We start from the raw sequence: 56,607 nt of genomic DNA, 5'->3' as shown, positions 1-56,607 counted from the left end.
AGTACTAGTCAAGCATGAGGAGCCTACTTCATAAATAGGCCGACACTCATGCTTTTTCATATAGAAGGTAAGGAGAAGACGGCGATGAGCAAAGTGCATCAGTCGGCATGTCCGCTGAATTGTTGGGACAGCTGCGGCTTTTTGGTGACTGTTGATGATGGAAAGGTAACAAAAGTGGACGGAGATCCAAACCATCCGATTACGGAAGGTAAAATCTGCGGCCGCGGCAGAATGCTTGAGACAAAAACAAATTCTCCTGATCGGCTTCGCTATCCAATGAAAAAACAAAATGGCGAGTTTGTGCGGATTTCTTGGGAGCAGGCACTTGATGAAATTGCCGATAAACTTCGGGAAATCAAGGAAACGTCGGAGACGACTGCTGTTTTGCACAGCCATGATTATGCGAATAACGGTCTGTTAAAAGCGCTTGATCAGCGTTTTTTTAATGGATATGGAGGCGTGACTGAAATCGTCGGAAGCATATGCTGGGGCTCCGGCATCGAGGCGCAAAGCTGGGATTTTGGCCGTTCGTACGGTCACGGCCCGCTTGATATTTACAACAGCAAGCATGTTGTTGTGTGGGGAAGAAATGTATCCAGAACAAATATGCACTTATACCATCACTTGCAGCAGGTGAAAAAGAAGGGCGCCACGATTACGGTGATTGATCCGATCTTCAACCCGACTGCAAAGCTTGCTGACCGCTATATCTCTGTAAAGCCTGGAATGGACGGCTGGCTTGCGGCAGCCGTTTTGAAGGTTCTGATTGAGACGGGAAGAACGGATGAAACGTTTATTTCTGAGCATTCTGTCGGTTTTGATGATGTGAAAGAGCTTTTGAAAACTGTTTCTCTGGAAGAGTTTATTGTGAAAACAGAAACTTCTATGGAGGAGCTGGAGTATCTGGCCGGTTTGTATGCTGATGGTCCGGTGTCTACTTTTATGGGGCTTGGCATGCAGCGATATAAAAACGGCGGCGGAACGATTCGTTGGATTGATGCACTCGTTGCGGCAAGCGGAAATGTCGGAATTAAGGGCGGCGGCGCGAATTTCGGAAATGTCCAGATTGGCGAGAGCTTTGCAAAAACAAAGCTGACGTTGCCGGAATTAAAAACAACATCACGTTCTTTTTCAATGATGACGCAGGCTGAAGAAGTGTTGACCGCTGCTGATCCTGCGATTGAGATGATTATTGTGACGTGCGGAAATCCGCTGACTCAGGTGCCGAATACAAATAAGGTGAGACAAGCTTTTGAAAAGGTTCCAATGACGGTCGCGATTGATTCCATTATGACGGATACCGCAAAGCTATGTGATTATGTTTTGCCGACTGCCACTGTTTTTGAAGAAGAAGATATCTACTATTCCAGTATGTATCATCATTATGTTCAGTACGGGAAGAAGATTGTGGAGCCGCAGGGTGAAGCGAAGTCGGACAGCTGGATCTGGTCAGAGCTTGCAAAACGTCTTGGGTTTGGCGAGCTGTTTGAATACAGCACTCAAGAATTTTTAGAGATGGGGCTTTCCTCATTGGAAGCAGAGGATGTGACACTTGAGCGTTTAAAAGAAAAAGGCCACCTCCCTCTTCCAGTAAAACAGGTGCCGTGGGATGATTATCAGTTTTTGACGCCGAGTGGAAAATTTGAATTTACTTCGTCGCTAGCTGAGCAAAAGGGATTTAGCGGCTCGCTTCAATTAAATGTGCCCGAAGAATCTGTTTTCCATAATGAGGAGTTAGCTGAAAAGTACCCTTATACGCTGTTATCCATTCATCCGCAGCGTTCCAACCATTCACAGCATGTGCCGTTTATTGAAAAGCTTCAGCACGTTCAGGTCGATATTTCTCCAGATATAGCGGCTGAGCAGAATCTTCAGGATGGAGACGAGGTTGTCATCTTTAATGACCGCGGACGCTTGAAGGGCAAGGTGAAAGTGATGAAGCAGGCTCATGCGAAGACGATTAATATAGATGAAGGCATGTGGGCGGCTTTTGGAGGGTCAGTCAATGCACTGACAAATGATACAAATTCTGATAATGGAATGGGAAGTACGCTTTTTGACTGTTTAGTAGGCTTGAAAAAAGCATAATCAAAGGGATTGGCAGGCTGAAAATGCTTTTTTGTCAGCTTGTCTTTTCCAGTGAACCTCCTTATAATTGCTCTAGGTTCAAAATACGCTCATACAATGACGGTTTTATATAGAGGAGATGAAAGAATGGCTTTAACAGCTGGAATTGTTGGTTTGCCGAACGTCGGAAAATCAACACTATTTAACGCAATTACACAGGCCGGTGCCGAATCAGCCAACTACCCGTTCTGTACAATTGATCCGAACGTGGGAATTGTAGAGGTGCCGGATGATCGTCTGCAAAAGCTGACTGAGCTGGTCAACCCGAAGAAGACTGTGCCGACTGCTTTTGAATTCACTGATATTGCAGGGATTGTAAAGGGCGCATCTAAAGGAGAAGGACTCGGCAACAAGTTCCTATCTCATATTCGCCAAGTTGACGCGATTTGCCACGTTGTCCGTGCTTTTTCGGATGACAACATTACACACGTTTCCGGAAAGGTTGATCCGATTGATGACATTGAAACGATCAACCTTGAGCTGATCCTCGCTGATATGGAAACGGTTGAAAAGCGGATTACACGCGTCAGCAAGCTTGCGAAGCAAAAAGATAAAGACGCTGTATTTGAGTTTGAGATTTTATCTAAACTGAAAGAAGCGTTTGAAAGTGAAAAGCCTGCTCGATCTGTAGAATTCACTGAAGAGCAGCAAAAGCTTGTGAAGCAGCTCCATCTACTGACTTCGAAGCCTATTTTGTACGTGGCCAACGTAAGTGAAGATGAAGTTGCTGATCCATCTGGCAATGAAAATGTAGCGAAGATTCGCGAGTACGCTGCCGGCGAAAACGCAGAAGTTATCGTTGTGTGTGCAAAAATCGAATCTGAAATTGCTGAGCTTGAAGGCGAAGAAAAGCAAATGTTCTTGGAAGAGCTGGGCATTCAAGAATCAGGTCTTGATCAGCTGATCAAAGCGTCTTACTCTCTTCTCGGCCTCGCAACATATTTCACAGCCGGAGAACAGGAAGTCAGAGCTTGGACATTCAAAAAAGGCATGAAAGCCCCTGAGTGTGCAGGAATTATTCATAGTGACTTTGAGCGGGGCTTCATTCGTGCTGAGACAGTTGCTTATGAGGATCTTCTTGCGGGCGGCGGTATGGCAGGAGCTAAAGAGGCAGGAAAAGTCCGCCTTGAAGGGAAAGAATATGTGGTCCAAGACGGAGATGTTATTCATTTCCGATTTAATGTATAGGATGCAGTTGTAAAGGGACAAGAGCTTTGGTATAATATAAAATTGTGAGTAATAGAATTATTGCTCCTTGCCCATTATGGGCCGCTTAGTCCAAAAGGAGGTGCAAACAGATGAGAAAGTACGAAGTTATGTACATTATCCGCCCAAACATTGACGAAGAGTCTAAAAAAGCAGTTATCGAGCGTTTCAACAACGTTCTGACTTCTAACGGTGCGGAGATCACTGGAACAAAGGATTGGGGTAAACGTCGTCTTGCTTACGAAATCAATGATTTCCGCGACGGTTTCTACCAAATCTTAAACGTTCAAGCTGACGCTGCGGCAGTTCAAGAATTTGACCGTCTAGCTAAGATCAGTGACGATATCATTCGCCACATTGTTGTTAAAGAAGAAGAATAAGCAATTTTGAAATATATAATGGTAAAAGGTGGTCTTTCTTATGCTTAACCGAGTTGTATTAGTCGGAAGACTGACAAAAGACCCAGAGCTTCGTTATACGCCAAACGGTGCGGCTGTTGCTACGTTTACTCTTGCTGTGAATCGTACATTTACGAACCAGTCCGGAGAACGTGAGGCCGATTTCATTAATTGTGTCACTTGGAGAAGACAAGCCGAAAACGTTGCAAACTTCTTGAAAAAAGGAAGCCTTGCAGGCGTAGATGGCCGTTTACAAACAAGAAACTATGAAAACCAGCAAGGACAGCGTGTCTTCGTGACAGAGGTCCAAGCTGAAAGTGTTCAATTTCTTGAGCCGAAAAACGGCGGCGGTTCTGGTTCAGGTGGATACAACGAAGGAAACAGCGGCGGAGGCCAGTACTTTGGCGGAGGCCAAAATGATAATCCATTTGGGGGAAATCAAAACAACCAGAGACGCAATCAGGGGAACAGCTTTAATGATGACCCATTTGCCAACGACGGCAAACCGATTGACATCTCGGATGATGATCTTCCATTCTAATGTGATTATCGCCTAAAATGAAAAAGAAAGGAGGGAAATGACAATGGCAGGAGGACGCAGAGGCGGTCGTGCGAAACGCCGTAAAGTGTGTTATTTCACTTCTAACGGTATCACGCACATCGACTACAAAGATGTAGATCTTCTTAAAAAGTTTGTTTCTGAGCGCGGTAAAATTTTACCACGTCGTGTAACTGGAACAAACGCTAAATACCAACGTAAATTGACTGCAGCGATCAAACGCGCACGTCAAATGGCTTTACTTCCATACGTAAGCGGTGAGTAAGCTGATACGTAAAGAGCAAGGACCTTCGGGTTCTTGCTCTTTTTTATAGGGGGGAGGATGAAACATGAAGTTGATTTCATGGAATGTAAACGGCCTGCGGGCTGTGATGAGAAAAATGGATTTCCTCTCTTATTTGAAAGAAGAGGATGCAGATATTATATGTCTTCAGGAAACGAAGATACAGGACGGCCAGGTTGATCTCCAGCCTGAAGGCTATCATGTGTATTGGAATTATGCAGTGAAAAAAGGATATTCCGGCACAGCTGTTTTTTCTAAGCAAGAACCGCTGCAGGTCATCTACGGTATCGGAGTAGAAGAGCATGACCAAGAAGGCAGAGTGATTACGCTGGAATTTGAAAACGTGTTTGTGATGACTGTTTACACGCCCAATTCCAGAAGGGGATTAGAGCGGATTGATTACCGCATGCAATGGGAAGAGGCTTTATTGTCTTATATTCTTGAATTGGATCAGAAAAAACCAGTGATTTTATGCGGTGATTTGAATGTAGCCCATCAGGAGATTGATTTGAAAAATCCAAAGGCGAACCGGAATAACGCTGGATTTTCAGATCAAGAAAGAGGGGCATTCACTCGTTTCTTAGAAGCTGGCTTTGTTGATTCTTTTCGTCATGTTTATCCTGATCTTGAAGGCGCTTATTCCTGGTGGTCGTATCGTGCCGGCGCCCGGGACAGAAATATTGGATGGCGGATTGATTATTTTGTTGTTTCTGAAAGACTCAAGGAACAGATTGAAGATGCCAGCATATCAGCGGATGTCATGGGTTCCGACCATTGTCCTGTTGAACTTATCATCAATATATGATGAGATAGCAGTAAGGATTTTACACTTACTGCTTTTTTTATATGAAAAAGGAGAAAGAGATGGCAAATATAAAAGAGATCGCAAGACTGGCAAATGTATCTGTTTCGACTGTCTCGCGTGTATTGAATCATCATCCGTATGTGTCTGAAGAAAAGAGAAAGCTTGTTCAACAAGTCATGAAGGATTTGGATTATACACCAAATCGAACCGCAATCGATCTCATTCGCGGGAAAACCCATACGGTCGGTGTGATTCTGCCTTATAGCGATCATCCCTGCTTTGATAAAATCGTTAACGGAATCACCAAGGCGGCTTTTCAGCATGAGTATGCAACGACCCTCCTCCCCACCAATTATAACCCCGCTATTGAAATCAAATATTTAGAGCTGTTAAGAACGAAGAAAATAGACGGTCTCATCATTACTTCCCGCGCCAATCATTGGGACAGCATTTTAGCTTATCGGGAATATGGGCCGATCATCGCTTGTGAGGATACCGGAGACATTGATGTCCCTTGTGCTTTTAATGACAGAAAAGCTGCTTATGCAGAGAGTTTTCGCTATTTAAAGAGCCGCGGACATGAGAATATTGCTTTTACGTGTGTCAGAGAAGCTGATAGGAGCCCGAGCACGGCTGATAAAGCTGGGGCCTATAAAGCTGTCTGCGGAAGGTTGGAAGACCGCCATATGCTGTCCGGGTGCAACGATATGAATGATGGTGAGCTGGCAGCTGAACATTTTTATATGAGCGGACGGGTTCCGACTGCTATTTATGCAAATAGCGATGAAGTGGCAGCTGGAATTCATCTATTTGCCAAAAAGAATAATTGGGATGTTGAAATCATAGGCGAGGGGAATACTTCTATCAGCCGTGTTCTTGGTTTTCCGTCGCTTGATTTGAACCTTGAGCAGCTCGGCATCGCAGCATTTTCTCTATTTTTGAAGGATGAACCCGCTGATATCAAAATTCAGCATAAATTTAAGAAAAAAGCTTGAACTGAAATGCATTTCATACCTTATAACTTCATTGAAGGCGAAGGAGGAGGAAGAAATGCAGATTGAACATACAGCGGTCTGGGTCAATGATTTAGAGCGAATGAAGTCTTTTTATGAAACGTATTTTAATGGCGAAGCGAATGATTTGTATCATAATGAGAAAAAAGATTTTAAGTCTTATTTTATTACGTTTGATTCCGGAGCAAGGCTGGAAATTATGAAAAAAGGGAATGTGACCGATCCGCCCTCACAAACAATGACAGGCTGGGCACATATTGCCTTTTCCGTTGGGAGCCGGGAGAAAGTTGACGAACTGACTGATCGATTGAAGGCGGATGGTTTCGCAGTAGTAAACGGCCCGAGGACAACAGGAGACGGCTACTATGAAAGCGTGATTGAGGATGATGAAGGAAATTTGATCGAGATTACAATCTGACATCTGGAGTGACTTAAATGCTGAGGACAGAAAAAGAAAAAATGGCAGCCGGAGAATTATACAATTCGGAAGATCAACAACTATTACTAGAACGCAAACATGCGAGACAGCTGATTAGACAATACAACGAAACACCGGAAGATGATGCAGTGCGGACGGAGCTTTTGAAGGAGCTGCTCGGTTCGGTTGGGGATCAAGTCACGATTTTGCCGACATTCCGCTGTGATTATGGCTATCACATTCATATCGGAGATCATACATTTGTTAATTTTGACTGTGTCATTTTAGATGTGTGTGAGGTGCGTATCGGCCGTCATTGTTTGATTGCGCCAGGTGTACATATCTACACGGCAGGTCATCCTCTTGATCCGATCGAAAGGAAATCCGGGAAGGAGTTCGGTAAGCCTGTGACAATTGGAGATCAAGTTTGGATTGGAGGCCGGGCGGTGATTAACCCGGGAGTGACAATCGGTGATAACGCAGTGATTGCTTCTGGATCTGTTGTCACTAAGGATGTACCCGCTAATACTGTTGTAGGCGGAAACCCCGCGAGGATTTTGAAGCAATTGTAATGAGATCAGTGCGGCAGATCCGCACTGACTTTTTTAAATCTGTTTTGCATTCGTATTAGGACCGAAGAAGATTAACAGCAAGGAGCATGCGAGCCAGCAGCCCCCAATAAATAAGAAGACGCTGATATAGCCGAGCTGAACGGCAATAAATCCGACAAGCAATGAGCCAAAAATGTTTGAAAAACGGCCAAGACCATAGGCTAAACCGCTGCCAGACGAGCGGTATTCAGTCGGATAAGGTTCAGATGTATAGGCGTATAAGTTCGAGGTAAAGACCCGTTCTGTGATATTCACGATAAAACCAAATACAATGATCATGATGGGAATAAAAGTCATACCATATAAGAGCCCGGCGATGGCCGTCAGAAACGCACTCGCAGCTAAAATCCATTTTCTTTGAAATCTTTCGGAAATCATGGAGCCGAGCAGTGCGCCAAGTGGAGCGCCGACGGAATGCAATACGTTATACCATAATGTATTTTCCATGGTTACGCCATTGCTTTTTAGCAGGCTTGGAACCCATGAAGCAAATCCGTAAAACCCAAACGTTTCAAAAATCCATACAGCAGATAATACGATGGTGATTTTAAGGTTTCTGCCTTTCAATAAGCCTGCGTAACCTGCATGCTGCTTAACAGTTTCGCTTACTTTAGGCTGGGATGCTGCCGGAAGCGGGCCTTTCTCCTTTTCAACCTGTTCCTCAATTCGGTTGAGGATCGCATCGGCTTTCGCATATTCCCCGCGATTTTCGTGCCAGCGAGGTGACTCTTCCAGACGGCGGATGAAGAAAAAATAAATAAGGCCGACGGCACCCCATACAAATACTAGCCTCCATCCCCATGAACCAAGAGGAATGACAAAGGCAGACACAATGTTGGTGATCGGAACCCCGATCAATCCAATCATGGCACAAAAAGAAATATATTTTCCACGTACACTTGAAGGGAAAAATTCCGCCAAATAGCTATTCGTAATGACCATGGCGGCTGCAACGCCAAATCCGGTGAGAAAACGGAATGTCATTAAAGATGGAATGTCCCATGCCGCAGCATTGCATAGCGATGCGATTGAGAAAACAAAGACAAATAGATTTAAGGCTTTTTTGCGGCCGATTCGATCGGACAGCCGTCCGCCCAGTGAAGCGCCTAAAAACATGCCTAAAAACGAAGCAGCCGTTACGTTAGCAATAGTTGAAAGCGGGATGCCCCAATGTTCAATCAGTGCCGGCGCTACATTGCTGAGGGTAAATAAATCTGCGAGATCAAAGAAATAAACAATGCCGAGAGCGGTTAACACTTGGAAATGAACGCGTGAAATCGGAAGGCGGTCTAAACGATTCGCTACGTTTGAGAAAGGATGTGTATTCTTTTGTTTGAAGATCGTATTCATAAAAAACCCCCTTTTAAGTAGTAAGAAAAGACTGAAAATTCCCCTCTTGGGACTATTATAAGTATCTTGGTTCATTGGCAACAGAGTTCAAATCACTAGATGGAAGAACTAAATTCACACTTTATATTTTAATTTTGCTTAAAAGATTTCCAAAACAGTAGATTCATAGACCAATTTATGCAAATATATAGTAATATTCTCATTGAAAGGAAGAGACATAGAAGGAATGAATTCATTTATCCGTCCTATAGAAGGAAACAATACATTGTGGAGATATTTTTTCGCTTTTTTGGTGATGGTAGGGTTATATGTATTCGGGAATATAGCTTACCTTTTCGCTATACTGTTCACGGTTATTGTGAATCCCAATATCACGTTTGATTTGGATGAAGCTGTGTTGAGTGATCCTCTCGTAGATCTTTATTTGTCCCATGTGATTTATTTATTCGCCATTCCGGGAGTTTGGCTGGCTGTGCGCTTTATTTTGAAGCGGCCTTTCCGAACGGTGATAACACCAAATTCAAAGATGAATTGGCGGAGAATTTCCTTTGGTTTTATTGCTTATTTCTTGCTAATGATCGCCGTACAATTGATTGATTTTGTGATTCATCCTGATAGCTATTCAATGCAAGAGTTTAATGCATCACGATTTATCTGGCTGCTAGCGGCTGCCCTCATTTTGGTTCCGATTCAGACATCAGCTGAGGAACTATTTTTCAGGGGATTTTTGCTTCAAGCTTTCGGGAGATTGACGAAAAATCCTCTATTTTTGACACTGATTGTCGGAGGATTGTTTGGCGTATTGCATTTTGCGAATCCAGAAATGAACAATGGCGCTGTCTGGGCAGGAATTGAGTACTTAACATTTGGGTTTGTGTGGACGTATTACACGATTAAAACTGGAAGCATCGAAATATCACTTGGCGCCCATGCCGCGAATAATATGTTTTTGTGTATGTTTATTACAGAAAAAAACAGTGTGTATGGAAGAATTCCTTCTCTGTTTACCGTTACGCGGGGGAACCCGATGTGGGAGGCTTTCTTTACGATAGCGGTCAACCTTGTGTTTGCGGGGATCGCTTTATGGTACCATAAGAAATCAAAAAGTAAGCAGCAAGGGTCTTAATCCCTGCTGCTTATTAATGTGTGGATCGCTTCTTCAATATTTGTTGTCGGCTGCTGGCAGGCGAAGTTTTCACAAATATAAACGGTTGTTTTGCCGTCTATGATGCGGTAGTCTGCTGCAAATGGCGCAATGTCTTTGCATTGCTCAGGCTGCTCTGCCACCAGAATGGAGTCGTTGGGCTTAAAGGCTTTTTGAAGCTCCGCTATAATTTGTTTTCTGGCTGGATCGTCTGCGCTGCCAAAAATCACGATTTCTTTTTTAGGCATCAGATGCCTTAACACACTTTGCATAAAGAAAGCATGGCCGCTCGGATACGCTTCTATGTCTGGCTTGAACACGGAAAACATTGTTTCCGCTTTTTCGATCAGTGATAAGTCGCCTGTGACTTGCCCGAGACGCAGCAGCTGAACAGCTGCCACACTGTTTCCTGAAGGCACGGCGCCGTCGTACACTTCTTTTTCCCGTACGATTAAGGCTTCTGCATCGTGTCCGGTGAAGTAGAATCCGCCATGCTCCTCATCCCAAAATAAGCTGATCATATCGTCTGTTAGTTTCTTCGCTTTTTGTAAAAAAGATAGATCAAACGAAGCTTCATAGAGATCGAGATAGGCCCATAGGAGAAAAGCATAATCGTCGATAAAGCCTTTGTTTTTCACTTCGCCATCACGATATCGGACCATCACACGGCCGTCGATGATTAATTTGTTTTCAATAAATGTGATGGCGTCTTTCGCTAGGCTGAGATATTTCGGCTCCTGGTATACCTTTGCCGCTTTCGCAAAACCCGCGATCATCAGCGCGTTCCATGAGGTGAGCACTTTATCATCGACATGCGGATAGGTTCTTTCCTCGCGTATCTTCAAGAGCTGCTGTCTTGCGTCTTCGAGTTTGAGACTGAGCTCTTTTTCGGTTAACCCGGCATCGGCTTTGATTTGTTCCCACTTTGTGTGAATGAGGTTAGGAATATTTTTGCCTTCAAAGTTTCCTTCTTCAGTGATGTCATACACTTGGCAATACAGCGTTCCGAGATCGTCCCCGAGCGTTTTCAGAATTTCTTCCTTTGACCACACGTAGTACTTTCCTTCTTCTCCTTCTGTATCCGCGTCTAAAGCAGAGAAAAAGCTTCCGTCTTCATGAGTCATTTCCCTCTGAATGAACGTAATGATCTGCTCACAAATCTCTTTATAGCGGCTGTTTTGCGTGACCTGGTAGGCTTCGGTATAAGCGGTTAGCAGCAGCGCATTGTCGTACAGCATTTTTTCAAAGTGGGGAACGAGCCACTCGTCATCGGTCGAATAGCGGGCGAACCCATAGCCGATATGATCGTAAATGCCGCCATTCGCCATGCTGTCCAGCGTTTTCGTCACGTTGTATAAAGGGTTATCCTGCCCCGTATTGTGATGATAACGAAGCAAATACATCAGCATATGGGGCATCGGAAATTTCGGTGCCTGCCCGAAACCGCCGTAGATCGTATCAAACCCGCTGGCAAGCTGCTGGAATGTCAGGGAAATCGCTGACTCGCTAAGGCCTTCGCCTGATTTGGCGGCTGTTTTGGTCTGCAAATGTTTAGCGGCGTTCTCCGCAATATCCTCGACATGCTCACGGTCGTTCGCAAACGTCTCAGACAGATGCTCAAGCACATCAACAAAACCGGGACGATTGAATTTGCTCGTCTTTGGAAAATATGTACCCGCGTAAAACGGCTTCTGATCAGGCGTGATAAACACATTCAGCGGCCAGCCGCCCTGCCCGGTCATCAGCTGGCATATTCTCATATAAACAGAATCCACATCCGGCCGCTCTTCCCGGTCGACTTTAATCGCCACAAACCGTTCATTGAGAAGACGCGCGATTTCTTCGTCTTCAAAGCTTTCGTGAGCCATCACGTGGCACCAATGGCAAGTCGAATAACCGATGCTGACCAGAACCGGCTTGTTTTCGCGTTTTGCTTTTTCAAATGCTTCTTCTCCCCAAGGGTACCAGTCCACAGGGTTGTGGGCGTGTTGGAGTAAGTATGGTGATTTCTCATTGATTAATCTATTGGGTTTACTTTTGTTTGGCATGGGATCACCTTCTTCCTATAATTAGTGTATATTTAACTTAACACATTTTCTCAAAAATAATCCCTATTTCTTTATATAGCTGACTGTTCTTTAGTATTGTACTTAGGAATACGTATTACCCCCGAAGCGGTTAAAACGCCTAATATAACTAACACAGCCCCAATAACTTGAAATACCTTTATTGGTGTTCCAACGGCAAATGAAATAATCATCGTTACAACGGGAACAAGGTTGAAAAATAAAGATGTTTTACTAGCCCCAATCTCTTTAATCCCCTGATTCCACCATAGGTAACCCAAAACACTTGTAAAGAAAGCCATAAAAGCAATTGCCCCCCAAACTCCAATCGGGATGTTCGATAAAGAAACAGGTTTGGATGTAAATAAGGAAACTACTATTAAACTAACAGCACCAATAACCATCGTATAAGTGGTTGTAGATAGCGGTGTACCATCCTTTACAAACCGACGTCCAAGTACGCCATAAAGTGCCCAACAAACGTTACCTGTAAAGATTATTAAGTCTCCTCCTGAAATTGATAAGGTTTTAATGGTTTCGATAGAACCTTGTGTAATGACTAACAATACACCGATGAATGCAAAGAATATGCCGAGTACTTGTTTTTTTGTCATGTTGTCCTTTAAGATAATTCGAGCGAGAATTGCTGTTAATAAAGGATTCAGCCCCATTATTAATGCTCCGTTAACGGGAGATGTATATTTTAAACCAACAAAAAACAAGGCATTAAATCCAAAGATTCCTATAATTCCAAGAACAATGTATGAAACGGCGTTTTTCCGTAATTGACTCTTCTTTATACCTTCAGTAAAAATCAAAATGATGAGCATCACTGCAGCCGCTAAACCGAAACGCCATGCCGCAGAAGACGATGGAGAAAAATATCCAACTGTATATTTTGCAAGATTAAAAGTAGCTCCCGTGAAAATAGAGAAGCCAAGTAACATTATGTATATATTTAAATGTTTCATTTGTTTTCCACTTCCTCTTTCAAAATTGAATAATATGTATCCAGTTTTCCTTTTGTAGTAGAAATCACTTCTTCCAGCTCCCTTTTTTTAATTTCCATTTTCTCTAAGTGCTTGGTTAAAATCTCAATACGTTTATTTATAGATGGGGAGAGTTGTGCCGATTTAACATCCGAATTGATTTTTTCCAAAATGCATCCGTCTTTGACAAACTCATTAATATCCTCCAAAGACATACCTGTTTCCTTTAAACTTTTCAGGAATAACATGAACTGAATATCAGTCTCCGTATAAAAACGCCTTCCACTGTTTTTTCGTTTTGGTGGTGGAAGTAACCCAATCTTTTCGTAATATCTTAATGTATACGAACTAATACTAGTCTTCTCAGCAGCTTTACTAATGGAATACAACAACATCATCCCTCTCATTTAATTAAAGTTAGTTTACAATTTAGAGTTAACTCTAAGTCAAGCAAATAAAAAAACCTGCTACCGCATGGTTACGGATTACAGGTTTTAAAAATGAATGACATAAAAGGTAGACTGTATTGTTTGAACAAATAGTATTATCGTTTAAAATGGCTTCTGTTATCTTTTAATGGAGTTCCACACGATTTGATTATCCCAGGCCACCAATGACAAGTCGTCGAATAACCGATGCTGACCAGAACCGGCTTGTTTTCGCGTTTTGCTTTTTCAAATGCTTCTTCTCCCCAAGGGAACCAGTCCACAGGGTTGTGGGCGTGTTGGAGTAAATATGGAGACTTCTCAGCGATTAATCTATTGGGTTTACTTTTGTTTGGCATGGGATCACCTTCTTCCTAAGTTGGTTATATTCAGGTTACCACAGTTATCCTAAACAAATACAATAACTGACTGCTTATCGATAATTGTGATGTGAAAATATAAACTAATGTTTCATTTTGCCACTTGAGATAAATGCGAATAACGTTTTTCCTTGTTTCGCAATCTCTTCAAATTTTTATAAAAAAAAGTAAAAGTTTAAACCTTAGTCTATATATAATAAGATCATATCAATCAAATGTAGGGGGAGTTATTATGAAGTGCAATAAAATGAACAGGGTACAATTAAAAGAGGGAAGCGTATCAATGGCCCTATAAACTGCGTCTGCCCTCATTAATGGAGGGGAAATTGTGAATACGTCTTATTCACAGTCAACTTTACGGCACAATCAAGTTTTGATTTGGCTTTGTGTTCTATCATTTTTCAGCGTATTAAATGAAATGGTTCTGAACGTCTCATTACCTGATATCGCCAACGATTTTAATAAACTGCCAGCAAGTGCAAACTGGGTGAATACTGCCTTTATGTTAACCTTCTCCATTGGAACAGCTCTATATGGAAAGTTATCGGATCAGCTGGGCATTAAAAAGCTGCTTCTATTTGGGATTATGGTAAATGGCTTTGGGTCGATCATTGGATTTGTTGGACACTCTTTCTTTTCTATACTCATTCTAGCCCGGTTTATTCAAGGGATTGGTGCAGCCGCATTCCCAGCTCTTGTGATGGTTGTCGTTTCGCGCTATATTCCAAAAGAGAACAGGGGGAAAGCATTTGGCCTGATCGGGTCCTTAGTAGCAATGGGAGAAGGTGTTGGACCAGCTATTGGGGGAATGGTTGCTCATTATATCCATTGGTCGTATTTGCTGCTTATTCCAACTGCAACAATTATCACCGTTCCATTTCTTATAAAATTGTTGAAAAAGGAAAAGAGAATAAGAGGACACATTGATATGGCAGGGATTATATTGATGTCTGCAGGTATCTTATTTTTTATGCTGTTTACAACATCTTATAGATTTTCTTTTTTGATCATCAGTATTCTTGCTTTCTTCATATTTGTAAAACACATTAGGAAAGCTCAGGACCCTTTTGTTGACCCTGAATTAGGGAAAAACGTCTTTTTTGTGATTGGAACCCTTTACGGAGGACTAATATTTGGTACAGTAGCAGGATTTGTCTCTATGATCCCTTACATGATGAAAGATGTTCACCATTTAAGTACTGCAGCAATTGGAAGCGGCATTATTTTCCCCGGAACAATGAGTGTCATCATCTTCGGTTACATTGGGGGATTGCTTGTTGATCGGAAAGGTTCCTTGTATGTACTAACTATTGGAAGTGCATTGCTTTCTTCCGGTTTTTTAATCGCTGCCTTTTTTATAGATGCAGCACCATGGATCATGACAATTATAGTAATTTTTGTTTTTGGGGGTCTATCTTTCACAAAAACAGTTATATCTACAGTTGTGTCTAGCAGTTTGAAAGAAAAGGAAGCGGGCGCTGGAATGAGTTTGCTTAATTTCACGAGCTTTTTATCAGAGGGAACGGGTATTGCGATTGTAGGCGGTTTATTATCTATCGGCTTCTTAGACCATAGGCTGCTGCCTATTGACGTTGATCACTCTACCTATTTGTATAGCAATATGCTCATACTTTTTGCAGGAACCATTGTTATTTGTTGGCTAGTAATCTTGAATGTATATAAACGTTCGCGGAGGCATCGCTAAATGAGTGAAAGGATCAATCTTGTGAAAGTAATCCAAGGTTGATCCTTTTTTGTAAAATGAATAAACATGGCATCAATAGCATGTTCTTTAGATTAGCCATCGTTAGCTATACCCAATAGATACGAGAACAGGCTTGTTTTCGCGTTTCGCTTTTTCATATGCTTCTTCTCCCCAAGGGAACCAGTCCACAGGGTTATGAGCATGTTGAAGTAAAATAAGTAGACTTCTCAGCGATTAATCTATTGGGTTTATTGTTAGTGGGCATAGGATCACCTCTTAGCCGATTTACTTAAAAGAGGGAGAATGAAATATACTATAATGTTTAATTATGTTAATGCGTCCTTTCCAGTCTTCTTTACTTTTAATACAAGAGAATGGATATTTTTAGCTTTGTTAAAATTTGATGTTGATAATTCAATAGTATTAAGGAGAACCCATTGGATTCCCCCTTTAGTTCAATAAGAAAAATAACTGTCGAGTGTTACCTTACAATGTATATTTTGGAGGGAAAGATTTTTTTAGCCATTCCAATGATAAACGATTTGCACAACGCCAGAGGAAAATGTTCTTGTATTCACCATTTTTAAATTTATCCTCTGTTTTACATCAATAAACAACGGTTTTCCTTCTCCCAAAACAACAGGGTGAATAGATAATCTAAATTCATCAACAAGCCCCAAATTTATAAAAGTTGTAATGAGACTCGCTCCACCATATAGCCAGATGTCTTTACCAGGATTTTTCTTCAATTTATTTACTTCTTCAAGGATATTATCATTTATAAATATGGCTTGATTATCAATCTCATTTTGTGTTCTGGAAAAAACATATTTCTTTTTACTATGAACCAATTTCCAAAGTTCCTTTTCTGTATCAGGGTCTTCATTTTTTGGAATATATTGTCCCCATAAATCGTAGCTTTTTCTGCCATATAAAATAGTATCAATTTGATTTAAAAAATCAGTAAACCCCATATCAGGGTCCATAATACACCAATCAACTTCTCCATTTTTCCCTTCAATAAAACCATCTAAAGTAACCGCTAAATCTAAAATGATTCTTCTCTGTTTTAAGTTATTTGTCACAACTATTCATCCTTTTCCATAAGAAGTTGGTTGAAATTCTTCTCCCACTCTCGCACCAGATGAACTAAGTTGCGTTTGTGGACAGAGTGAAGAACAGTATCCTAAAATGAAAGTGCCCACTACTCTTCGCAGCTTGATTAGCCGGAACACTCTTTATCTTCACTTGGTTAAATGAAAGCTCTGCTCGATTAAGTTATAGATTTCGCCTCCTGGATCTGTCCGTTCTAAAACAATTGAAATCCAATGTTCCTTATCCATATGATATCCGGGTAAGATATTTTCCCCGTTTCTTAAGCTATCACTTATTTCAGGGGGACATTTTAGATTTAGAATATCTATTTCGCCATGACCATCCAAGCCTAATTTTTCTGGGAGAACATTCATGATAAGACCGTACCATTTTTTGTTTGATGTATGTCTCAAAGAAGCATAGTTTGGGTATTTCTCCCACGGGTAATCAGGCGATGTACCGTATTTTTCTTTGACGTGTTTAAAGATATCTTCTCTTGTTAACATACTCAATCACTCCTTTATTCGCTCTCATTCTTTCATAGAAAAAACAAAGGTCAACGGATCTTTGGTAGTCTTTTGGACATGTCACCAATGGCAGAGTTATATCTAATGCTTCTAATCCCCACGGGTACCATTCAACAAGATTGGGCGGGTTGAAGGAAGTATGCTTTTTCATATTGATGAATCTATTATTGTTAGTAGGCACGGGATCATCTATTCCTTTTTACTGTACCACAAGCCTCTGTTGAAATACCCCATTAAGACAGTGAAATAGAAAAATCGCTATATATAAAAGGTAATGGATGCTGTTCTTGATCGAAACGAGTATGCTAATATAATCTCGTTTAGGAGGGGATTGATATGATCAAGAAAATGGCTCAAATGAATTTGAAAGATTTCAATAAACCAAATGAACCTTTCGTTGTTTTTGGGAGAATGATACCTGCTTTTGAAAACGGTGTTTGGACATATACTGAGGAACGATTTTCTGAACCTTATTTTAAACAATATGAAGATGATGAAATGGATGTTAGTTATATTGAAGATGAAGGGAAGGTTGTCTTTTTATATTATGTTGAAAACAACTGCATCGGCCGGATTAAGATTCGTTCTAACTGGAATGGGTATGCACTAATAGAGGACATTGCCGTTGCAAAAGACTATAGACAAAAAGGCGTTGGAACAGCATTATTACATAAAGCGATTGAGTGGGCAAAGGAGAATCGCTTTTGTGGTCTTATGCTTGAAACACAAGATATTAATGTTTCAGCTTGTCGTTTTTATGCCAAACATCACTTTATAATAGGTGCAGTTGATACGATGCTTTATTCCAACCTTCCAACAGCAAATGAAATTGCGATTTTTTGGTACTATAAATTTTAATTTATCATAAAATTATTGAACGAAACGTAGCTTGTTTTGCGTTTCGTTTTTTCAAAGAAGAGGTTTTTTAACCCCTTCTTTTTTTTGATAAGAATTGTTTTTCCACAATAGGCATAAAAACGTGAAGGATCATTCCTCCTAAACAGACGGTTAATAGGGTTCCGATGCCGATAGGGCCTTTAAAGATGATGGCTAATACTAAGAAAAGAGCGTATACCAATGTTCTTGAAAACAAGATTGTTCTTTTGGAGAGATCTCGGATAATAAGTGTTAAATGATCGATGGGTGTTGATGCGAATTTCGTCTGAAGATAGATGGCTGTTCCAAGACCGATGAGCACCAAACCAATTCCGAAACAAATCAGTTTGCTTAACAACGCGTTTAGATAGAGGGTGTTTTTTACAACAAACAACCAAAGATCAATGCCTATTCCAGTAATGAATGCTGTAATCAAGCCCAGCAAAATAGGTTTTTTTCTCGTTAATATAGCGTTGCAGATTAAGAGGATCACAGAAATAAGGACCTCCCAGCTTCCTACGGTAAGTCCGACTTCTTTTGACAGACCCACCAAAAGGGCATCGAAGGGTGATGTGCCCAGTCCTGATTGTATGGTTAAGGAAATGCCCAAACTTAATATGAGTATGCCTAATCCGTAAAAAATATATTTCATGTTAAATCCGCGATATGTCTTTTGTCATCAGGACGTGAGGGATGCCGTCTTCCATAAATTCCTGTGAAGAAATCTGGTAGCCCAGTTTTTGATAAAAGCCTGCTGCTTGTGTTTGACCATGCAGCTTACATGCAGTCAGTCCTTTTTCTTTTATGATTTTTTCTAACCCGCTTACGATGACTTTTCCCAATCCATACTTACGGTAAGGTTTTAGGATGCAGATTCTTTCCAGCTTTGCTGTATGGTCAACGATGCGCACACGGCCCGTGCCGACAGGCTGATTCTCATGATATACCAAGACATGCTGGCATTGTTCCTGGAGCGTATCAAATTCATCGAACTCTTCGGATTCCGATACATGTTGCTCCTCAATGAAAACCGTTTTTCTAATATTTAAAGCTTCATGTAAATCAGCTTCAGTTGTTATTCTTTTTATATTCATTATGAATCAATCCTTTTCTGATATTAGTCTGGACTGTACAGCATGCATGTGGTCTTATAATAGTAAGGTTAAAACATTTTTGTTGTAATTGCAACAAAAATACGTGAGGGGTTTTAGGAATGAATGATATTTTGCGTGAGATCGGCATGATAGCAAGAGCGTTGGATTCCATAAGCAACATCGAATTTAAAGATTTGGACTTAACAAGAGGGCAGTATCTCTATCTCGTACGTATATACGAGAATCCGGGAATTATTCAAGAAAAATTGGCGGAAATGATAAAGGTGGACCGGACAACGGCCGCGCGGGCCATTAAGAAACTGGAAATGCAGGGATTTATTCAAAAACTGCCAGATGAGCAAAATAAAAAAATAAAAAAACTGTTCCCGACTGAGAAAGGGAAAAAGGTATATCCATTGTTAAGAAGAGAAGGAGAACATTCCACGGAAGTGGCCTTGTCCGGTTTTACTTCAGAGGAAAAGGAAACAATTTCTGCACTCCTTCATAGAGTGAGGAAGAATATAGAACGTGATTGGGAATATGTGAAGAAGGGGAACAAAAGGGATTATTAATGGACAATGTTTACAAGTTGAGATGATGCTGGCGAAAATCGGCGTCTCCTTCTCAAGAATACCAGTCTGCTGGAGTGTGGGACCATTTTCAAGATAAACTGCCTGGAAAATGGTCCGTTCACTTCTGTTTTCTTTAAAACTATCAAAAAATTTCCAAAGGAGATGGTTTGCGTGAACTTGAGACAACTATCAGAACATGTCTATCAATGTGAATTTGAGCTTGATGTGCCTCTTCGTATTCCGGTTCATACCTGGTTTATCAAAGATGGTGATGATGTTTATATTGTTGATACGGGAATAGAACGTTTTGCTGATGCTCAAATTAGGGCAGCGTTAGCGATCGGCAATCCAAAAGCCATTTTGCTTACCCATGGCCACAGTGATCATATCGGAGGTGCATCAAAATGGTTAGAGAGATTTGATATTCCGATTTATGCCCACCGGAAAGAACTTATATATATCAATGGAGAAGCGCCTTATCCGAACAAAAATGAAGTGGAGAACACAGGGGTAGCCCATATTGTCCAGCCGCTGACGGAGCAAACGCTTGCTCACCTGCCTCTGAAATACTATTTAACACCTGGCCATTCTCCGGGGCATGTCGTGTATTATCATAAAATCGATCGTACGCTATTAACGGGCGACCTTTTTATCACAAGTAAGGAGGATTTACACCCACCTATAAGAAGATTCAGTGTTGATATAAATGAGAACATCGATAGCGGCTCAATCATAGATCAAATCAAACCAACGCTCATTTGCTCTTCACATGGCGAAGAAATTCTTTATAACGAAGAATTGTATAAAAACTATGTGGTAAGGTATAGGGATTAATGGAAGTCAAAAACATAAGCTGAAAATTCTTCAGCATGGTGAAGCCCTCGATCCGATTTACTCACACCCAAAAAGAAAAAATGGCAGCTGCCTGACGCGGAGGCTTTTACGGAGCTTGTTATACATTCGATTCGTGAGGAAAAGGAGTGAGTGTCAGGATCACTCCTTTTCTATTTAAATTGCGGCTGTGAGCTTTGGTTTTACAAATTTCATGAAAATCCCTCTGACTAATGGGCCCATAATCAGTAATTGCAACGGATAGGCCAGGATGAAATTTTTCAACACAATCATAAGATAAGCACTGAAGAGGCTGTCCCCGTTCAGCCCATTTGCTAGAACCGCTGTCACTAAACCGAACACAGACATACAAAGTACCATGCCAATCACCATACAAGTTGACATGGCAAGGATGACATAAATTTTTTTAGTCTTGTCGAACGGCATGCGGAATGCAATCTTCTTGGCGAGGGGGCCCACTAACAGTAAATCTAACAGGAGGGCGACCATAAAACCGATGACCATTTCAAAAACGGTCATCAGTGAAAAATCCTGAATGGCTCCGTTGATGATGGCGTTGTAAATCGACATGACGCAAACCATTCCAAAGCACATCATCACGCCAAATATAAGGCCTTCTTTTTTATTTGCTGGCATACAATCATTCCTTCTCTCCATAATCGGTGATTAGTATACCAATGAACCGTTCATGCTCATAAGTGACAAATTTGTGAACAATCTATAAAACAGAATCGTCTTGTTTTGTCATCAGCACATGCGGAATGCCGTCCAGCATAAATTCTTCTGATGCAGTCTGATAGCCGAGCTTTTCATAAAAGCCTGCCGCCTGTGTCTGGCCGTGCAGTTTGAAGGTAGAAATGCTTTGTTCTTTCACAATATGTTCTAATGCATCGACGATCACTTTTCCCAAACCGAATTTGCGGTAAGGCTTCAGAATGCAGATTCGTTCCAGTTTCCCCGTGTGGCCAACGATACGGACACGTGCAGTGCCCACAGGTACATTCTGATGATAAGCCAGGATGTGCTGGCAGTCACCGTGGAGTGTATCGAACTCATCGAATTCATCCGAAATGGGACAGCCTTGTTCCTCTACAAATACTGCCTTTCTGATTTCAAAAGCTGTATGTAAATCCTGTTCTGACGTGATTTTTTTGACATTCATGTTTGAATCCTCCCTACTCAGAAAAATGGCTGATCACATATTGTTTAAAGGTCTCAGCAACCGGTGATAAAAACCTGCCTTTTATCCAGGCAATTCCTATGACACGCTGACATTCCGGCCAGCTGACGCGGATTTTGGTGATTTTGCTTTGGTCTAAGCCTTTCAGGTCTGGGAGAATAGATATGCCCAGTCCGGCTGCCACAAAACCTGCGGCAGTAGCTGCTTCTTCTCCTTCAAACATAATGTTCGGCTGTATATCAGCCTTCTCAAACAGCTCATCGACCGTCATCCGAAGCGCATAGCCCTTTTTCAATAAAATAAAACGCTCCCCGGCAATCTCATTCAGGGTAATGCTTTCGCGACTGGCTAATGGGTGATCATTTGGCACAAATACAAAGAGTTCTTCACTCCACAGCTTGATCCATTGGATCGGATTTTCAGGCTTAATCGAAGCGAGGAGACAGAGGTCCAGATCCCCGGATTTTAATCGTTCAAGCAGCCAATAAGAGTGGTATTGCTTCAGCTGGAAGGAAATGTTGGAGTATTCCTGCTGAAAGGAGCCGATGAGATCGGGCACGAGCGTGGTGCCTAATGTATGTAAAAAACCGAGAGAGACTACGCCTTGGTCTGGCTTTAATAAGGCTTGGATTTCTTCTTTTCCTTCGGTGTACTCCTTCATCATCGCCTGAACCCGCCGCAAAAAAATGTGTCCGTATTGATTTAAGCTAATGGATCGTCCTTGCCTGTCAAATAGCGGCACGCCCAAATGATTTTCCAGCCTGGCGATAGAGCGTGAAAGCGCAGGCTGTGTGATGGAGAGGCTTTTTGCAGCTTTCGTGACGTGCTGCATTCGGGCCAGTGTTTGAAAATATTCAAGTTGTTCCCATTCCAATTATCATCCCTCCTTTATTACATATAAGCATGAAAATGATATTTTATATGCATTATACAACATATATCAACGGTGCTAAGATAGTAATATAAACAGACTCGAGGATGTTTGAATTCGGAAGAAATAAAGGATGATTGTTTATGAATGGCAGTGCTCCACAACATGATGAGGGACCAATAAAGTCCCGATGACATACATTCAAAAAGGCACACCGGTTTTTCGAAAAATTACGTTTGCTTTCTTCGCTGCGGGTTTCAATACATTTGCGATTCTATATTGCGTACAGCCGCTCATGGAGGAATTCACGCGGGAATTTCATGTAACGCCTACTGCGGCGAGTCTTTCTTTATCTGTTACCACAATGCTGTTAGCTGTGAGCATGCTTGTCTTTGGTTCATTATCCGAGGTGTGGGGGCGCAAGCCGATTATGGGTATTTCCATGCTGGCCGCATCGGTTCTCTGTCTGGCATCGGCCTTTAGTCCGAACTTTCATACGCTGCTCGTATTGAGAACCATTCAAGGCGTTGCGCTCGCAGGCCTTCCGTCGATTGCGATGGCTTATCTCGGGGAAGAAATTGAACCCGGAAGTCTTGGGTCGGCGATGGGGCTGTATATCAGCGGAAATGCAATCGGCGCCGTTTTCGGAAGGATCGTTTCCGGGCTCCTGAGCGAGTACTTGAATTGGCATATGGCGATGGGATCAATTGGTGTCATTAGTTTGATTGCTAGTGTTATATTTTTTATAAATTTGCCGCCATCCAGGCATTTTACGCCAAGAAAATTGAAGCTCGGGAAATTGGGAATGTCTCTGATCGGCCACTTGAGGGACCGTAAACTATTCAGCTTGTTTCTCATTGGTTTTTTGCTGCTTGGAAGCAATGTTGCCTTGTTTAATTACATTGTGTATGTGCTGTTGGGCCCGCCGTATTCGCTTAATAAAGCATTTTCCAGCTGGATCTTTATTGTGATGATTGTAGGCATTTTCAGCTCGTCTTTCATTGGAAGAATGGTTGATCGGTATGGCTATCCGAAAATATTGGTGATGAATATTTTCATCGTCATTGCAGGTGCGTTATTTACGATAAACAATATGCTGGCAGTGAAAATTCTGGGGATTGCCCTCTTTACATTCGGTTTTTTCGGAGGGCATTCAGTTGCCAGCAGCTGGGTGGGCAGGAGAGCCCTTCACAACAAAGCACAGGCTTCATCGCTGTATTTGTTCTTTTATTACGCCGGTTCAAGTGTTTTCGGAACAATCGGAGGGCTATTCTGGTCTGGTTTTCACTGGCTGGGCGTTGTCGGTATGATCACCTTCATGCTGCTGGTTGCGTTATGGCTGTCGGGATACTTGGCAAGAAGTGCGAAAGTGCCGGATAAAAGGAACGAAAAAGGATTGAATTGATCAGTAAAAAAGGACCGTTAGCGGGTCCTTTTTTATTTCCAATGGGCAGGGATTCGTAAAGACAGCGGCAGCTTTGTGTTCGAATCGCCGTTGGCGGCGTTCACCTGTGCCTGTGTCAGAAAGATGCTCCCGGTCAGGTCGGCGCCGCTGAGATCGGCGTCTCTCATATCTGCACCGATAAAGTCTGTCATTCTCAAATCGGCATTTCTCAGATCGGCGGCTATGAGCAGCGCCCCTCTTAGATTTGCTCCTCGCAGATCAAGCCCTTTCAGTTTCGCGCCGATCAGGACACTTCTCCGGCTGACCTTTTTCGGGAGTTTTGGATGGCGGGCTTGGGCTCGCACCAGTTCACTTGTTTTTAACAGCCATTCATTGACCTCAGCTCGATGCTCGTCCACCTGCAGTGTCAGCAAGCGTTCTTTGCTGAGTCTGGTGAGCCTTTCTATTTTTTCGAAAGTGGTTCTCAGTTCAGCATGAATCGGCTTGGCTATATCTATAGAAAGAGCTTCATGTAAATACCAGAGCATTTCGTGCAGCTGCTGCATGATAGGAAAAACATCAAACATCTGGTTGGCCGTTTCGGGGCTGTTTCGCCAATCCTTTCCCTCATAAGTGATTTGGGATACTTTTTGGCCGGCGCCAAAGCATTCATATGCAGAGCAGCCTCGAAATCCTTTTTCTCTGAGATCTTTATGTATAGAACATTGATAGTTTGATTGTAAGTTGCGGCAAGGCGTGCCCCCGTCTTTATCAAAAGCAAAATCTGCCGACTTCGCATAAGGCAAGGCGACACAGCACAGGCCAAAACAGTGCCGGCAATCCGCACTTAAATCATGATGTATATTGTCATGTAACGTTACTTCCGCAGACAATAATGTTCACCCCTTCACTTGGGTACTTTGTTAAATATATCTATTTGATTATATAGGAAAAAAGGATACTTTTCATTTTGTTTTCAAGGTTTCAGTGGTCTAGCGATGTATAATATATCCAATCATGATGATTGGGGGAATTCATTTGGAACAGCAATTGAAAGACATCATCTCTGCGTGTGATTTGGCAATCCAAAATGAAGATTTTGATACACTGATGAATTATTATTCGGAAGATGCCGTTTTAGTTGTGAAGCCGGGCATGATCGCGCGAGGCAAGGAAGAAATCAAAAAAGCGTTTATCACGATTGCGAACTATTTCAATCATCATATTGTCCCGACACAAGGGAAAATGATCCTGTTGGAAGCAGGTGACACGGTACTCGTTCTTTCTCAGACACTGCTTGATTCGGATAAAAAGGACTCCGAGTATGCGATGGAAAGAAGGGCGACCTATGTATTTAAAAAGAATGCGCAAGGCGAGTGGCTTTGTGTAATTGATAATTCATATGGTACGGATTTAATTGGTGTGTAAGATATGTCTTTGATGTGCCATTCCTGCATATAATGATTCATTCAGCTGATTAGGGAAGGTGACACAATTGAATGTGTATGACATCAGAATGGCTCCTTATTGGTTTTATGAAGGCAGAGAACTTGTTCAACATCCATACGTATTTCGGCAACCTGTCTCCTCACGTGCAATCATTGCATCTACCCGCGGCGATGTAACGGGAGACGGCGTTATTGACGAGGTCTTTCTAACTGGAAATCAAATGCCCGGCAGCCCGTTATGGAGAGATATCACATTGGTGATCCGTGATGGCAGAACCCATCAGGAGCAGCGGATTCAGCTTCAAAACAATATGGGATACAATCCGTCACTTTTTCTGGGGGATATGACAGGCGACAAGATTGAGGATGTGGCAGTAGTAATGGACACAGGGGGAAGCGGCGGTGCTATTTATGCATATGTGTTTGCCTATCTAAACAGGCAGTTCCGGCGAATTTTCAATTCAGATGTATTGAATGATGAATTAAAGTACAGTGTGAGGTATCAAAATCAATATAAAGCGAGCGTCATCAGTCATCAGCAAAACGAAACGTATATCCTCGACCTTACTTACAAGGGCAGGGAATATTTGAATGAGATTTATAACAGCCAAGGTGTGTTAAAAATGCCGATAGAAGGATGGGTGAATCCTTTATCGGGCTTGTATCCGGTTGATTTTGACAGAGACGGCGTATACGAATTATTGGCGTACCAGCGGATAGCGGGAAGGTATAACGCCGACTCATTGGGATATGTTCAAACCGTATTGAAATGGAACGGACGGCGTTTTGCCGTTGACCGGCAGAATGTTTCGATTGTTGGCGGTGCTGTCTCGTAATCCTGATGGCTGTCACCCTATAAAGGGTGACAAAACACTACAGGTGTTCTGCAACGACAACCAAATAATAAGATAAACCGGTTTGCTGCTCTTCTAACATTCCTCTATGGAAATCATCTTGCATAAAAAAACGTGTTTGTTTTACGTAATCTTCTTTACTTGTCGGATGCCCGTTCTGATTTAGGAACTTAAGATGATTCATGACATGCTCTTGCACGGAAGGGTCATGATACGTTACACCATTTCTTAAAAAATCAGCCATCCTATCAAGAAAATGTTTAGCCTCTATTGCCATTTTGTTCATTTCATCGACATTGATTGTATGTGTATCCAATTCAAAATCGTAACGCTCTTTTAAATACCCATTTTGTTCTGCTAAAGATTGTTTCCATTCTTCAGCGCTTTCAAATCCTTTAAACATTACCTTATGATCCATGTTTTCGCCTTTTCTCGTGTATTCTAAAGATGTGTTGACTGTTTGAATGAGACGCTGATACTTTTCAATTTTCTTTTCAAACAGCTTTTTTTGTTTTTCTAATGTACTTGTTCTTTCAGCATCCTCTTTTAGTAATGTTTTGATTTCTGACAAAGGAATATCTAATTCTTTGTAAAAAAGGATTTCCTGCAGTCTTTTTAGTTCTTCAGCGCCATAGTACCGATATCCGGCTTCGCTTATTTCCTTTGGGGCCAGCAAGCCGATTTTGTGGTAATGATAAAGCGTTTTAATTGTGACATTCGCAATATTGGATAGTTCTTTTACTGTTAATTTCACCATCTGACTCCTCCTTTCTTCTTTCACTATGAGGCCTTACCTTTGGTTGGAGTCAAGGATAAAATGGTGGTGTTTTCGTCCGAGAACAGCCTAGTGAATGTTGGGAGAAAGAAAATAACACCTGGCGGATTCAAAGAAAAGAGTGCTTTTCAGCAAGCACTCTTCATTCCAGTTTAATTCGTTTTACATCCCCTAATACAAACACATAAAAAACCAATCCCAGCAACAGCACAAAACCAGCTACCAGAAAGCTGAGGGTAAAGGAGCCTGTCACATCAAACAAATACCCTGTCAGTGACGCAGCAATAATGCCTCCGAACAGGTTGTTTGCGAGATTCACCATGGAGCTCAGCATGGATACGGAACCGATCGGCGCGAGTTCTGCGGAGATGGACCAGCCGACCGGAGCGGTTGCGGAAATTCCGGCGAGTCCGATGGAAATGCAAATAATGGCTACGGTAATATTGTTCGTCAGAATGGAGCCTAAAAAGAAAAAGCCAAAGCTCATTCCGACTATGATTACGGTTCGGTACACCTTGGTGTTAGGATAGCCTTTCTTAATAAAATAATCGACGAGCCAGCCGCCGACGGCAATTCCGGAAATGGTTGAGATCAGCCACGGAACTGCCGTAAATAAACCGGACGACATGAGATCCATACCGTATGTATGTTTAAAGAAAGTCGGAAGCCAGGTGAGCAGCAGGTTGAATGTATACCCGTACCCTGTAAATCCGATCATTAAGCCCCATACTTTCCGATTGGTGAAAAGCTTTTTTAAAAGCGGGCCCGTTTTGTAAGGGATTTGCTCTGTTGTAATGGCATTGTGTTTTTGAATATAGTTTAGTTCACTTTTAGAAATGCGTTTGTGCCGTTCAGGCTGTTCATAATACTGCCAGAAAAAGATCGTAAACAGCACATTGATGCATCCAATCGTCAAAAAAGCGACACGCCAGTCAAATGTTGTGACAAGAAACGCGACCAATGGCGCGCCGATTACATTTGAAAACTTGGCGGCCGAATCGAACAGTGAGTTTGCCAATCCCCGCTCACTTGGAGGAAACCAGAGAGCGGTTGCCTTAGAGGCAGCAGGGAACGCAGAGGCGCTCGTCAGCCCAATGAGAAACCGGAACAGATACAACAGCAATTTTCCTTGCAAAAAAGCAAGAAGGATCGTTAAAAAGCTCCATATCGTCATTCCAACCCTCGTGACCCATGCGACCCCAAAACGGTCCAGCAAACTTCCGACAGGCAGCTGCATCAGTGTATAGGAATAGGTGTAAATGGAAAACACGATGCCGAGTTCAGTTGCAGTAAGGTGAAACGAATCTTGTATCGCAGGGGCCGCTACCGAGATGGCCACTCGGTCAAAATAATTAAGAATAATAATGCCGCTAAGTAACGAAGATATGTACCATCTGGTATGCCCAGGCCGTTTCACGCGCTCTTGACTCATGATGAAAACCTCCTCTGTCATAGCATGATCTCCTGATGGAAAAACCATTCAAATTTTAAATACCACAGCGCGCTTTTATATAAACGGCTGGAATTTGACTGGAACAGATCGGTGCTTTAGAATGAAAGTAATAAAAATGAACACTCCAAAGGGGAGTAGCTTTCACAGTAAAGTCGTCATTACGGGACAAGGTGTCCTCGGCTTTGCTGGCAATCTCATTGTTAGCGAGACCTTTGCCAAATCTGATTTTGGTGAAGGTCTTTTTGTTTCAGGAACTTCACCAAATTGGTGGAGTTTTTTCATTTTTATCAAAAAGGGAGAGGAGCATCAGAATGTCTAAGCTGAAAAAGTGGCTGAAGCGTGAATTGGTGAGGAAAGGGCTGCCGTTAGCGAAAGAGAAATTGATTCCGATCTTAAAAGAAAAAATGAAAAAGAAACGATGAGGGGGCTGAAGATGAAGATCATTTTGACAGTACTTGCCGGAGTGGGACTTTTGAGTGCAGGCGGATGCGGCATGCTTGATCAGGTGAACGACGGATTGAACTATACGAGTGAAGCAGCGGGGTATGTGGAGAAGGTGAAGACATTTGCAGAGGAAGCGCCTGAATTGGCTGAGAAAGCTGTAAATGACACCGAGGCGAAAGAAAAACTTGAAGCGCAGCTTGAGTCGATTCAGAAGGCTGCCGCTGATTTTAATGAATTAACGCCGCCTGATGCCGCAGCGGAGATTCATCAAACCATTCAGGAGCATAACGAAACCTTGCAGAAAAGCGCTGAAGAGGTGTTGAAACAAGCCGAGGAAGGCAAGGTATCGCTTAAAGAATTGGAGCAGTCAGACCTGGTCCAAAACGCAAAGCAAATTACTGATGTGATGGGACAAATTGAGAAGCTGGGTGAATAAGAAAAAGCATCCCGATGCGGGATGCTTTTTGCTTATTCAGCCATTGCGTCTGTTAAGACAGGAACGACTTGTTTTTTACGGGAAACAACGCCTTTTAAGAGGGCTGTGTTGTTTTCTAATGTAACGTTGAACGCTTTTTCCACTTTCGCTGCTTCGTTACCGATTGCAAGAGCAAGTGAATCATTTTCTAAGATATCTGTGATAACGAGAAGGAACAGATCAAGATTCTTCTCAGCCACAACTTTTGAGATCACAGCTTCTAATTCAGCTTGGCGTTTTTTCACATCTTCAATGTCCACTGTGTTTACTTGTGCGATTTCGACTTTCTTGCTGCCGAGTGTAAATTCTTTCGCATCAAGAGAAATGAGCTCTTCCACTGTTTTTTTGCTTAGATCAGCGCCTGCTTTCAGCATGTTCAAGCCGTATTCTTCAGCATCTACGCCAGCGATCTCCGCAAGCTCTTTTGCTGCTGCTACGTCTTGGTCTGTGCAAGTTGGAGATTTAAATAACAGGGAATCAGAAATGATCGCAGACAGCATAAGGCCGGCAATTTCTTTCTCGATTTTCACGTTATTCTCTTTGTACATTTTGTTTAAGATGGTAGCCGTACAGCCTACAGGCTCAGCACGATAGTAAAGCGGCTCAGCTGTTTCAAAGTTAGCGATGCGGTGATGGTCGATAACCTCTAAAACCTGAACCTCTTCAATGTCTTTGATGCTTTGCTGGCGTTCGTTATGGTCAACCAGGATAACGCCGTTTACTTCGTTTGCAGCTGTTTCAACAAGACGCGGGCTTTCTTGTTTGAAATAGTCAAGCGCGTATTGTGTTTCGCCGTTGACTTGTCCGAGACGGACAGGCTCAGCATTGAAGCCGAGTTTGTTTTTCAAATCAGCATAAGCAATCGCAGAACAAATCGTATCTGTGTCTGGGTTTTGGTGTCCGAAAATAAGTATCTTTTCCATGATAGCTCCTATCCTTTTTTTAAGTAGTGTAATCTTTATATAGTTTAACACGTCTGGCTGCAGGTGTAATCATGCAAACCCTTAAAAATTGATGTGAATAAGAAGCATTTTCTTTGAGCTAAGGAGAAAAGGTGTGTAAAATACTGGGTAGCTTAGTTGCAAAATGTAATGTAGTATCAAAAAAGGTACTATTGGAGGGTCAAGAATGAGTGGAAAAAAGAATATATACCCGAACAAAGAAGGCTGTCCAGTTGAATTTACTCTAGATGTCATTGGCGGAAAGTGGAAAGGAATTCTTTTTTATCACATGATAGATGGCAAGAAACGATTTAATGAGTTTCGGCGAATCTGCCCGAGTATTACTCAAAGAATGCTTACTCTTCAGCTGAGGGAGCTGGAAGCGGACGGCATCGTGCATCGTGAGGTTTATCAACAGGTGCCGCCCAAGGTTGAGTACTCTCTGACGGAATTCGGGCGAACGCTTGAACCGATTGTTTTGCAAATGAAAGAATGGGGAGAATCCAACAGAGACGTGCTGGAATCTTATCGTTCGAACGGCTTACTGAAGGATCAGCAGAAATAGCAGCAAAGGGAAAACTCCTTTGCTGCTTGTTTTATTTCATTGAAATGGCTCTGTTGGCGTTTCTGACATCGTTTTTCAACAGTTCAGAAAGGTTGTAAGACGGATAATATCCATGCTGATACATGTATCGATAAACTTGGGCGTGCAGCTGGATGGCAGCATTCAGCTGTTTGACCAGTACGTTTCTTAATTGAGGTGTTGCTGTTTCTGTAATTGCGATGGCATAGCTGCGGACAGATGTTTTGGCAAAACCGAGCAGGTCACCGCTGTAAAATGGGTTATCCGCGCGTTCTTCTTCCTCATCCTCTCTGTGCGGAGCCTGTGGAAAGAACGGAAGAAGCTCTCTTAAATTTTGCTCAACGCCCTGAATAGACACGTTATAAAGCTGTCTGAGCTGAGGGTCTTTTACTTCTCTTATCATTTTCTTCAGTTTAATGAGTCCGTTTGATTGAAAAGCAACCAGCTCGTGCATTTCTAATGTTTCATGCCAAGCCAAAGTTCTGCGTTCATCCATGTGAAAATTCTCCTTTATCGATCAGATTCCATATCAGCATATGCCCAACGCTCAATGTTGTTCATGATGTTTTGAAGTTTTTAAAAAGGGAAATTCACCTTATATAGGATACGGGTTGAGAACATGCACAAAGAGGTGAAACACAATGTGGGACATGATAAAGAACTTTTTCTTGTTTAGCAGCGGCGTTCTGCAAGCAACAACCCTTTTACTGGTGATCTTAATTTTTATGTATGTCAGAAAAACGAAAAAGAAAAACAAGGAATCTTCTGGCTTTATGGATGATAAACATTAATTGTGATGGGCATTCTTTTCAAAGAATGTCTTTTCATTTTTCATGTTTCACATGAAACATTAGCGTCATTTTACTTGCGATTTGGACTTATGTTAAAATATAAAAGTAAAATTTAGAGATGATATAAAAACATTCGGTGCAACGTATGTTGCAGCGATGAAAAAGAGCAGTCGTTTATGCTGCTCTTTTCTATTCGTATGTTCAGGATGATACGAGGTGACTAAGTGAAACAAACGAGAGCTTTAATGGAAGGTGCTATTTTAATCAGTCTGTTTGCGATCATCACGCTTCTGGTCGTTTATGTTCCTGTGATTGGAACAATTCTGTTATTTGCACTGCCGCTGCCAATGATCTTGTATACGATCAGACATGGATTGAAGCTAGGGATATGGATGGGCGCTGTCAGTCTTCCGGTTGTTTTTATTGTCGGGTCCTTTAACGGGCTTATTGTAGCTTTTATGTCAGCTTGCGCCGGCATTGCCATGGGACATTTTTTCAAAAGGAAAGAGCCCGGGCACGCCATTATTTCGGGCGCTCTTATTTATATGCTTAGTATTGTCTTCTATTTTGTGATAAGCATTCAGTTTTTGGGTATCAATATCATTGATGAGGCGATGACACAATACCGGCAATCTCTTGATATGGTAGAAACTGTAGCGAAGCAGTCGGGCAATGCTGGACAGTTTGAGAAGCAATTAAAACTGATGGAAGAACAATTGGGTATCGTTCAATATCTTTTTCCAACAGCTATTGTGATGGTAGGAGTTATTTTTTCTTTCCTCAGTTACCTTATCGCTAAGCCGCTCTTAAGGCGATTCTCCCCCGATATTCCTAATCTAAAGCCTTTTAGAGAGTTGAAGTTTCCGCAAAGTGTTGTAGTACTGTATTTGATTATTGTCATGCTTTCATTTTTGCCTTTAGAAAAAGGCCAAATGCTGTACTCTATCGCTTTAAATGGGGAGTTTATACTCGGGTTTCTGATTTTCATCCAAGGTTTATCATTTATCTTTTTCTATTGCCATAAGAAACAATATCCAAAGGCTGCGGCTGTGATTGCTGTCATACTTGGGTTTGTGCATCCGGTCTTCATGGCGGCCATTCGCATTTTAGGCGTTTTAGATATGGGCTTTCATATAAGGAATAAGGTGAAGTGAACATGAGTTTTACTCACATGGTGGGGAGTGATAGAAATGCCAAGCTTTTATGAAAAACCGCTGTTTCGGTATCCCATCTATGCATTGATTGCTCTGTCAATTATTACAATCCTCATCAGCTTTTATTTTAACTGGATATTAGGAACCGTCGAAGTGCTGCTGCTGGCAGTTATTTTGTTTTTTATTAAGCGTGCTGATTCTCTTATTCGACAAGAGATTGATGCTTATATTTCTACGTTGTCCTACAGGTTGAAAAAAGTCGGTGAAGAGGCATTGATGGAAATGCCGATTGGAATCATGCTTTTTAATGACCAATATTATATAGAATGGGCAAATCCGTTTCTTTCCTCTTGCTTTAATGAAAGCACTTTAGTGGGGAGATCACTTTACGATACTTGTGAATCGGTAGTGCCGCTTATCAAACAAGAGGTGGAATCGGAAACGGTTACATTGAATGACCGCAAGTTTAGGGTTGTCATCAAACGGGATGAGCGTCTCTTATATTTCTTTGATGTAACAGAACAAATCCAGATTGAAAAGCTATATGAAAACGAAAGAACTGTCCTGGCATATATTTTCCTTGATAACTATGATGATGTGACACAAGGATTGGATGACCAGACGAGAAGCACGATGAACAGCCAGGTGACATCTTTGCTAAACGCTTGGGCGCAGGAGTACGGGATCTTCTTGAAAAGGACGTCTTCAGAACGCTTTATTGCTGTACTTAATGAACACATCTTAACTGAACTCGAAAATTCGAAGTTTTCGATTCTTGATGAAGTGCGGGAAAAAACCTCATTTGACGGTGTAGCGCTGACGTTAAGCGTCGGTGTCGGGGCTTCAGTCTCTTCCCTGAAAGAACTTGGCGATTTGGCGCAATCCAGCTTGGACTTAGCACTGGGACGCGGCGGAGACCAGGTAGCCATTAAGCTGCCAAACGGCAAGGTGAAGTTTTACGGCGGTAAAACAAACCCAATGGAGAAACGAACAAGGGTGCGGGCCCGCGTGATTTCTCACGCCTTAAAGGAAATCGTCACCGAAAGCAGCAATGTGATTATCATGGGGCATAAATTCCCCGACATGGATTCTATCGGCGCAGCGATTGGGATTTTAAAGGTGGCTCAGGCAAATAACAAAGATGGTTTTATCGTGATTGACCCAAATCAAATCGGATCAAGTGTGCAGCGTTTGATTGGGGAAATCAAAAAATATGAAGAACTGTGGTCAAGATTTATTACGCCTGAAGAAGCAATGGAAATTTCCAATGATGACACACTGCTTGTGATCGTTGATACACATAAGCCGTCACTCGTTATGGAGGAACGGCTGGTCAATAAAATTGAACATATCGTGGTCATCGACCATCACCGCAGAGGTGAGGAGTTTATCAGAGATCCGCTGCTCGTTTATATGGAACCATACGCTTCTTCCACAGCGGAATTGGTGACAGAGCTGCTTGAATATCAGCCGAAGCGCTTAAAAATCAATATGATTGAAGCAACAGCCCTATTAGCTGGTATAATAGTGGATACAAAGAGCTTTTCTCTCCGCACGGGCTCGCGGACTTTTGATGCGGCTTCTTATTTAAGGGCAAAAGGCGCCGACACGGTGCTGGTGCAGAAGTTCCTGAAAGAAACCGTTGATTCCTATATTAAACGGGCGAAGCTGATCCAGCATACGGTCCTCTATAAAGATAACATTGCGATTGCTTCTCTTCCTGAAAATGAAGAGGAATACTTCGATCAAGTGCTGATTGCGCAGGCTGCTGATTCACTGCTGTCGATGAGTGAGGTTGAGGCTTCATTTGCGGTGGCGAGACGGGATGAACAAACGGTTTGTATCAGTGCGCGGTCGCTTGGCGAGGTAAATGTTCAGATCATCATGGAGGCCCTGGAAGGCGGAGGGCATTTAACAAATGCGGCGACTCAGTTGTCCGGCATTTCAGTTTCTGAAGCGCTGGAACGGCTGAAGCACGCCATAGATGAGTATTTTGAGGGAGGCGTACAGAGATGAAGGTTATTTTCTTACAAGATGTAAAAGGAAAAGGAAAAAAAGGCGAAGTCAAAAACGTAGCAGACGGTTATGCGCATAACTTTCTAATTAAAAAAGGCCTCGCGGTTGAAGCGAACGCTTCAAACATCAGCGCGCTAAACGGACAAAAGCAGAAAGAGAAAAAAGAAGCCATTGCTGAGCTTGAGCAGGCTAAGAGCTTGAAAGAGACATTAGAAAAACTGACTGTTGAGCTTAGCGCAAAATCAGGTGAGGGCGGCCGTTTATTTGGTTCAGTGACAAGCAAGCAAATTACTGAACAGCTCCAAAAAGACCATAACATTAAAGTAGATAAGCGGAAGCTTGAACTGCCGGACGGCATTCGTGCATTAGGATATACGAACGTGCCTGTGAAGCTGCATCCTGAAGTGCAGGCTGTGTTAAAGGTACATGTAAAAGAAGAAGCTTAATAGAAAAGAGGCTTGGATTCATCCAAGCCTCTTTTTTTATTCCACGAGATAAAGAGTTTGCTGGCTTTCTCCGCCAGGTCCTCCTCGCATTCCCTGCACGCTGTTTGTGCTGCTAGAGGAACCGCTGTACTCGTCAGATGTTATTTCTTTTCCGTTTTTCTTAATCCAGGAAACAAGTTCGCTGTTGCCTGAGTTGTTTTCTGACAGAAGGAAGTATTTCACTTTGCCTTCTTTGATCAGTTTTTTCAGTTCCGACACAGTCAGAATGGGATCCGTGCCGTTAAATCCGCCCATTGCCATAACAGATTCATTTTCGTAAATGATGTATGGCGCAGCTGTTACGGTTGTCAAAGTAGCAAATAAATATTCTTCGCCGGTATTGTGTTTTCTCAGATAGGACAGGAGCCCGCTGTCGACCTCTGAAGAGAACATGTTCCCGCCGTTTGCTGAGCCTTTGAGCTGCGGGCCGGATTCAGGAAGGACGCTGTTGCCTCCGTATAGAAGCGGCGTTGCTGACCAGTAAACAGGTGTGAGAAGCAGAACGCACAAGCTGATGATGGTCAGCTGCTTACTGAACGTACGGCTGCGTTTAAGCATCAGAAGTGCAAGGGTGATACCGAGTCCTACGAGTCCCAGGACATACATCCACACACTGCCGATTTGGCTTGTATAAGCACTCAGAATATACACCTGGAACGCGGCTGTGATCAGAACGGCTGCCGGCAGAAGATAGCTGGACCAGTCTTTATTATTTTTGTATAAGCGGTGCATCGTATACCATCCGATACCAGAAAGGGCGGCAATCGGCGGTGCCAGCATAATCAAATAATACTGGTGGAAGAATCCTGCGATGCTGAAGAAACCAGCCACGGGAACAAGCCAAGTCGCCCAGAATAGCGTTTCTTTCATTTTAGCAGCATGTCCGCGGCGATCACGGTACCAGCTGACGATTGCGCCCAGTAATCCGATCAATGAGAATGGAAGCATCCAGCTGATTTGGCCGGAAAGTGCTGATTGGAAGAGACGAAGCGGTCCAGGATCACCGGTGCCGAACATATTCACGCTTTTTCCGCCTCCACCGCCAGGCCCTCCATTTCCAGGTCCGTTGCCACCTGTGGGAGGTGTACCTCCGCCTCCATTGAGAGCGCCGGTTTGTCCGTTAGGCGGCTGAGGCGCATGTGAATGGTTTCCGAATGATTGATTTCCGTTCTGAGAAAAAGATGAACCGTTGCCATTTGGCGCTTGCATGTTGTCTTGATTTTGCATGTTCCCTCCGCCAGCAGCATTCATATCACCCTTTGCAAGGCCCGTAGTTTGCCCAAGCAGACGCTCTGTGCCGTTGTAGCCAAAGGCCAGTTCTAGCACTGAGTTGGTCTGGCTGCTTCCTACATAAGGCCGGCTTGAGGAAGAGGCTGAATCCACTGCAATTGCCCATGAGAGTGAAAGGCCTGTCAGAAGGACAAGAGACAGAAGCAGGGACCCGATTTTTTTCTTCAGAGAAACCCGAGATGCAACCAGGTAGAATAACACAAATGCAGGCAATACCATAAACGCTTGCATCATCTTCATATTAAAGGCGAGCCCAATCAGGGCAAATGCCGTCAGCAGCCAAACCAGCTTGCCTTGTTTTACTGCCCGAAACAGGTAAGCTGAACCGAGCAATATGGTAAAAACGAGCATGCTGTCGATATTGTTTGTCCGGCTGACAGCTACTGCGATAGGAGTCAGTGCCATGACAAGTGCGGAAATGCGGGCCGCTCCAATTCCAAAAGTCGGCTTAATCATTCTGTAGAGGAGGAATACAGAACCAACTCCGGCAAGAGCCTGGGGAATGATGACACTCCACGTGTGAACACCGAAAATCAGTGCAAAAATCGTTTGAATCCATAACACGACAGGAGGCTTATCTACTGTCACAAATCCAGAAGGGTCAAATGACGCATAAAAGAAATTATGGAAGCTTTGCGTCATGCTTTTTACAGCCGCCAAATAGTACTGGTTTGCTGTATCATCCTGCCAAATGTGATACGTATTCAAAAAAGCTGCTGCCAGCAAAATAAGAATAAGGGCTGCGTCGAATCGTTTGGTTTTCATCGTTTTTCACCTCTTTATGGTGTCTCATTGTAAAAAACAAATATGAAAAACTTATGAATAAACCATAAATATTCAAAGAAAAAAGCGGAGATATCTTCCCCGCTTTATGCTGAATTTCTTTGTTTTTCTGACTGGAAAATGTATCGATCTCGTCCGGCTCCCTGTCCGGCTGCTCCCATTACGATCAGGGCAGCAATGAGAAGCACAATCGGCATCGTCCAAGAATGCGTCTGGTCAAAGAGATAGCCGACAAAGATTGGCCCGACTGCTGCCAGCAGGTAGCCGAATGACTGAGACATGCCTGACAGCGCAGCGGCCTGTTGGGCATTTTCACTGCGGAGACCAATCAAAGTGAGCGCCAGACTAATGCTGGAGCCTTGTCCGATACCGATAATGATCATCCAGATGGCAAGCAATGTATGGCTTCCGCCCGCTAATAATCCGCAAAGGCCGATCAGATAAACTGAGGCCAGCGCCGCAACGATACCGCGCTGCTGTTTCACACGGTCAGCTAAAACTGGTGTCAGAAAAGTGGAAGGCAGACTCGCAAATTGCATGAGTGATACCATCCATCCGGCTGTTGCCGTATCAATCCCGTGTGAACGGAGAATTTCAGGAAACCAAGCGATGCTGCTGTAAAATAAAAACGATTGCAGGCCCATAAAGATGGTGACATACCATGCCATTTTGGAAGCCCAAATGGAGCTGGATTGCAGCTTCATTGTCTGGTTTGCCGTATCTCGATGGCGCAGCTGAGGTATCCAGATTAGCAATGCAAGTAAAGCCAGCCCGCCCCATAAGAGAAAGGCCTGTTTCCATCCGCCATCCATCTGGGTCGCTAAAGGAACGCTGACACCCGATGCTAAAGCTGCGAATATATTCATTGATGTCGTATACAGGCTGATCATGATACCTGGCTTTTCAGGGTATTTATGTTTGATTAAGCTTGGCAAAAGTACGTTACCAATCGCAATCCCGACGCCGATAAGTGCCGTTCCGAAAAACAAAGCGGCAGTATAGCCGGTAGAACGAGTCAAAACACCGATCAGCAGTATCACGAGACCTAGCCATAAAGTTCGCTCATTTCCGAGGCGCTGTCCAAGCTTAGGTGCAAGCGGAGAAAGAACTGCAAACGAAAGCAGCGGCAGTGCGGTCAAAAAACCGGCTGCCCCATTGGACATGTGCAGCTCTGCCCGGATAGAGCTGATGACCGGACCGACTGAAGTGATCGCGGGCCGTAAGTTAAAGGCGATAAAGATAATGCCGGTGATCAGCCAAAATGATTGGATTTTTTTATTATGTGGATGTGGCAAAGCAGTTACTCCTCTTTTCTAACATATACATGATATTATCCCGAAACAGGTAAGCAAGTATGTGAATGAACGCTATGATTTGTCCTCTTTTTGCAGTTCAGCCATTTTGGCAAGCAGAATATGCTGAGGCATATGCATGATCTGTTCAAGCGGCAGATTCAAGGACTCTGCAAGCTTTTGTGCAGTTTCAGCAGAAATTTGCAAAGGTCTCACAAAAGATCCCTCCTCTCTTCTGTCCATTGTACAAGAATCAGATGTGAAATGTAAGAAGATGTCACAAAGGAATAGAGCAATCGGAAAATGACCGTTATAAAAGAGGTAAGGAGGGTTCTTATGCACGCACCGTTATCCTTATTAAAACAAATGCTGAAGGAACACCAAATAGACACTGAAAAAGCTGTCACTTTCGAAGAATATATAGCAATGAGGCTAAAGCTTCAGGAGCTGATGGGGAAATTTGCTTCGATCGGGGAGTGGGATCTGTATCAAAAAGCGGCAGATTTGATGATGCACATAGGCATCCAATGGATGAAATAAACCGATAACCGCTAAAAAACCCTCGCTGCAGCGAAGGCTTTTATTCATTAAAATGAGTGTTCTTCTTCCACATTTTTAAACTGGTCATAAATTACAAGCTTAGACGGACTGTTTTCCTTAGCCACCTGTTTGGCTTTTTCAATAGCGGCGTCTTTAGACGTATACAAAGCTGTCGGCGCTACATTCTCCACCTCAATAAACCAGCCGTCCGCATCAACATTAGGTGTAATCGCATATTTCTTTATCATCTTTCATTCCTCCCTCATGTTTTATTGCATTTTTCCCGCCTTGTTACTGTCCGAAACGATCCAATCTGCTAACTGAAAAAAACAGGAAACAGACAATTTTTCTATTTTTTTTCTGTAGAAATGGTAGAATGGAGGTTGGAGATTTTTTAATGAGAGGACGGTGCTTAGCATGACAGACCTTCTGAATGACCGGCTTCCTCCGCAAAATATAGAAGCCGAACAAGCCGTGTTAGGCGCTATTTTTTTACAGCCGTCTGCTTTAACACTGGCTTCAGAAGTATTGATTCCAGATGATTTCTATAGAATGTCCCACCAAAAAATCTATAATGCGATGCTGGTGCTCGGTGACCGAGGTGAACCGGTTGATCTGGTGACAGTAACATCAGAGCTTGCGAACACAGACCTGCTGGAAGAAGTAGGCGGCATTTCATATTTGACAGATATTGCTAACTCGGTGCCGACAGCGGCTAACATAGAATATTACGCGAAAATCGTTGAGGAAAAATCGATTCTTCGCCGATTAATCAGAACTGCGACAACGATTGCTCAAGACGGGTATACCCGTGAGGATGAGGTCGAGGATTTACTAAGTGAAGCGGAAAAAACGATTATGGAAGTGGCACAGCGCAAAAACACGAGTGCCTTCCAAAATATTAAGGACGTCCTTGTCCAGACCTATGATAATATCGAACAGCTTCACAATCGAAAAGGTGATATCACGGGGATTCCAACAGGGTTTACGGAGCTTGACCGGATGACTGCGGGTTTCCAGCGCAACGACTTGATCATTGTGGCTGCCCGTCCTTCAGTAGGGAAAACAGCCTTTGCCCTGAACATCGCACAAAACGTGGCGACAAAGACCGATGAGAGCGTAGCAATTTTCAGTCTTGAGATGGGTGCAGAGCAGCTCGTTATGCGTATGCTCTGTGCCGAGGGAAATATCAATGCCCAGAATCTCCGTACAGGTAACCTGACCGAAGAGGATTGGGGCAAGCTGACGATGGCAATGGGAAGCCTATCGAACAGCGGGATTTACATCGACGATACACCGGGTATTCGAGTGAGTGAAATCCGCGCCAAGTGCCGCCGCTTGAAGCAGGAAAGCGGGCTGGGCATGATTTTGATCGATTACCTGCAATTGATTCAGGGAAGCGGTCGTTCAAAGGACAACCGTCAGCAGGAAGTATCTGAAATTTCCCGTGAACTGAAGTCGATTGCGAGGGAGCTGCAAGTCCCTGTTATCGCGCTTTCTCAGCTTTCCAGGGGTGTTGAGCAGCGTCAGGATAAACGTCCGATGATGTCTGATATCCGGGAATCAGGAAGTATCGAGCAGGACGCGGATATTGTCGCGTTCCTTTATCGTGATGACTACTATGACAAAGAAACCGAGAATAAAAATATTATCGAAATTATTATCGCCAAACAGCGTAACGGCCCGGTAGGAACCGTGTCTCTTGCGTTCGTAAAAGAATACAACAAATTCGTCAACCTGGAACGGCGTTTTGATGACGCAGGCGTTCCGCCCGGCGCATAAGCCCCAAGAGCTGCTCTTGGGGTTTTTTTCATTCGAAAGATGGAAGAAATACCGTTCGCTCAGCGGATGAAAATTTGAAAGCGTTTTAATAAAATGGTGCAAAAAGGAGATGGTAACAATATGGGAAAACGTTTTTCGTCTTTTCACGCAGCACAAATCCGAATTGCGCGTCCTACGGGCCAGCTTGATGAGATTATTCGTTTTTACGAAGAGGGACTGTGTTTGAAACGAATAGGAGAATTTTCACAGCATAACGGGTATGACGGTGTCATGTTCGGCCTTCCTCATGCCGATTATCATTTGGAATTCACCCAGTATGAAGGTGGAAGCACTGCCCCCGTTCCCCATCCCGACAGCCTTCTTGTTTTTTATGTGCCGAATGCAGATGAACTGGCAGCGATCACTTCAAAGCTAAAGCACATGGGCTATCAAGAGGTCGAATCAGAGAACCCGTACTGGAGCAATGGGGGAGTGACGATAGAGGACCCGGACGGCTGGCGGGTCGTTTTTATGAATTCAAAAGGGATATCAGGCAAGTGATTCTTTCTTGTGCTAAAGGATGAAAGTTCCGCAAGCTTTTTATGACAAAACAGTGAGAAAACGCTTATAAAACGAATGGAAGCGAACGAATATAGATTTACAATAATTTAATGTTCGGATTTACAATTGACTTTCTGTTTCTTCACTGATAAACTTGATTTGTTTGAATAGAATCGTTTTGAAAGGTTAACGGAGGTGCACGGACATGTCTTCAGTAGTTGTAGTAGGTACGCAATGGGGCGATGAAGGAAAAGGTAAAATTACAGATTTCCTATCAGAAAATGCAGAAGTGATCGCCCGTTATCAAGGCGGAAATAACGCAGGGCATACAATCAAGTTTGACGGAATCACATATAAGCTTCACTTAATCCCGTCTGGAATTTTCTATAAGGATAAAACGTGTGTAATCGGAAACGGAATGGTTGTAGATCCGAAAGCATTAGTCACAGAGCTTGCGTATCTTCATGAGCGCAACGTCAGTACAGATAACCTGAGAATCAGCAACAGAGCTCACGTCATTCTGCCGTATCATTTGAAATTGGATGAAGTGGAAGAAGAGCGTAAAGGGGCTAACAAGATCGGCACAACGAAAAAAGGAATCGGCCCTGCTTACATGGATAAAGCAGCCCGAATCGGAATTCGCATCGCGGATCTGTTAGACCGTGACGCGTTTGCGGAAAAGCTTGAGCGCAATCTTGAAGAAAAAAACCGTCTTCTCGAGAAAATGTACGAGACAGAAGGGTTTAAACTTGAGGATATCTTAGACGAATATTATGAGTACGGCCAGCAGATTAAAAAATATGTTTGCGATACATCTGTTGTCTTAAACGATGCTCTTGATGAAGGGCGCCGTGTATTATTTGAAGGCGCACAAGGGGTTATGCTCGATATCGACCAAGGAACATACCCGTTTGTTACGTCATCTAACCCGGTTGCCGGCGGTGTCACGATCGGTTCTGGTGTCGGCCCGACCAAAATCAAGCACGTTGTCGGTGTATCAAAAGCATATACGACTCGTGTCGGCGACGGTCCTTTCCCGACTGAGCTGAAAGATGAAATCGGCGATCAAATCCGTGAAGTCGGACGCGAATATGGAACAACAACAGGCCGCCCGCGCCGTGTCGGCTGGTTTGACAGCGTTGTTGTCCGCCACGCCCGCCGTGTGAGCGGAATTACAGATCTTTCTCTGAACTCAATTGACGTCCTAACAGGAATTGAAACGTTGAAAATCTGTGTGGCATACCGCTACAAAGGCGAAATCATTGAAGAATTCCCAGCAAGTCTTAAGGCACTTGCTGAATGTGAGCCGGTATATGAAGAAATGCCAGGCTGGACTGAGGATATTACAGGTGCGAAGAGCTTGAGCGAGCTTCCGGAAAATGCGCGCCATTATCTTGAGCGTGTGTCTCAGCTGACAGGCATTCCGCTTTCTATTTTCTCTGTCGGTCCAGACCGCTCACAAACAAATGTCCTTCGCAGTGTGTACCGTGCGAACTAAATAGAATATGTCTGCAAGCCCCTATATCAGGGGCTTGTTTTTTGTTTGAAAGCCGCATATAAGTTGGTCTGAGAAAAAAATATGAAAAAAAACCAAAAAAGTTATTGCCACTTCTATTTGTTCGTGATATTATAAATCTCGTTGTTACGGAAACTGCTTCAATAGAGTACAAGATGAGAACTAGATTTAAGTCGTTTGCTCTATAGAAATTCCGACATCTTTAAGAGCCATTAGCTCAGTTGGTAGAGCATCTGACTTTTAATCAGAGGGTCGAAGGTTCGAGTCCTTCATGGCTCACCATTTCGTGAAGGCCCGTTGGTCAAGCGGTTAAGACACCGCCCTTTCACGGCGGTAACACGGGTTCGAATCCCGTACGGGTCATTGATTTACTTTAGCGTTATTGCTAAATTCCTTATTTGTCTGTGAGAGCTGACACGACAGCTCTCCGGGCAATTACTGTAAGGTCCGGTAGTTCAGTTGGTTAGAATGCCTGCCTGTCACGCAGGAGGTCGCGGGTTCGAGTCCCGTCCGGACCGCCATTTTACTTTACTTAGTAGAGAAAAATAAAACATTTGGCTCGGTAGCTCAGTTGGTAGAGCAACGGACTGAAAATCCGTGTGTCGGCGGTTCGATTCCGTCCCGAGCCACTTACCAAACGCATCTGCAATCGTAGGTGCGTTTTTTCTTTTAGGAAAAAGGCAAACATGAGGAGTGTTATAATAGAAGAAAAAGGGAGAACCGGCCCTGCGGCCGGTTCAAAGAAGAAGACGTCATTGATAAAGACGCACTCCGGTGAGGGGAGGTTTCAATAAAGTTATCTTTTTTAAAAAAAGTTGACCAGCATGACAATAGATAAACAACTGGCGATAAAGGTGAAACATGTGTTTTTTTTCTAAACCTTTATTTTTTTTATCTTTTGACCTTAAACCGTTATAATAGACAAGGACCCATTCTTTACATGGGCCATAAGTGATGAAACGAATGTTATATAGATGAAATGAAGTCATTCGGCAGGAGGAAAATCAAAATGATGGATAAAAAGATCCTTGTAGTAGATGATGAAAAACCGATTGCAGATATATTGGAATTTAACTTAAGAAAAGAAGGCTATGAAGTGCACTGTGCCCACGACGGAAACGAAGCCGTTGAAATGGTAGAAGAGCTTCAGCCTGATTTAATTCTTTTAGATATTATGCTCCCGAATAAAGACGGCGTTGAAGTATGCCGTGAAGTCAGAAAGAAATACGATATGCCAATCATTATGCTGACGGCTAAGGATTCAGAAATTGACAAGGTTATCGGGCTTGAAATCGGTGCTGATGATTATGTCACAAAACCATTCAGCACACGCGAGCTCTTGGCGCGTGTAAAAGCGAACCTGCGCCGCCAGCTGACAACAGCGCCTGCGGAGGAAGAGCCTTCCTCTAACGAGATTCATATCGGCTCTCTCGTCATCTTCCCTGACGCGTACGTTGTATCAAAACGAGACGAAACAATCGAATTGACTCATCGTGAGTTCGAATTGCTTCATTATTTAGCAAAACATATCGGACAAGTGATGACCCGTGAACATTTGCTTCAAACCGTTTGGGGCTATGATTACTTCGGCGATGTCAGAACGGTTGACGTAACAGTCCGCCGGCTTCGTGAAAAAATCGAGGACAACCCGAGCCATCCAAATTGGATCGTCACACGCCGCGGTGTAGGTTATTACTTGAGAAACCCAGAACAGGACTAATGCCCATATGAATAAGGTTGGTTTTTTTCGGTCGATCCAATTTAAGATTACCTTGATTTATGTGCTTTTGATTATCATTGCCATGCAAATCATTGGTGTGTATTTTGTCAATCAGGTAGAGAAGTCGCTGATCAGCTCTTATGAACAATCGCTGAATCAGCGAATCGACAACCTTTCTTATTATATCGAACAAGAATATAAGAGCGATAACGACAGTACCGTCATAAAGGATGACGTCAGCCGTATTTTGAATGACTTCACGAAAAGTGATGAGGTTCGGGAAATTAGCTTTGTAGATAAAAGCTATGAAGTGGTCGGTTCTTCAAAGCCGTACGGTGAGGAAGTGGCTGGGAAACAAACGACCGATCTGATTTTCAAAAGAATTTTTTCTACCAAACAGTCGTATTTAAGAAAATATTATGACCCGAAAAGCAAAATCAGAGTTCTTATTTCCGCGAAGCCCGTCATGACTGAAAACCAAGAGGTTGTGGGCGCGATCTATGTTGTCGCGAGTATGGAAGATGTCTTTAATCAAATGAAGACGATCAACACGATACTGGCGTCCGGCACAGGTTTGGCACTTGTTTTGACGGCTCTTCTCGGTATTTTTCTGGCAAGAACCATTACCCACCCGCTTTCAGATATGCGAAAGCAGGCGATGGAGCTTGCGAAAGGGAATTTCTCGAGGAAGGTTAAAAAGTACGGGCATGATGAAATTGGGCAGCTGGCCACAACGTTTAACCACTTAACGAGAGAGCTTGAAGATGCCCAGGCGATGACTGAAGGAGAACGCAGAAAGCTAGCCTCTGTCATTGCCTATATGACAGACGGCGTAATCGCCACAAACCGAAACGGAGCGATTATTCTCTTAAACAGCCCGGCGCTGGAGCTGTTGAACGTTTCACGTGAAACAGCCTTAGAAATGCCGATTACGAGTTTGCTCGGGCTTCAAGAGAATTATACTTTTGAAGATTTAGTGGAGCAGCAGGATTCTATGCTGCTTGAAATTGAGCGCGATGATGAATTAACGGTGCTTCGCGTGAATTTCTCTGTGATTCAAAGGGAACATGGCAAAATTGATGGTTTAATCGCTGTCATTTACGATGTAACCGAACAAGAGAAAATGGATCAGGAACGCAGAGAATTCGTTGCGAATGTATCACATGAGCTGCGGACGCCGCTTACGACAATGCGCAGCTATTTAGAAGCGTTAGCTGAAGGCGCGTGGGAAAATAAAGACATTGCTCCGCGCTTCTTAATGGTGACGCAAAATGAAACAGAGCGTATGATCCGGCTTGTCAATGATCTGCTTCAGCTGTCGAAATTTGACAGTAAAGATTATCAATTTAACCGGGAATGGATTCAGATTGTCCGGTTTATGTCACTTATTATTGACCGTTTTGAAATGACAAAAGAGCAGCATGTGGAGTTTATCCGCAATCTGCCGGACAGAGATCTGTATGTCGAGATTGACCAGGATAAAATAACGCAGGTGCTCGATAATATTATTTCTAACGCTTTAAAATATTCACCGGAAGGCGGACATGTCACGTTCTCGATTGATGTCAATGAAGAGGAAGAACTTCTCTATATCAGCGTGAAGGATGAAGGGATCGGCATTCCGAAAAAAGATGTCGAAAAAGTCTTTGACCGCTTCTATAGGGTGGATAAAGCGAGAACGAGAAAGCTTGGCGGCACCGGTCTGGGATTGGCGATTGCCAAGGAAATGGTACAGGCGCACGGCGGAGATATTTGGGCGGACAGCATAGAAGGAAAAGGCACGACGATTACATTTACTCTTCCATATAAAGAGGAACAAGAGGATGATTGGGATGAAGCGTGAAAATATAAAAACGATATTACTTACGGTACTCGTCGTCATCAGTCTTGTTTTTACATGGGGGATATGGACGTTCCAGCCAAACTTTTCTGAAGGCTCATCCTCAACAGAGTCTACTGTTCGTGTGAAACATAAAATCGAAAAAACCACCCAAAAGCTGTCTGAAACGGTAAGGCCAAGGGACATGTTTATCCATGATGACGGCGCTCATTACAAAGTGGATGACAATGCCCTCTATGAAGAAATTTGGTCTGACTTGCCGCATTGGGATGTGAAAGGAATTAAAGATATTTCGGATCAGTATGACAAGGCTGGATTCAAAAGTTGGTTTTATGGAATAGGCGGTTCTGAAGCCAAGCTTGACTTGCAATTCAGCGATACGATTCCGATTGATATTTTCCAAACGCTGTTTAAGTGGTCTAATCAGTCGTTTGAATACAGTTCGTTTGATCATATTCTGATCCCGTTCAATGAAACAAAAGCGAACAAGAAAATCTATTTGGTGTCATACAGCAAGCAGCTCATTCTTGAAGTGACGGTTGAGTCGGCAAACTACCGGAACATTATGAACGACTTGAAAAACAGGCAATCAAATATGCCGGCGTTCAGTTTGTTCTCCATTGGCTCAAAGAAAGAGTTCTTGCTGCCGAACAAACCGCTTACGATGGACAAAAAAGAATTTGTCACAGAATCGATTAAAACAAATACCTTTAAGCAGGCTTTGTTTAGTGATCCGAGCATTGTAAGAGAAGATTCGAATTACAACAACAGAAATGTGCTGACAGATGGGATCAGCCGTTTAGATGTGAATCTAAGCCAGCGACAGGTGCAATTCCAGCAGCGCAATTTGGTGCAGAGCACATCCTATCAAACAGGTGAGTTAATCAAAAAGAGCCAAAAATACCTTGAGGATACCGGAAGCTGGACGGATCACTATCAATTTTTCAATATCAATGACAGCCAGCAGCTGAGCTTCTATATCTTTATGGATCAGATCCCGGTCATTAACAGCACCGCCAAACCTTTCGGAGCGACATCGGCGATTACGGTGCAATGGGCGAATGATGATATTCTCAGCTATAAGCGGCCGAATTACAGTCTCGGAACGAATCCGATTAAAACAAGTGAAACAGAGCTCATGAGCGGCAGCGAAGTGAAGATGCTGCTTTCGAAACAAACCGCTTATGATACGGACAAAATTGATCAGATCTTCCTTGCTTATCAATTGGTATCAACATCAACCAACGATGATCCTCTCGTTGAACTGGAACCGGTTTGGGCGATGAAAGTAAATGGAAAAATTGTGCCGATTACAAAGGACTTATTGAGGAAGGAGGGGGCTAACAGTGGAGTGGAATAAGACAAAATCAATCTTCATCGTTGCCTTCCTCATTTTAGATATTTTCTTAGGCTATCAGTTTTTTCAAAAATGGCAGGCTACCGGCAAAGAATATGAAGTCATTAAAAATGATGTCGAGCATGACATGAAGGCCGATCATATTACGTATGAAGGCTTGAATAAGGAAGCGACAGAAGGCTATCGGATCACGGCAAATCAAAAGTCTTTCTCCAAGGAGGAAATTGAGGCGCTGAAGGATCAAAAGCCTTTGATGGACATGCCTAGTGATGATCATAAAGTAACGAGCCTGAAAATGAAGTTTGCAAATCCAATCGCCCTATCAAAGAAGGATATCGAGGACGATGCTCAGGCACTTGTTTCTTCGAAAATTCAAGATGGCGAAAAATATAAGCTTTGGAAGGTTGATAAATCGAAGAAAGAAATTATTTTCTTCCAAACGTACGAAGGCCATTATATTTACCAAAAGACCGACAACCCCTCTAATATGATCGGGCAAGTGGTGCTGCACTTAAACGGTAAAAACGAGGTTGTGTCATACGACCAGACTACGCTTGAGACCTTCAAGCAAATCCAGAAAGAAAGCTTAATTACTGAAATGGATGCGGTTGAGCTATTGTACTATCAAAATCAATTAAAAGAATACAGCACTGTGAAGAGCTGTAAATTCGGCTATGTAGCACAATATCCGCTGACAAGTACGCAGGTGCTGGCGCCGGTATGGAGAATTACGGTCGAGTACGAGAAAAAAGTGAACGGTGAGAAAAAGACAGTACAAGAGTATTTTACTGTGAATGCTTTGGAGAGTACGATTTTAGATACAGATCAATGAAAATAATGGAGTGAGACAAACATGAGCTTGCAATTTAGCGTACTTGCGAGCGGGAGTACGGGAAATGCGTTTTACCTCGAAACAGAGGATCACGCATTTTTAGTGGACGCCGGTTTGAGCGGGAAAGCCATGGATGGGCTGATGGCGCAGATCGGGCGTAAGCTGGATGATGTAGACGGCATTTTTGTGACGCATGAGCATAGTGACCATATTAAGGGCCTTGGTGTCGTCGCCAGAAAGTACAAGCTTCCGATCTATGCGAACGAGAAGACTTGGAAAGCGATGGAGAATCAAATCGGCAAAATTGACACCGATCAAAAGTTTGTATTTCCGATGGAGACGGTAAAGTCGTTCGGCGGACTTGATGTTGAATCGTTTGGCGTCTCCCACGATGCGGCGGAACCGATGTTTTATGTGTTCCATTATAACGGCCGAAAGCTCGCGTTAATGACAGATACGGGATATGTCAGCGACCGAATGAAAGGCATTATCCGTTCAGCGAATGTGTTTGTGTTTGAAAGCAATCACGATGTCGGTATGCTGCAAATGGGAAGATACCCATGGAGCATTAAGCGGCGGATTTTAAGTGACGTCGGGCACGTTTCAAATGAAGATGCTGCCTTGGCGATGACGGATGTCATTGGCGATGAGACGTCTCGTATTTACCTGGCGCATTTGAGCCAGGACAACAACATGAAGGAGCTGGCAAGAATGTCTGTGCAGCAGACATTGGCTTCTAAAGGATTTGTGACGGGTGAGACATTTGACTTATACGACACTGATCCGAAGAAGGCCACTCCGCTTTGCGCTGTATAATTTTTCTATGTAAATCATGACTATTCTAGGAGCTTCTAACCCACAATATAACCATATTAACGTTCTTGGAAAGGATGGAATATGGTGGATTACGAACGTGAGGAAGAACATACTACTCCTGAACAGCCAAAGAGAAGCAAAAAAGGATATTTTCTTTCAAGCCTGATTGGTGTGATTGTCGGTGCCGTATTAATGGCGTTTATCATGCCGTACCTTTCAAATGAAGGGCTAGATACGGGCGCTTTAGATCAGCAGCAGAACAATAACGGCCGGGAATCAATCAGGACGGTGAATGTCAGTGTCAACAATACGGTCACCAAGATTGTCAGCAATGTGTCGCCCGCCGTTGTCGGTGTTGTGAACATCCAAAAATCAGATATACGGGGAGAGAGCGGCGAGGCTGGGAGCGGCTCTGGCGTCATCTATAAGAAAAATGACCATTCCGCTTATGTCGTGACCAACCATCATGTCATCGAAGGCGCTTCCCAAATTGAAATCAGCTTGAAAGACGGATCGCGTGTATCAGCTGATCTTGTCGGCAGCGACCAGCTGATGGATCTGGCCGTTTTACGGGTGAAAAGCGATAAAATTAAAGCAGTCGCCGATTTCGGAAATTCAGATAAAGTGAAGTCTGGGGAGCCGGTTATTGCGATCGGGAACCCGTTAGGCCTTGAGTTTGCTGGCTCTGTCACACAAGGCGTCATCTCGGGTACGGAGAGGGCGATCCCAGTAGATTCAAACGGTGATGGACAGCCTGACTGGAACGCAGAAGTCCTGCAAACAGATGCGGCCATTAACCCTGGGAACAGCGGCGGCGCTTTGTTAAATATGGATGGGAAGGTCATTGGCATCAATTCAATGAAAATTGCCGAGTCAGCGGTTGAAGGGATTGGCCTGTCCATTCCGTCTAAGCTCGTGATCCCTGTGATAGAGGATTTAGAGAGATACGGAAAGGTCAAACGCCCGTTCCTTGGCATTGAGATGAAATCCCTAAGCGACATCGCAAGCTATCATTGGGATGAAACATTAAAGCTTCCTAAGAACGTCACCAATGGAGCGGTTGTGATGGGTGTAGACGCCTTTTCACCTGCCGGAAAAGCGGGACTGAAGGAACTCGATGTCATCACGGAATTTGACGGATACAAAGTAAATGATATTGTTGACCTGCGAAAACGGCTTTATCAGAAAAAAGTCGGTGACCGGGTGAAGGTGAAGTTTTACCGCGGCGGAAAAGAAAAATCTGTTGACATCAAGCTGTCGTCCGCAGACCAATTAGGAAGTTAATCAAAACAGTCTGGCATCGTTTGCCAGGCTGTTTTGATATGCAAAAAAACTGAACGGGGGTCACGCCCGTTCAGTTGAAAAGGATATATCGAATATGAAGAAAAATACAAGATGGATGTTACACGTGAAACAGCAAATAGCAGTTAGCTGCAAATACTTCCGTTCTCTGCATGGACTTTAATGGTTTGTACCGTGTGGTTGCTGGCTGTGATGGTGATGATGTACACATAGGTGCCATTTTCTTTCTTCAATGCAGAAGATGTGACGGTGCCTTTGCATTTGTTCAACGCAATGCTTTGTGCTTTTGCTTTTGTGATCGCGGCTTGTTTATGTTCAACGTGATGCTTGACGATTTTTCCGCTGTTGCGGTTAATGTTAAAGGTGTGAATTTTGCCATCCTCACCAAGCACTTTAATGACATAGACATAAACGCCATCTGCTTTCTTCATTTGTGCTGATTGAACTGCGCCTTTGCAGTTCTTTATAGCGACAGTTTTTGCTTTAGAGAGCGTAATAGAAGCCTGCTGTTGGGTTTGAACTTTAGCAGTGTCTTCTTTATGCAGAACAGCCGCGTGTGCGGATGATAAAGAACTGATTGAAATGACCGCGCCTAAAGCAGCTGCAGAACATATTTTCATATTCATTTGTAGGTCCTCCTTAGAAAAAGAACTGAACGCGGGTCACACACGTTCAGTTTAAAAGAGTATTTAGAAAAAGGTAGACATGAACTTAGAACTTTGTGTTAAAACAAGACTGGTGTTATACGTTGAATTTCAGTTATTTTACTGCTGGCAAGCAGTTATTTTATTTGCAAATGCTTCCGTTTTCAGCGTTCACTTTCACTGTATGTTCAGTGTGGTTTTGGGCAGTGATTTTAAACACGTAAACGAATGTGCCGTTCTCTTTCTTCAAATCAGTAGATTTCACTGTGCCTTTACATTTATTTAGTGCAATTTGATGTGCTTTTGTTTTTGTAACGGCTGCGTTTTTCTTTTGCACTTCTTGTTTTACGATTTTACCGCTGGCACAGTTGACATGAATTTTATGAGTTTTTCCATCTTCGCCAAGCACTTTGACAACGTAGATGTATGCGCCGTTTTCTTTCTTCAGTTCAGAAGATTGAACTGCGCCTTTGCATTTGTTGAGTGCGATTTGATGCGCTTTTGTTTTAGAAAGATGTGCTTGTTTCTTTTGCTCGTGTTTTGCGACTTTGCCGTTTTCTCCATTGATATGGAGCGTGTGAAGGCTTCCGTCTTCACCCATTACTTTCACGACGTAAGCGTAAACACCGTTTTCTTGCTTCAGCTCAGAAGATTGAACCGCACCTTTGCAGTTTTTCAAAGCGATCGATTGGGCTTTTGTTTTGCTGATATAGCTTTGTTTCTTTTGAACATCATGTTTCACAACTTTGCCGTTGTTGCAGTTGACGTTCATCGTATGCTGTTTGCCGTCCTCACCGAGAACTTTCACAACATATACGTATGTGCCATTCACTTTCTTCATTTGGGCCGTTTGAACAGTACCTTTGCATTTGTTCAAAGCAACCTGTTTTGCCTTTGCTATTGTGATGGAAGCCTGTTGCTTCGTCTCAACCTTCGTTGATGTATCATCCTTTTGAATGACAGCGGCGTGAGCAGAAGTGAAAGAACTGATTGAAATAATCGTTCCCAGTGCAGCTCCTGATAAAACTTTAGTGATATTCATGTGAGATTCCTCCTTTATTTCATTGTTGGCTGTACCAACTAAGGCAATTGTATAGGCCGAAGCTGAAAATCAAATGAGGGCTGGCTGAAAACTTGCTGAATTCAGCTGATTTTTAGGGAAGATTCAGTTTGTTTTCAGTTAAAAACGAATAATAGGAGGGGAAGGGAAAAAACTAATCAGAGGTTTATGCCAACTAAGGAGAGAGCACAGCATGAATAGGATGAAAGGCATCAAGATTTTGCTCGTGGACGATGAACCGGCGATATTAGATTTTTTGACAATGGGTCTTGAAAATGAAGGCTTTGAAGTGAAGACAGCAGCTGACGGAATGACAGCGATGAACACCGTAAAGACATTTCAGCCGCATGTGGCCATCTTGGATGTGATGATGCCCGGAATGGATGGACTGGAAGTATCGAGGATGATGAAAAAAACCGGCCATACCGCCGTTATTATGCTTACGGCCAAGGATGAGGTGGGGGTTCGGGTAAAAGCGCTGACAGAGGGCGCTGATGATTATATGATCAAACCCTTCAGCTTTGAAGAGCTGCTGGCGCGAATCTATGCGAGAATTCGGGATCACTTTCCCAACCTGTTTGAAGAATTCGCGCTCGGTCCGTTTCGAATTGATGATCGGCGCAGAGAAATCCGCTATCAGGAAGAGGTGCTCAAGCTTTCAGCAACAGAATACGAGCTTTTAAAGTTTTTGGTGCTGAATCACGGCCTTGTGCTCAGTAAAGCAAGGATTCTGGATAAAGTATGGGGGTATGATTTTTACGGAGAAGAGAATATTGTTGAAGTGTACATTCGTTCCTTGCGGGAAAAATTGAATGACAAAAAGCATGAAGTGATCCGAACGGTTCGGGGTGCGGGCTATCGGGTGGATATTGAATGAAAAAACGATTCAAAACACTGCGCTTTCAGCTTTTATTCCGTTCATTATGCATTCTCGTTCTTCTATTGGTGTTTGTCGGCGCTATGCAATATGTGTTTGGAAAACGCCTCTTATATGAAAACCGAGCTGTCAGCATTCAAAGTTATATCAACTCAACGGAGCCAACCATCTGGAATAATATTAAAACATACAAAAGCCATCCCGACAGCTCGGAAAAGTCAGATGGTGCTGTCCGTCCCGCCTTTATCTATCCGGGCGTGACCATTGTTTTTATCGATAAGAAAACAAAAGACAGTACGGTATTGTCGACCGATCCATATGCGGGAGCACCGCCAACAGTGAAAAAAAGTGTATATGATGAGGCATTAAAAGATACGATGGCCTTGCATTACAAAATCACGAAAAATGAATCCGGCGAGGAAGTGCTGATTGTGTTTCAGGCTATTACTATTGATGGAAAAGAAGCAGGCGTGATCCAAATGAGTACTTTAACAGAACCACTGAAGGACGTACTGCTCCGGCAAATCAGCATTTATTCCACGCTCTCGCTGGTTGCGCTCCTGCTCGGGCTTTTCACGTTCTTGCCTGTGGTCAGACATACGCTTAAACCGTTATCACAAATGGTACATATGATGGGAGAAATCAATGCAGGAAATTTGAATAAAAGGCTTCCTGTATATCGAAAACAAATGGAAATCGACACGCTCGCTATTTCGTTTAATCGCATGCTGGAGCGGATTGAAACGTCATTTAAAGCAGAAAAAGAAGCGAAGGAGCGCATCCGGCAATTTGTATCAGACGCTTCACATGAATTGAGAACGCCTTTAACGTCCATACACGGCTTTATCGAAGTGCTGCTGCGTGGCGCCGCGCTTCAGCCGGAGCAGAGAGATAGGGCGCTGAATAGTATGTATGAAGAGTCGAAGAGAGCCACTCGGCTGATTGAGGATCTGTTGTTTTTAGCAAAAATTGATCGGGTGCCGAGCTTTGAAATGAAGAGAGGAAATCTCGATGCGCTCATAAGGGAGATGGAGCCGCAGCTCAGTCTGCTTGCGAAAGAAAGAAGGCTGCAGCTGCTGCTTGAGGATGACGCTAAAGCGGTGTTTGACCGGGATAAGATGAAACAGGTCATTCTGAATTTGGTTTATAACGCGGTGCAGTATACAAATGAGAGAACCGGTGCCATCACCATTTCTCTGCAAAAAGGCAGTTCCGGCGTGATGCTGATGATAGCAGACAATGGCACAGGCATCGCGCCGGAACATTTGCCGCATTTATTTGACCGGTTTTACAGGGCAGACCCATCCCGCTCCCGGAAATATGGAGGTTCGGGATTAGGCCTTGCCATAACGAAATCGATTATCGACAATCACAATGGGACGATTGAAGTGAAAAGTGAAATCGGCAGAGGCACTGTTTTTCTGATCAGGCTTCCTGCTCCGGATTATTCGTTAGACGAGTGAGAAAATTTCTTCAGCCGATATTGGAGGCTTTGTCTGCTGATGCCAAGCTCCTGAGCAGCTTTCGAGATGTTATGGCCGTGTTTTCTTAACACGTTCTCTATCACATATTTTTCGAAGCTTTCCATTTTTTCTTTTAAGTCCGCGGCCGGCTGGTGTCTTGGTGTTTCAGGCTCTGGGATGTCAGCCGGCTTGATTTTCATTCGGTATTGATAGGGCAGATGGGAAGCCGTAATCGTTTGCTCGTCCGTCATGAAATTCATTGCGCCTTCGATCATATGCTCAAGCTCGCGAATATTTCCCGGCCAGTCATAAGAAAGGAAAAATTGCTTCACGTCATCGCTGATGTGTTCAACATTCATTTGGAACAGATGGTTGTTTTTCTGGATGAACTCCGACGCGAGAAGCAAAATGTCTTCTTTTCGTTCCCGAAGCGGCGGGATGATCAGTGTGACGACACTCAGCCTGTAATACAAGTCCTTCCGCATTCGTTCGCCTGCAATTGCATCAATTGGGTCTTCATTCATCGTGGCAATAATACGTACGTCAATCGGTGTATCCTTTGTCGAACCGATGCGCCTGATTTTCCGTTCTTGAAGGGCGCGCAGCAGCTTCGCCTGAAGGCTGAGATTCAGCGAGTTGATTTCATCTAACAGCAGCGTGCCGCCGTGGGCTTGTTCAAACAGGCCGGGCTGGTCGACAGCGCCGGTAAACGCGCCTTTTTTCGTCCCAAACAAAATGCTTTCCACAAGGCTGTCTGGCAGTGCCGCACAGTTTTGCGAAATAAACGGGCCGCCAGAACGATCGCTTCCATTATGGATACTTTGCGCGAACAGTTCTTTTCCCGTGCCGGTTTCGCCTGCGAGAAGGACAGATGATGACGTACGGGTTGCCCGCTTGGCGTTTTCGATGACGTCTTGAATGGCCGGACTGGTGCCGAGAATACTGTCAAACGTATAGGTTGTGCTGCCTTTTTTGTTCATATTCTCCCTGATCAGCCGTTCAAGCTTTGTCACATCCTTGGCAATTTCAACGGCGCCCCTGATTTTGCCGTCTTGGACGATGGGATATGTATGATTGATCGTCGTAATTTCCTGGCCTTTATTATTGAAATAGCTCTGTTTGACGTTTTTAATCGTCTTGCCTTCCTGAAGAGCCTGTACCAGTGTGCTGTCCTGCTGCTTTGAAAACATAAACACATCCATCAGGTTTTTATTCAAGACGTCATGCTTCTCCATATCTTCAATCTGCATCATTTTATTGTTATAAACGATTGTGTTTCCATGCTCGTCTACCACGTGCAGGCCAACATCGATTTCATCTAAAATACTCTGAAAAACCAATGTGAGGAATTCGCTGTCTTTGACCACTGTATAAACCTCCCTCGATTATTTTCTTAATATTGCTTCTATTTTATAAAAAAATGGAGAGGATATGCAAAAGAATTTTGCACTTGCTGAAATTTTTGCTTGAAATATCAGAATGTTTTTGCACCTTGTCCTCGAAAATTGTAGAAAACACACGAATTCTTGATTTGGCACAGAACTTGCATTTATATAAAGGGAAAGCAGGATAACATGTTGAAACAGAAAACAAGGGGGAATTTA

General features: G+C 43.2%; 62 protein-coding genes, 4 tRNA genes and 2 pseudogenes (1 of these 68 running past the window's edge). 43 read left to right on the top strand and 25 right to left on the bottom strand.

From position 1 onward, the window contains the following. The 10 genes from ACZ07B_RS17585 to ACZ07B_RS17540 form a co-directional block, all read left to right on the top strand. A protein-coding gene (locus tag ACZ07B_RS17585; RefSeq protein ID WP_003226838.1) for a DUF951 domain-containing protein crosses the window boundary here: on the top strand, positions 1-34 show its 3' end. 173 nt of this gene lie to the left of the window's left edge; 34 of the gene's 207 nt are visible here — the last part of the coding sequence; its start codon lies off the left edge, out of view; its stop codon occupies positions 32-34. Positions 35-84: 50 nt separating this feature from the next. Continuing rightward, a complete protein-coding gene (locus ACZ07B_RS17580; protein ID WP_406901471.1) occupies positions 85-2,088 on the top strand; it encodes a molybdopterin-dependent oxidoreductase in 2,004 nt (667 codons plus the stop codon). Positions 2,089-2,214: 126 nt separating this feature from the next. After that, complete coding sequence (gene ychF, locus ACZ07B_RS17575; protein WP_003242727.1) at positions 2,215-3,315, top strand: redox-regulated ATPase YchF; 1,101 nt, start codon at positions 2,215-2,217, stop codon at positions 3,313-3,315. Between the two features lie 110 nt (positions 3,316-3,425). Then, positions 3,426-3,713 carry a 30S ribosomal protein S6 gene (gene rpsF / locus ACZ07B_RS17570; protein ID WP_024571351.1) on the top strand — a complete coding sequence of 96 codons (288 nt, stop codon included), beginning with the start codon at positions 3,426-3,428 and terminating at the stop codon, positions 3,711-3,713. Between the two features lie 40 nt (positions 3,714-3,753). After that, positions 3,754-4,272, top strand: a complete 519-nt coding sequence (gene ssbA, locus ACZ07B_RS17565; protein WP_003219228.1) for a single-stranded DNA-binding protein SsbA — start codon at positions 3,754-3,756, stop codon at positions 4,270-4,272. Positions 4,273-4,315: 43 nt separating this feature from the next. Beyond that, a complete protein-coding gene (gene rpsR, locus ACZ07B_RS17560; protein WP_003219224.1) occupies positions 4,316-4,555 on the top strand; it encodes a 30S ribosomal protein S18 in 240 nt (79 codons plus the stop codon). A gap of 64 nt (positions 4,556-4,619) precedes the next feature. Further along, positions 4,620-5,378, top strand: a complete 759-nt coding sequence (gene xth / locus ACZ07B_RS17555; protein WP_003226843.1) for an exodeoxyribonuclease III — start codon at positions 4,620-4,622, stop codon at positions 5,376-5,378. A 59-nt stretch (positions 5,379-5,437) separates the two neighbouring features. Next, entirely contained in the window at positions 5,438-6,373 is a 936-nt protein-coding gene (ccpB, locus tag ACZ07B_RS17550) for a transcriptional regulator CcpB (protein WP_327845770.1), read from the top strand. Positions 6,374-6,428: 55 nt separating this feature from the next. Further along, entirely contained in the window at positions 6,429-6,809 is a 381-nt protein-coding gene (locus ACZ07B_RS17545) for a VOC family protein (protein ID WP_029726089.1), read from the top strand. A 17-nt stretch (positions 6,810-6,826) separates the two neighbouring features. Further along, positions 6,827-7,381 carry a sugar O-acetyltransferase gene (locus ACZ07B_RS17540; protein WP_032722825.1) on the top strand — a complete coding sequence of 185 codons (555 nt, stop codon included), beginning with the start codon at positions 6,827-6,829 and terminating at the stop codon, positions 7,379-7,381. A 33-nt stretch (positions 7,382-7,414) separates the two neighbouring features. Here ACZ07B_RS17540 and ACZ07B_RS17535 read toward each other — a convergent pair whose 3' ends face one another. Next, the gene (locus ACZ07B_RS17535) at positions 7,415-8,770 is read right to left on the bottom strand and encodes an MFS transporter (RefSeq protein WP_406901474.1); all 1,356 of its coding nucleotides are present in this window, start codon (positions 8,768-8,770) and stop codon (positions 7,415-7,417) included. Between the two features lie 226 nt (positions 8,771-8,996). On the opposite strand from ACZ07B_RS17535, the gene ACZ07B_RS17530 reads away from it, so the two are divergent. Next, complete coding sequence (locus ACZ07B_RS17530; protein WP_464877486.1) at positions 8,997-9,896, top strand: lysostaphin resistance A-like protein; 900 nt, start codon at positions 8,997-8,999, stop codon at positions 9,894-9,896. Here ACZ07B_RS17530 and ACZ07B_RS17525 read toward each other — a convergent pair. The 4 genes from ACZ07B_RS17525 to ACZ07B_RS17510 form a co-directional block, all read right to left on the bottom strand. Then, a complete protein-coding gene (locus tag ACZ07B_RS17525; RefSeq protein ID WP_464877485.1) occupies positions 9,893-11,962 on the bottom strand; it encodes a thioredoxin domain-containing protein in 2,070 nt (689 codons plus the stop codon). The two genes, ACZ07B_RS17530 and ACZ07B_RS17525, sit on opposite strands and share 4 nt — an antisense overlap. A gap of 71 nt (positions 11,963-12,033) precedes the next feature. After that, positions 12,034-12,951, bottom strand: a complete 918-nt coding sequence (locus ACZ07B_RS17520) for a DMT family transporter (protein WP_003242776.1) — start codon at positions 12,949-12,951, stop codon at positions 12,034-12,036. Beyond that, positions 12,948-13,364 (bottom strand): MerR family transcriptional regulator, encoded by a 417-nt coding sequence (locus ACZ07B_RS17515; RefSeq protein WP_010886646.1) that lies wholly within the window; start codon positions 13,362-13,364, stop codon positions 12,948-12,950. Before ACZ07B_RS17515 ends, ACZ07B_RS17520 begins: the two co-directional genes overlap by 4 nt. Before the next feature lie 149 nt (positions 13,365-13,513). Beyond that, entirely contained in the window at positions 13,514-13,753 is a 240-nt protein-coding gene (locus ACZ07B_RS17510; RefSeq protein ID WP_430650527.1) for a DUF255 domain-containing protein, read from the bottom strand. Between the two features lie 253 nt (positions 13,754-14,006). Here ACZ07B_RS17510 and ACZ07B_RS17505 point away from each other — a divergent pair, with 253 nt between their 5' ends. Both ACZ07B_RS17505 and tet(L) read left to right on the top strand, forming a co-directional pair. Continuing rightward, positions 14,007-14,069 carry a tetracycline resistance efflux system leader peptide gene (locus tag ACZ07B_RS17505; protein ID WP_106489641.1) on the top strand — a complete coding sequence of 21 codons (63 nt, stop codon included), beginning with the start codon at positions 14,007-14,009 and terminating at the stop codon, positions 14,067-14,069. 33 nt (positions 14,070-14,102) lie between these two features. Continuing rightward, on the top strand, positions 14,103-15,479 hold the full coding sequence (gene tet(L), locus ACZ07B_RS17500) for a tetracycline efflux MFS transporter Tet(L) (protein WP_464877484.1): 1,377 nt from the start codon (positions 14,103-14,105) through the stop codon (positions 15,477-15,479). Between the two features lie 105 nt (positions 15,480-15,584). Here tet(L) and ACZ07B_RS17495 read toward each other — a convergent pair. The 3 genes and pseudogenes from ACZ07B_RS17495 to ACZ07B_RS17485 form a co-directional block, all read right to left on the bottom strand. Continuing rightward, positions 15,585-15,744 (bottom strand): annotated as a pseudogene (locus ACZ07B_RS17495) (DUF255 domain-containing protein); the annotation flags it as partial. A gap of 253 nt (positions 15,745-15,997) precedes the next feature. Then, positions 15,998-16,564, bottom strand: coding sequence for a dihydrofolate reductase family protein (locus tag ACZ07B_RS17490; RefSeq protein ID WP_021481097.1), 567 nt, complete (start codon positions 16,562-16,564; stop codon positions 15,998-16,000). Between the two features lie 159 nt (positions 16,565-16,723). Next, a complete protein-coding gene (locus ACZ07B_RS17485) occupies positions 16,724-17,080 on the bottom strand; it encodes an MmcQ/YjbR family DNA-binding protein (protein ID WP_326225321.1) in 357 nt (118 codons plus the stop codon). A 357-nt stretch (positions 17,081-17,437) separates the two neighbouring features. Here ACZ07B_RS17485 and satA point away from each other — a divergent pair, with 357 nt between their 5' ends. After that, complete coding sequence (gene satA / locus ACZ07B_RS17480; RefSeq protein WP_003226870.1) at positions 17,438-17,959, top strand: streptothricin N-acetyltransferase SatA; 522 nt, start codon at positions 17,438-17,440, stop codon at positions 17,957-17,959. 67 nt (positions 17,960-18,026) lie between these two features. On the opposite strand, the gene ACZ07B_RS17475 is transcribed toward satA, so the two are convergent. Next, entirely contained in the window at positions 18,027-18,629 is a 603-nt protein-coding gene (locus tag ACZ07B_RS17475; protein ID WP_042976971.1) for a YczE/YyaS/YitT family protein, read from the bottom strand. A gap of 1 nt (position 18,630) precedes the next feature. Then, positions 18,631-19,071 carry a GNAT family N-acetyltransferase gene (locus tag ACZ07B_RS17470; protein WP_464877483.1) on the bottom strand — a complete coding sequence of 147 codons (441 nt, stop codon included), beginning with the start codon at positions 19,069-19,071 and terminating at the stop codon, positions 18,631-18,633. 119 nt (positions 19,072-19,190) lie between these two features. On the opposite strand from ACZ07B_RS17470, the gene ACZ07B_RS17465 reads away from it, so the two are divergent. Further along, complete coding sequence (locus ACZ07B_RS17465; protein ID WP_003226875.1) at positions 19,191-19,643, top strand: MarR family transcriptional regulator; 453 nt, start codon at positions 19,191-19,193, stop codon at positions 19,641-19,643. Between the two features lie 171 nt (positions 19,644-19,814). Then, a complete protein-coding gene (locus tag ACZ07B_RS17460) occupies positions 19,815-20,477 on the top strand; it encodes an MBL fold metallo-hydrolase (RefSeq protein WP_445214660.1) in 663 nt (220 codons plus the stop codon). A 174-nt stretch (positions 20,478-20,651) separates the two neighbouring features. On the opposite strand, the gene ACZ07B_RS17455 is transcribed toward ACZ07B_RS17460, so the two are convergent. From ACZ07B_RS17455 to ACZ07B_RS17445, 3 genes are all read right to left on the bottom strand, one after another. Continuing rightward, complete coding sequence (locus ACZ07B_RS17455; RefSeq protein ID WP_038429958.1) at positions 20,652-21,131, bottom strand: DUF2798 domain-containing protein; 480 nt, start codon at positions 21,129-21,131, stop codon at positions 20,652-20,654. A gap of 82 nt (positions 21,132-21,213) precedes the next feature. After that, a complete protein-coding gene (locus ACZ07B_RS17450) occupies positions 21,214-21,657 on the bottom strand; it encodes a GNAT family N-acetyltransferase (RefSeq protein WP_445214661.1) in 444 nt (147 codons plus the stop codon). 13 nt (positions 21,658-21,670) lie between these two features. After that, complete coding sequence (locus ACZ07B_RS17445; RefSeq protein WP_464877482.1) at positions 21,671-22,549, bottom strand: LysR family transcriptional regulator; 879 nt, start codon at positions 22,547-22,549, stop codon at positions 21,671-21,673. 187 nt (positions 22,550-22,736) lie between these two features. Between ACZ07B_RS17445 and ACZ07B_RS17440 the strand changes: the two genes are divergently transcribed. Next, the gene (locus ACZ07B_RS17440; RefSeq protein WP_124059552.1) at positions 22,737-23,951 is read left to right on the top strand and encodes an MFS transporter; all 1,215 of its coding nucleotides are present in this window, start codon (positions 22,737-22,739) and stop codon (positions 23,949-23,951) included. Between the two features lie 32 nt (positions 23,952-23,983). Here the strand turns inward: ACZ07B_RS17440 and ACZ07B_RS17435 are convergent, their stop codons facing one another. Then, on the bottom strand, positions 23,984-24,823 hold the full coding sequence (locus ACZ07B_RS17435; protein ID WP_445214662.1) for a pentapeptide repeat-containing protein: 840 nt from the start codon (positions 24,821-24,823) through the stop codon (positions 23,984-23,986). 145 nt (positions 24,824-24,968) lie between these two features. Here ACZ07B_RS17435 and ACZ07B_RS17430 point away from each other — a divergent pair, with 145 nt between their 5' ends. Together ACZ07B_RS17430 and ACZ07B_RS17425 are read left to right on the top strand one after the other, a co-directional pair. Further along, on the top strand, positions 24,969-25,358 hold the full coding sequence (locus tag ACZ07B_RS17430; RefSeq protein WP_003243451.1) for a YybH family protein: 390 nt from the start codon (positions 24,969-24,971) through the stop codon (positions 25,356-25,358). 67 nt (positions 25,359-25,425) lie between these two features. Further along, complete coding sequence (locus tag ACZ07B_RS17425; RefSeq protein WP_134154926.1) at positions 25,426-26,214, top strand: hypothetical protein; 789 nt, start codon at positions 25,426-25,428, stop codon at positions 26,212-26,214. A gap of 37 nt (positions 26,215-26,251) precedes the next feature. On the opposite strand, the gene ACZ07B_RS17420 is transcribed toward ACZ07B_RS17425, so the two are convergent. Beyond that, complete coding sequence (locus tag ACZ07B_RS17420) at positions 26,252-26,989, bottom strand: MerR family transcriptional regulator (RefSeq protein ID WP_042976959.1); 738 nt, start codon at positions 26,987-26,989, stop codon at positions 26,252-26,254. Between the two features lie 160 nt (positions 26,990-27,149). Further along, complete coding sequence (locus ACZ07B_RS17415; RefSeq protein ID WP_014478548.1) at positions 27,150-28,460, bottom strand: MFS transporter; 1,311 nt, start codon at positions 28,458-28,460, stop codon at positions 27,150-27,152. Positions 28,461-28,560: 100 nt separating this feature from the next. Between ACZ07B_RS17415 and ACZ07B_RS17410 the strand changes: the two genes are divergently transcribed. Together ACZ07B_RS17410 and ACZ07B_RS17405 are read left to right on the top strand one after the other, a co-directional pair. Continuing rightward, complete coding sequence (locus ACZ07B_RS17410; protein WP_464877481.1) at positions 28,561-28,779, top strand: hypothetical protein; 219 nt, start codon at positions 28,561-28,563, stop codon at positions 28,777-28,779. 114 nt (positions 28,780-28,893) lie between these two features. Continuing rightward, positions 28,894-29,340, top strand: a complete 447-nt coding sequence (locus ACZ07B_RS17405; RefSeq protein WP_095844108.1) for a DUF6376 family protein — start codon at positions 28,894-28,896, stop codon at positions 29,338-29,340. Positions 29,341-29,372: 32 nt separating this feature from the next. On the opposite strand, the gene ACZ07B_RS17400 is transcribed toward ACZ07B_RS17405, so the two are convergent. After that, positions 29,373-30,302 (bottom strand): manganese-dependent inorganic pyrophosphatase, encoded by a 930-nt coding sequence (locus ACZ07B_RS17400; RefSeq protein WP_003226902.1) that lies wholly within the window; start codon positions 30,300-30,302, stop codon positions 29,373-29,375. Between the two features lie 205 nt (positions 30,303-30,507). Here ACZ07B_RS17400 and hypR point away from each other — a divergent pair, with 205 nt between their 5' ends. After that, complete coding sequence (hypR, locus tag ACZ07B_RS17395; protein WP_014478546.1) at positions 30,508-30,885, top strand: transcriptional regulator HypR; 378 nt, start codon at positions 30,508-30,510, stop codon at positions 30,883-30,885. A 31-nt stretch (positions 30,886-30,916) separates the two neighbouring features. Here hypR and cotF read toward each other — a convergent pair whose 3' ends face one another. Further along, on the bottom strand, positions 30,917-31,399 hold the full coding sequence (gene cotF / locus ACZ07B_RS17390; RefSeq protein WP_003243364.1) for a spore coat protein CotF: 483 nt from the start codon (positions 31,397-31,399) through the stop codon (positions 30,917-30,919). A 145-nt stretch (positions 31,400-31,544) separates the two neighbouring features. Between cotF and ACZ07B_RS17385 the strand changes: the two genes are divergently transcribed. From ACZ07B_RS17385 to rplI, 4 genes are all read left to right on the top strand, one after another. Continuing rightward, positions 31,545-31,694, top strand: a complete 150-nt coding sequence (locus ACZ07B_RS17385) for a hypothetical protein (RefSeq protein ID WP_003226909.1) — start codon at positions 31,545-31,547, stop codon at positions 31,692-31,694. A gap of 224 nt (positions 31,695-31,918) precedes the next feature. Next, a complete protein-coding gene (locus tag ACZ07B_RS17380; protein ID WP_003226911.1) occupies positions 31,919-32,848 on the top strand; it encodes a YybS family protein in 930 nt (309 codons plus the stop codon). Positions 32,849-32,884: 36 nt separating this feature from the next. Next, positions 32,885-34,864, top strand: a complete 1,980-nt coding sequence (gdpP, locus tag ACZ07B_RS17375) for a cyclic-di-AMP phosphodiesterase GdpP (RefSeq protein ID WP_003242517.1) — start codon at positions 32,885-32,887, stop codon at positions 34,862-34,864. Next, the gene (gene rplI, locus ACZ07B_RS17370; protein WP_003226915.1) at positions 34,861-35,310 is read left to right on the top strand and encodes a 50S ribosomal protein L9; all 450 of its coding nucleotides are present in this window, start codon (positions 34,861-34,863) and stop codon (positions 35,308-35,310) included. The genes gdpP and rplI overlap by 4 nt, the downstream gene beginning before the upstream one ends. Positions 35,311-35,346: 36 nt before the next feature. Here the strand turns inward: rplI and ACZ07B_RS17365 are convergent, their stop codons facing one another. The 3 genes from ACZ07B_RS17365 to ACZ07B_RS17355 form a co-directional block, all read right to left on the bottom strand. Next, positions 35,347-37,404: a glycosyltransferase family 39 protein gene (locus ACZ07B_RS17365; RefSeq protein ID WP_464877480.1), complete on the bottom strand. Its 2,058-nt coding sequence runs from the start codon at positions 37,402-37,404 to the stop codon at positions 35,347-35,349. 104 nt (positions 37,405-37,508) lie between these two features. Continuing rightward, the gene (locus ACZ07B_RS17360) at positions 37,509-38,717 is read right to left on the bottom strand and encodes a CynX/NimT family MFS transporter (RefSeq protein ID WP_024572082.1); all 1,209 of its coding nucleotides are present in this window, start codon (positions 38,715-38,717) and stop codon (positions 37,509-37,511) included. Positions 38,718-38,789: 72 nt separating this feature from the next. Further along, the gene (locus ACZ07B_RS17355) at positions 38,790-38,930 is read right to left on the bottom strand and encodes a YycC family protein (protein ID WP_003242786.1); all 141 of its coding nucleotides are present in this window, start codon (positions 38,928-38,930) and stop codon (positions 38,790-38,792) included. A 120-nt stretch (positions 38,931-39,050) separates the two neighbouring features. Between ACZ07B_RS17355 and ACZ07B_RS17350 the strand changes: the two genes are divergently transcribed. Then, positions 39,051-39,254 (top strand): hypothetical protein, encoded by a 204-nt coding sequence (locus tag ACZ07B_RS17350; RefSeq protein WP_003244312.1) that lies wholly within the window; start codon positions 39,051-39,053, stop codon positions 39,252-39,254. Positions 39,255-39,301: 47 nt separating this feature from the next. Here the strand turns inward: ACZ07B_RS17350 and ACZ07B_RS17345 are convergent, their stop codons facing one another. Then, positions 39,302-39,502: a DUF2188 domain-containing protein gene (locus ACZ07B_RS17345; protein ID WP_003226922.1), complete on the bottom strand. Its 201-nt coding sequence runs from the start codon at positions 39,500-39,502 to the stop codon at positions 39,302-39,304. A gap of 169 nt (positions 39,503-39,671) precedes the next feature. Between ACZ07B_RS17345 and dnaB the strand changes: the two genes are divergently transcribed. The 14 genes and pseudogenes from dnaB (at position 39,672) to ACZ07B_RS17275 (ending at position 51,088) form a co-directional block, all read left to right on the top strand. Continuing rightward, positions 39,672-41,036 carry a replicative DNA helicase gene (gene dnaB, locus ACZ07B_RS17340; protein ID WP_003226923.1) on the top strand — a complete coding sequence of 455 codons (1,365 nt, stop codon included), beginning with the start codon at positions 39,672-39,674 and terminating at the stop codon, positions 41,034-41,036. A 120-nt stretch (positions 41,037-41,156) separates the two neighbouring features. Then, positions 41,157-41,576, top strand: coding sequence for a VOC family protein (locus tag ACZ07B_RS17335; RefSeq protein ID WP_024572954.1), 420 nt, complete (start codon positions 41,157-41,159; stop codon positions 41,574-41,576). A 205-nt stretch (positions 41,577-41,781) separates the two neighbouring features. Then, positions 41,782-43,074: an adenylosuccinate synthase gene (purA, locus tag ACZ07B_RS17330; protein WP_003226929.1), complete on the top strand. Its 1,293-nt coding sequence runs from the start codon at positions 41,782-41,784 to the stop codon at positions 43,072-43,074. Positions 43,075-43,298: 224 nt separating this feature from the next. Beyond that, positions 43,299-43,374: transfer RNA gene (locus ACZ07B_RS17325), tRNA-Lys, on the top strand. A gap of 9 nt (positions 43,375-43,383) precedes the next feature. Next, a tRNA-Glu gene (locus tag ACZ07B_RS17320) sits at positions 43,384-43,455 on the top strand. A gap of 81 nt (positions 43,456-43,536) precedes the next feature. Continuing rightward, positions 43,537-43,613 (top strand) — tRNA-Asp (locus tag ACZ07B_RS17315). 35 nt (positions 43,614-43,648) lie between these two features. Next, a tRNA-Phe gene (locus ACZ07B_RS17310) sits at positions 43,649-43,721 on the top strand. A 383-nt stretch (positions 43,722-44,104) separates the two neighbouring features. Continuing rightward, entirely contained in the window at positions 44,105-44,812 is a 708-nt protein-coding gene (gene walR / locus ACZ07B_RS17305) for a cell wall metabolism DNA-binding response regulator WalR (protein ID WP_003244363.1), read from the top strand. 7 nt (positions 44,813-44,819) lie between these two features. After that, positions 44,820-46,655 carry a cell wall metabolism sensor histidine kinase WalK gene (walK, locus tag ACZ07B_RS17300; protein ID WP_009968432.1) on the top strand — a complete coding sequence of 612 codons (1,836 nt, stop codon included), beginning with the start codon at positions 44,820-44,822 and terminating at the stop codon, positions 46,653-46,655. After that, the gene (gene walH, locus ACZ07B_RS17295; protein ID WP_003226936.1) at positions 46,645-48,012 is read left to right on the top strand and encodes a WalRK two-component regulatory system regulator WalH; all 1,368 of its coding nucleotides are present in this window, start codon (positions 46,645-46,647) and stop codon (positions 48,010-48,012) included. The genes walK and walH overlap by 11 nt, the downstream gene beginning before the upstream one ends. Next, positions 47,999-48,841, top strand: coding sequence for a WalRK two-component regulatory system regulator WalI (gene walI, locus ACZ07B_RS17290; protein WP_003244037.1), 843 nt, complete (start codon positions 47,999-48,001; stop codon positions 48,839-48,841). Before walH ends, walI begins: the two co-directional genes overlap by 14 nt. Before the next feature lie 21 nt (positions 48,842-48,862). Then, positions 48,863-49,657, top strand: coding sequence for an MBL fold metallo-hydrolase (locus ACZ07B_RS17285; RefSeq protein ID WP_003226939.1), 795 nt, complete (start codon positions 48,863-48,865; stop codon positions 49,655-49,657). Positions 49,658-49,738: 81 nt separating this feature from the next. Further along, entirely contained in the window at positions 49,739-50,941 is a 1,203-nt protein-coding gene (gene htrC, locus ACZ07B_RS17280) for a serine protease HtrC (RefSeq protein ID WP_015250812.1), read from the top strand. A 20-nt stretch (positions 50,942-50,961) separates the two neighbouring features. Continuing rightward, positions 50,962-51,088: pseudogene (locus ACZ07B_RS17275) on the top strand (hypothetical protein). On the opposite strand, the gene ACZ07B_RS17270 reads toward ACZ07B_RS17275, so the two are convergent. Together ACZ07B_RS17270 and ACZ07B_RS17265 are read right to left on the bottom strand one after the other, a co-directional pair. Further along, complete coding sequence (locus ACZ07B_RS17270) at positions 51,085-51,585, bottom strand: PepSY domain-containing protein (RefSeq protein ID WP_153255555.1); 501 nt, start codon at positions 51,583-51,585, stop codon at positions 51,085-51,087. The pseudogene ACZ07B_RS17275 and the gene ACZ07B_RS17270 sit on opposite strands and share 4 nt — an antisense overlap. Before the next feature lie 160 nt (positions 51,586-51,745). Next, positions 51,746-52,645: a PepSY domain-containing protein gene (locus tag ACZ07B_RS17265; protein ID WP_464877479.1), complete on the bottom strand. Its 900-nt coding sequence runs from the start codon at positions 52,643-52,645 to the stop codon at positions 51,746-51,748. A 211-nt stretch (positions 52,646-52,856) separates the two neighbouring features. Between ACZ07B_RS17265 and ACZ07B_RS17260 the strand changes: the two genes are divergently transcribed. Further along, a complete protein-coding gene (locus ACZ07B_RS17260; protein WP_024573086.1) occupies positions 52,857-53,540 on the top strand; it encodes a response regulator transcription factor in 684 nt (227 codons plus the stop codon). Further along, on the top strand, positions 53,537-55,003 hold the full coding sequence (locus tag ACZ07B_RS17255; protein ID WP_131228295.1) for a sensor histidine kinase: 1,467 nt from the start codon (positions 53,537-53,539) through the stop codon (positions 55,001-55,003). Before ACZ07B_RS17260 ends, ACZ07B_RS17255 begins: the two co-directional genes overlap by 4 nt. Here ACZ07B_RS17255 and rocR read toward each other — a convergent pair. Continuing rightward, complete coding sequence (gene rocR, locus ACZ07B_RS17250) at positions 54,985-56,370, bottom strand: arginine utilization regulatory protein RocR (RefSeq protein WP_003244510.1); 1,386 nt, start codon at positions 56,368-56,370, stop codon at positions 54,985-54,987. The genes ACZ07B_RS17255 and rocR overlap by 19 nt on opposite strands. Positions 56,371-56,607: the final 237 nt, after the last annotated feature.

The organism is Bacillus sp. 9.4 (assembly GCF_055486415.1).
Note: the sequence above shows the minus strand (reverse complement) of the source record. Positions and strands in the feature narration are given on the sequence as shown.

Bases quoted from the DNA above. Each gene is read 5' to 3' on its own strand.
- ACZ07B_RS17580 (WP_406901471.1), top strand. From the start codon at position 85: ATGAGCAAAGTGCATCAGTCGGCATGTCCGCTGAATTGTTGGGACAGC.
- ychF (WP_003242727.1), top strand. From the start codon at position 2,215: ATGGCTTTAACAGCTGGAATTGTTGGTTTGCCGAACGTCGGAAAATCA.
- rpsF (WP_024571351.1), top strand. From the start codon at position 3,426: ATGAGAAAGTACGAAGTTATGTACATTATCCGCCCAAACATTGACGAA.
- ssbA (WP_003219228.1), top strand. From the start codon at position 3,754: ATGCTTAACCGAGTTGTATTAGTCGGAAGACTGACAAAAGACCCAGAG.
- rpsR (WP_003219224.1), top strand. From the start codon at position 4,316: ATGGCAGGAGGACGCAGAGGCGGTCGTGCGAAACGCCGTAAAGTGTGT.
- xth (WP_003226843.1), top strand. From the start codon at position 4,620: ATGAAGTTGATTTCATGGAATGTAAACGGCCTGCGGGCTGTGATGAGA.
- ccpB (WP_327845770.1), top strand. From the start codon at position 5,438: ATGGCAAATATAAAAGAGATCGCAAGACTGGCAAATGTATCTGTTTCG.
- ACZ07B_RS17545 (WP_029726089.1), top strand. From the start codon at position 6,429: ATGCAGATTGAACATACAGCGGTCTGGGTCAATGATTTAGAGCGAATG.
- ACZ07B_RS17540 (WP_032722825.1), top strand. From the start codon at position 6,827: ATGCTGAGGACAGAAAAAGAAAAAATGGCAGCCGGAGAATTATACAAT.
- ACZ07B_RS17535 (WP_406901474.1), bottom strand. From the start codon at position 8,770: ATGAATACGATCTTCAAACAAAAGAATACACATCCTTTCTCAAACGTA.
- ACZ07B_RS17530 (WP_464877486.1), top strand. From the start codon at position 8,997: ATGAATTCATTTATCCGTCCTATAGAAGGAAACAATACATTGTGGAGA.
- ACZ07B_RS17525 (WP_464877485.1), bottom strand. From the start codon at position 11,962: ATGCCAAACAAAAGTAAACCCAATAGATTAATCAATGAGAAATCACCA.
- ACZ07B_RS17520 (WP_003242776.1), bottom strand. From the start codon at position 12,951: ATGAAACATTTAAATATATACATAATGTTACTTGGCTTCTCTATTTTC.
- ACZ07B_RS17515 (WP_010886646.1), bottom strand. From the start codon at position 13,364: ATGTTGTTGTATTCCATTAGTAAAGCTGCTGAGAAGACTAGTATTAGT.
- ACZ07B_RS17510 (WP_430650527.1), bottom strand. From the start codon at position 13,753: ATGCCAAACAAAAGTAAACCCAATAGATTAATCGCTGAGAAGTCTCCA.
- ACZ07B_RS17485 (WP_326225321.1), bottom strand. From the start codon at position 17,080: ATGTTAACAAGAGAAGATATCTTTAAACACGTCAAAGAAAAATACGGT.
- satA (WP_003226870.1), top strand. From the start codon at position 17,438: ATGATCAAGAAAATGGCTCAAATGAATTTGAAAGATTTCAATAAACCA.
- ACZ07B_RS17475 (WP_042976971.1), bottom strand. From the start codon at position 18,629: ATGAAATATATTTTTTACGGATTAGGCATACTCATATTAAGTTTGGGC.
- ACZ07B_RS17470 (WP_464877483.1), bottom strand. From the start codon at position 19,071: ATGAATATAAAAAGAATAACAACTGAAGCTGATTTACATGAAGCTTTA.
- ACZ07B_RS17465 (WP_003226875.1), top strand. From the start codon at position 19,191: ATGAATGATATTTTGCGTGAGATCGGCATGATAGCAAGAGCGTTGGAT.
- ACZ07B_RS17455 (WP_038429958.1), bottom strand. From the start codon at position 21,131: ATGCCAGCAAATAAAAAAGAAGGCCTTATATTTGGCGTGATGATGTGC.
- ACZ07B_RS17450 (WP_445214661.1), bottom strand. From the start codon at position 21,657: ATGAATGTCAAAAAAATCACGTCAGAACAGGATTTACATACAGCTTTT.
- ACZ07B_RS17440 (WP_124059552.1), top strand. From the start codon at position 22,737: ATGACATACATTCAAAAAGGCACACCGGTTTTTCGAAAAATTACGTTT.
- ACZ07B_RS17420 (WP_042976959.1), bottom strand. From the start codon at position 26,989: ATGGTGAAATTAACAGTAAAAGAACTATCCAATATTGCGAATGTCACA.
- ACZ07B_RS17415 (WP_014478548.1), bottom strand. From the start codon at position 28,460: ATGACAGAGGAGGTTTTCATCATGAGTCAAGAGCGCGTGAAACGGCCT.
- ACZ07B_RS17410 (WP_464877481.1), top strand. From the start codon at position 28,561: ATGAAAGTAATAAAAATGAACACTCCAAAGGGGAGTAGCTTTCACAGT.
- ACZ07B_RS17405 (WP_095844108.1), top strand. From the start codon at position 28,894: ATGAAGATCATTTTGACAGTACTTGCCGGAGTGGGACTTTTGAGTGCA.
- ACZ07B_RS17400 (WP_003226902.1), bottom strand. From the start codon at position 30,302: ATGGAAAAGATACTTATTTTCGGACACCAAAACCCAGACACAGATACG.
- hypR (WP_014478546.1), top strand. From the start codon at position 30,508: ATGAGTGGAAAAAAGAATATATACCCGAACAAAGAAGGCTGTCCAGTT.
- cotF (WP_003243364.1), bottom strand. From the start codon at position 31,399: ATGGATGAACGCAGAACTTTGGCTTGGCATGAAACATTAGAAATGCAC.
- ACZ07B_RS17385 (WP_003226909.1), top strand. From the start codon at position 31,545: ATGTGGGACATGATAAAGAACTTTTTCTTGTTTAGCAGCGGCGTTCTG.
- gdpP (WP_003242517.1), top strand. From the start codon at position 32,885: ATGCCAAGCTTTTATGAAAAACCGCTGTTTCGGTATCCCATCTATGCA.
- rplI (WP_003226915.1), top strand. From the start codon at position 34,861: ATGAAGGTTATTTTCTTACAAGATGTAAAAGGAAAAGGAAAAAAAGGC.
- ACZ07B_RS17365 (WP_464877480.1), bottom strand. From the start codon at position 37,404: ATGAAAACCAAACGATTCGACGCAGCCCTTATTCTTATTTTGCTGGCA.
- ACZ07B_RS17350 (WP_003244312.1), top strand. From the start codon at position 39,051: ATGCACGCACCGTTATCCTTATTAAAACAAATGCTGAAGGAACACCAA.
- ACZ07B_RS17345 (WP_003226922.1), bottom strand. From the start codon at position 39,502: ATGATAAAGAAATATGCGATTACACCTAATGTTGATGCGGACGGCTGG.
- dnaB (WP_003226923.1), top strand. From the start codon at position 39,672: ATGACAGACCTTCTGAATGACCGGCTTCCTCCGCAAAATATAGAAGCC.
- ACZ07B_RS17335 (WP_024572954.1), top strand. From the start codon at position 41,157: ATGGGAAAACGTTTTTCGTCTTTTCACGCAGCACAAATCCGAATTGCG.
- purA (WP_003226929.1), top strand. From the start codon at position 41,782: ATGTCTTCAGTAGTTGTAGTAGGTACGCAATGGGGCGATGAAGGAAAA.
- walR (WP_003244363.1), top strand. From the start codon at position 44,105: ATGGATAAAAAGATCCTTGTAGTAGATGATGAAAAACCGATTGCAGAT.
- walK (WP_009968432.1), top strand. From the start codon at position 44,820: ATGAATAAGGTTGGTTTTTTTCGGTCGATCCAATTTAAGATTACCTTG.
- walH (WP_003226936.1), top strand. From the start codon at position 46,645: ATGAAGCGTGAAAATATAAAAACGATATTACTTACGGTACTCGTCGTC.
- ACZ07B_RS17285 (WP_003226939.1), top strand. From the start codon at position 48,863: ATGAGCTTGCAATTTAGCGTACTTGCGAGCGGGAGTACGGGAAATGCG.
- htrC (WP_015250812.1), top strand. From the start codon at position 49,739: ATGGTGGATTACGAACGTGAGGAAGAACATACTACTCCTGAACAGCCA.
- ACZ07B_RS17270 (WP_153255555.1), bottom strand. From the start codon at position 51,585: ATGAATATGAAAATATGTTCTGCAGCTGCTTTAGGCGCGGTCATTTCA.
- ACZ07B_RS17265 (WP_464877479.1), bottom strand. From the start codon at position 52,645: ATGAATATCACTAAAGTTTTATCAGGAGCTGCACTGGGAACGATTATT.
- ACZ07B_RS17260 (WP_024573086.1), top strand. From the start codon at position 52,857: ATGAATAGGATGAAAGGCATCAAGATTTTGCTCGTGGACGATGAACCG.
- ACZ07B_RS17255 (WP_131228295.1), top strand. From the start codon at position 53,537: ATGAAAAAACGATTCAAAACACTGCGCTTTCAGCTTTTATTCCGTTCA.